We start from the raw sequence: 57,671 nt of genomic DNA on the forward strand, positions 1-57,671 counted from the left end.
ACCCACTTGATGCAGTGCCGACTTAGCTCAGTTGGTAGAGCAACTGACTTGTAATCAGTAGGTCACCAGTTCGATTCCGGTAGTCGGCACCATCAATCTCTGGAGGGGTACCCAAGCGGTCAACGGGAGCAGACTGTAAATCTGCCGGCTCAGCCTTCGCAGGTTCGAATCCTGCCCCCTCCACCACCTTTTTTTGGAAAAGTTGGTCAGAGAATTTTCGGGAATGCGAGCATCGTATAATGGCTATTACCTCAGCCTTCCAAGCTGATGATGCGGGTTCGATTCCCGCTGCTCGCTCCACGTTGCTGATATGGCTCAGTTGGTAGAGCGCACCCTTGGTAAGGGTGAGGTCGGCAGTTCGAATCTGCCTATCAGCACCATTCTTTGACTTCTTTTTATTAATATTAACTTTGCTAGGAAAAGATAATGGCAAAAGCAAAATTTGAACGTACTAAACCGCATGTGAACGTTGGTACTATTGGCCACGTTGACCACGGTAAAACGACGCTAACTGCAGCAATCACTTCAGTTCTAGCAAAGACTTACGGCGGATCTGCTCAAGCATTCGATCAAATCGATAATGCACCAGAAGAGCGTGAGCGTGGTATTACTATTTCTACATCTCACGTTGAGTATGACACTCCTACACGTCACTACGCACACGTAGATTGTCCTGGACACGCCGATTATGTTAAAAACATGATAACTGGTGCTGCTCAAATGGACGGCGGTATCTTAGTTGTTGCGGCAACTGATGGCCCTATGCCACAAACACGTGAGCACATCTTGTTAGGTCGCCAAGTTGGTATTCCTTACATGATCGTATTCATGAACAAATGTGACATGGTAGACGACGAAGAATTACTAGAGCTAGTAGAAATGGAAGTTCGTGAACTTCTTACTGAATATGAATTCCCAGGTGATGACTTGCCGGTAATTCAAGGTTCAGCACTTAAAGCGCTAGAAGGCGACCCAGTATGGGAAGCAAAAATTGTAGAGTTAGGCGAAGCTTTAGATAACTATATCCCAGAGCCAGAGCGTGACATCGACAAGCCATTCATTCTTCCAATCGAAGATGTGTTCTCAATTTCAGGCCGTGGTACAGTTGTAACTGGTCGTGTTGAGCAAGGTATTGTTAAAGTAGGTGAAGAAGTAGAAATCGTTGGTATTAAAGATACCACTAAAACGACTTGTACTGGTGTTGAAATGTTCCGTAAGCTTCTAGACGAAGGTCGCGCTGGTGAAAACGTTGGTGTTTTACTACGTGGTACTAAGCGTGAAGACGTAGAGCGTGGCCAAGTATTGGCTAAGCCTGGTTCAATCAACCCACACACTAAGTTTGAAGCTGAAGTATACGTACTAAGCAAAGACGAAGGTGGCCGTCATACGCCATTCTTTAAAGGTTACCGTCCACAGTTTTACTTCCGTACAACTGACGTAACAGGTGCTGTAGAGCTACCTGAAGGCGTAGAAATGGTAATGCCTGGTGACAACCTTAAATTCGTAGTAGAGCTAATTGCTCCAATCGCGATGGATGAAGGCTTACGCTTTGCAATCCGTGAAGGTGGCCGTACAGTAGGCGCCGGTGTTGTAGCTAAGATTTTAGACTAATACAACATCCTAAAGAACTGAAAGGGCCGCTTTATAAGCGGCCTTTTTTTATGCCTTGTAGAAAGGAAAGTGATTACCTGATAAACAGGTTTTGTGGAAGGTGTTAGTAGACAAGGAGAAGTAGAATGCCAATTTGGGCTTATGTTTATTGCGGCTTATTTGTAGTTAGTTGTTGTTTTAGTCTTTTTGATAAACAACGATTAAAACGCGCGTATCAAGGCGCAGGCGAAGTTCTTGATGCTTTATGCGGCATTGTGATATTTCTTATTGGTTTTGGTGTTGTACACTTTCAATATTCTGCATTTATTAGTGTGTTATGTTTCGTTTATACATTTGCGTGGTCTTATCATGCCCATAGGCATTATTTAGATTACGAGAAGTTTAAGGCTGATATTCATCGCTCAGCATTTGAAGATCAGGAAAAAAAGCGGATAGAACGCGAAGATGTTAAGATTCATGCGTTAGATGAAAAGGCAGACGCTGCAAATATCGAAGAGCATAGCGAGGAGTATGACTTTGAAGAAACTGAAAAAATAGCGCATTTTTTCTATGTAGGTATTGTTGTCATCTTAGCTATTTTTTTAATACCGTATGTGTATGTTTTTTTAAAGGCAGTGAATGTCGTTTAACGGCGCTAAGGTAACAACACAGGTAGTCAGCAGACCTATTTTCTATACATTAATTATTTACATAGTTAAATTGCGTTAATAATCAACATACATTTAAAAAATGCTAAATGGATAAAGCTAATGACAAAAAGAAGAATCAGTTACTATTTGTTTGTACTTAGTATGTTGGTTATTTTGCTCATATATGCTGCGTATTGGAAAATTGCAAAAGACGAAGTATATTTTTTGTGTACAAACTTTAAGGCAGGGAATGCTGCATCAAGCGTGCTAAGGCAACTAGATACAGCCGATTTGTCAACATATTCAATGACAAAACAGGCTTATGGCACTAATATTGAGTTTAGCAGTAAGCTTAATCTCCGCATGTTTAAGTGCATTATTGCTGTAGATGAAAATGAGAAAGTGATAAGCGCTCGCTTTACATCTTCTTAAACACTAATTTGCTGCTAAGAGGAGTTTGAATAGCAGATGAAACATACAATTTTTACCATAGCGGCTATTGTTGCATTAATATTGGCCTCTCTACTCGGCCTGCTACTCAGCCTCAATTTATTTTTAAATACAGGAAAAATAAATGGCTTAAATAATGTATTCTTATTCATATTTCCAGTCGTGGCTATTTTTAATTTAATTGTAGCATTTAGTATTTTTAAATTGAATTTTCGCTATGTAAAACTCGCTTTTTGGATTTATGCGGTGCAAATAGTGGGGATTCATATACAAAGTTGGGCATTGTCTTTTGTGTTAGGATTTGGCTACCATATCTCTTTTAATCTTGGTTTTGCCAATATTACCTTAAACCTTTTTGCGCTTGTGATGGCTTTACTACTATTCAAAGTCACGCGATACGCAGATAAACATCAATTAGCAAGCTAAATGAATGACACGTTACGCAATAAAATAGTAAGAGTATGCGAACAGAAAATACAGCGTAAAGGTGACGATGTAGGTCTATCGTTTTATGCTTTTTTTCGAACAAAAATGACGATCCTAAAGCGCTAATGGACGTTGCGACTTGGTGGATTCAAACCCATCACTTAGACCATTTTGTAAAAGCTCGCGTGATCAAAGACATGATACTCAAGGGTTTATGATTTGCAGCTATGCTTGATATTTAGTTTCGGTAAAGCGTTTTAATAAGGTGAAAACCAAAGCGTGTTTTAATAGGGCCGTGTACGCATAAAATAGGCTTTTTAAATATCACATCATCAAAAGCCTTTACCATCTGGCCTCGTTTGAATTCACCTAAATCCCCTCCTTTTTTACCGGAAGGACAAATGGAATGTTTTTTTGCTAAGGTCGCAAAATCCTTGCCTTTTTTGAGCTGAATGAGCAACTCGTCGGCCTGCTTTTGAGTTTTTACCAAAATATGTAAGGCGCATGCACTTGCCATAAGATGCCTCTTTGATTTTTTAGATAATGCGATGTAGGCCTAGATTAATTTCATCAAAAGCCAATTTGAAATGTGATCATACAGACTACGCAGCGCATTGACTACAGTTCGTTTTTGTAAGCTATATGCTTATATGATATCTTACCAATATTGTTAGGTGTTATTTAAAGCTCACTGGCGCTTTGTCAGTTTACTATTTTACTTTTTTATGGATTTACTATGTTGAAAAGAACTCTTATTTGTAGCGCTTTAATTAGCGTACTAGCGATTGTTGGCTGCGACAATGCAAACAACACATCAGAACAAGCTGTACAACAAGATGCAAAGCCAATAGTAGAAGCCAGTCAGACTGCACAGAAATCTACATTTGCTCGCTTTGTGCCTGAACGTAAAGATGATTTTGCGTGGGAAAATGACCTTATTGCATTTCGTGCTTATGGCCCTGCGTTGCGCGAAGGGGCTGAAAACGCCGGCGTCGACTGTTGGCTGAAACGAGTGGAATACCCGATTATAAACAGTTGGTACAAAAAGTTCTCTGAAGAAGGGATTACGTATCACAAAGACCATGGTGAAGGTTTAGATAACTACCATGTTGGCTCTTCTGCAGGCTGTGGTGGTACAGCTTTGTGGTTAAATGAAGAGCGCATCGGACTCGAAACCTACACAAGCTACGAAATACTATCAAGTTCACCTGAAGAAACAGTATTTCAATTGACTTATGAAAGGGAGATTAATGGTAGCGTGTATGGTGAAGTAAAAAAAATTACCATTACGCTAGGCAAGCGCCTTTATTTAGCTGAATCAACATTCACTAAAGATGGCGAACCGGCGGCAAATTTACCTATCGCAATTGGAGTAACGACACACGATGGTAAAGCAGAAGCAAGCTACGATGAGCAAGCAGGGTGGTTGATGGCTTGGGAAGAGCTTGATGGTTCAGGTTTGGGCACCGCGGTCAAAGTTGCACCTGGTTCTGTGCGCGAAGTTCGAGTAATCAATAAGCCCGAGAAAAAAGACTATAGCCACGCCTTATTTATTGTAAACACAGATGAGCAAGGCAAAGTAAGTTACACCTCGGGTTATGGTTGGGAAGCCGCAGGTAGCATCACTACGCCTCTTGAGTGGCAAACTTATTTAGAGAACACAAACTTGCTGGCGTTTTAAGTAGAACGATTAATTATGGTCGCATGCTTTTTGCGACCTATATTAGCCTATGAGCGGCATGACCCTGTTACGGCCTAACTCTTTAGCCTTATAAAGCATAGCATCTGCCCTTGCAATAAATTCAAAGTTGCTTTCACTCTGCGTTTTTTGCACAACGCCAGCAGAAACCGTTAGGTTGTCGAGTACCTTGCCTGTTCGCCTGTCTCTTACTGATATACTTTGAATGCTGCGCCTTAATATGTCGGCAGCATGGCGGGATTTTTGTAAGTCGGCACCGGGCATGAGAACTACAAACTCTTCCCCGCCATAGCGAAACACTTGGGCGTCTTCACGACAACCTTGCTGCAGTTTTTTTGCCACTGCTTTTAAGACTAAATCGCCCATTAAATGGCCGTATGTGTCATTTACTATTTTAAAATGGTCTATGTCTATTAGCATTAACGATACTGTATCAATGCTCATCTTACTTTCTAGCTCTGAGTCGAAGTAGCGCCTATTACAAAGGCCAGTGAGGGCGTCATATAATGCCTCATGCTGGCTTTTTTGTAGCTTTAACTTTAGAGATTCGATCTCTTTTTCAGCTTTTACTAATGTGCTACTAAAGCTAATCGTGCTTTGCCTAAGCGCTTTAGATTCTTCAACCATGTTTCGCACTAATTCCATTATTTCTGAGACCGAAAGGTCTTCATTCTCTATTTTGATTAAATTGTCTAAACTGACGTCCATCATTGCTTTAAATTGTGTGGTGTCGGTATGCGTGTCTTTCATAGACGATGATAATTCTTGTAGCATTGCTTCAACGCTTTGACGTAATTCCCAAGCGTCAATCTCTTGTTTCTCGGCTAAATGATGTCTATATAAGGCTTTTGCCTTTACCTCAGAAAGTGGATAGCCTTTGCGCAAACTGTCATCGATATCTTGCTTTAATTGCTCAGATTCGTTTGACACATAGGTATACCAAAGGGCGTAGTTGGTTGGAATAGCGGGAATTTTATGCTTTAACATCAGTGGCACTGTATTTTTGAGGATCTGAAATGATTTCTCAATGTCAGTTTTTGCCATAGGGTTACACCTTTTAGTAATATACTTCTCGCACTGCTTTGCGTTAGGTAACGATTGCGGCAATTTTTTTGCCTTTCAATTTTAACGGCCCCTTTGGATAAGTCTTTAATGCTTGTTGGTGATACATCACAAATTGTTGTTTCTACCACACCCTGTAAAGCCTTGATAAAGTGCGATAAAAATGAATGTTGTCGGCAATTAGTGGTGCTGGCTCTAAACGCCTTCGCCGCTGAAATGTTTTGCGAACTTAAAACCTAAAACGTTAGCCCAATATGACGCCAATTCTTCTCTTACATTCCAACGAATACGACCCCTTGAATTCACTTTGCCCGCATGTGCTGCACAATATTACTATGGCGCTCACGGCTATTACCTAAGTGAAGGGCCATAGCTGACTTTGCAGCAACTTCGTCATGTGCTTCAATTGCATCTGATATTGCAATATGTTCTTCACATATATCATTGAAGAATGTGCTTTGTTCGTTTGATTGGCTATGGTTTAAGATTAGCTCTCGGGCAGGGATAACACCTGAGCCGATAAATTCAATAAAGCGGGTGAAGTAATTGTTGCCTGATGCTCTTGCTATGTTCAGGTGAAACTCAAAGTCTTCGGTACGTCCATTTTCACCCTTTTCCATTTTTTTGTTTACAGCCTTTAGGGCGTCTTTAATGGCTATCATTTGATCTTTTGTGCGATGTTTTGCCGCCATACTCGCCATTTCAATTTCTACAGCCATTCTTAACTCAAGAATTTGAATGGCATCTTCAAAGGAATTGAATTCTTCATCATCAATCGTAAAAAGCTTGTTCTTTTTACGCACCGACACAAAGACTCCTACACCTTGCTTACTTTCAATCAAACCTTCTGCTTTTAAGACCGCTACGGCTTCTCGCACAACCGTGCGACTTACGCCCGCTGCCTTTTCGATATCTTTTGAGGCAGGGAGTTTCGTTCCTACTTCCCAATCGCCTCTTAATATTTGCGCACGCAGCGCATCGGCGAGGTCATTGGTTAAACTCTTGGATTTTTGGATTTGCTTTATGTGTAATGCCATCTTGCTACAAACTTATATAGTAAATTACTTCTTTTAAACGATAGTTGCATAAAGTATGCGCCGTCACAACAAGTTGTTGCTTTTTGTAGGCTTTTACTGTCGAATAAGTGGATAATAGCTACTTGTCTTAGTGAAAAAAAGGACTTAATTTATTATGCATGAGATTCGTTTTAATGGGAATTTGGTCATAGCCTCTAAAGTGGTTTGTGTTGGTCGTAATTATTTAGCCCACATTCAAGAACTTGATAACGAAGTGCCCGACGAGCCCGTTATTTTTTTGAAACCAAATTCATCAATCAGCGATAGTTTACTGACGCATGAACGGGACGAAATTCATTATGAAGGTGAACTATGCTTTTTAATTAAGCAGGGGGAAATTGTAGGCCTTGGTTTTGGATTGGATTTAACGAAGCGCGCACTACAAAAGAAGTTAAAAGAAAAGGGTCTGCCATGGGAGCGGGCGAAAGCATTTGATAATGCCGTGGTGTTTAGTGACTTTGTTTCAGTACCAGAGCGTTTGGAAGACTTGTCGATGGTATTAAGTATAAACAACCGTGTGGTGCAAGAGGGCCATTATTCACTAATGATAAACAAGCCCGAACAGCTTCTAGCAAGTATTAGTGAATTTATGACCTTATTCGACAACGATATTGTGATGACGGGTACGCCAAGTGGTGTAGGTAAAATAGAAAAAGGACAAGTTTTTAAGGGGGAGATATTTAATCAAGGGACTTGTCTGATATCAAAGCAGTGGACCGCCTTGTAAATCATCGCTATATATTGTCTTGGGCCCTCGCAGGAAAGACGATATGCTTTAGTAAACAGTATTATGTGGAAGCAATATTTTCTTATTTTGTGCATATTATGTATGCCAAAAAGGTAAGTCGTGTATGACCTTTCGACTTGATTTGTGCTACAGTATGGCGCAAATAATCCTCGTTTTATAAAGATAAAAGGACTCATCATGAGCGAAGCAGAATTCACAAATACAAATAACAGCGCCGGCATGGCAAAAATAGTATACGTCCTGTACTTAGTGGGCTTAGTCTTCGGTATTACAGGCATTATTGGTGTGGTTATTTCTTACGTAAGCAAAAACGAAGCGCCTGCCTGGTTAAAAACGCATTTCGATTTTCAAATAAGAACGTTCTGGATTGGTTTGCTGTTTATGATTGTTGGCGGAATATTAGCCATTTTTGTGATTGGATATTTGGTATTTCTATTTTGGTTAGTTTGGTTAATCATCCGCTGTGTTAAAGGTTTACAAGCTTTAGACAAACAACAAGCTATTGTAGACCCCAAAAGCTGGATGTTTTAGTCACCAGCAGCCCCACATTAAGCTAATAATTATCCCTCACTTTGCGTTCCCAAAGTGAGGGATATAATATCAAGCAGTTATTGTACTAAAGAGGCACGCGGGCTAAAGGCCTTCATCTTCAAATATTGCCTCAATTTTCAGTTCAAACAAGCGTGAAATTTTAAAAGCCAAGGGTAAGCTAGGATCAAATTTTCCCTTTTCGATTGCATTCACGGTTTGTCTTGATACAAGCAGTTTTTCTGCTAAATCTGCTTGTGTCCAGTCTCTTTCAGCGCGTAAAACCTTTAGTCGATTTCTCATCTATATCTCCTATGCCCCAGAAATGTCGACAGCATAAAGGTAAAGCCCATTACAAAGTAAATATGTGATATCCGCGGCGTAACGCTCAAGAAATCGCCAGCAAAGAACAGAAGTTCATAGCAAACACCAAATACCATCAAAACACCTAAGGTAATTGCGGCGCTCTCTAAAAATATTTTGCGGCCTAATTCGTCTAAACTGCGCAGATGCATAATGTTTGCTCTTATCATGAGGCCACCAGCGCATAAATTAACCAGACAAGATATTACCGTTACTACCGCATTATGTTCCCAAAGAAATTTAGGACCAAAGGCAAGTAAAGCTGTGGTGAGCAACCAAATGCCGGTATAAAAAGCTAATTTCACATTACTCTTCTTCTCATTCTCTGTATAAGTACTAGGTATTTGTTCACTCATAATTTTCTTCCTTTTGTAAAACAGTAGTTACTATATGTAAAGTAGACTTAACTTTATTCCTCTTTTGGATGTGTGTCAAGTGTGTTTTACATAAAGACATGTGTAGTTGATATTAATGCAATCTAATTTATATATCGCTATAGTAGTCAGTATCACCCATTAAGCGTTAAGTAACAGATGAAAGTCGTCGACATATTTTGGATTTTTCTTAAGCTTGGTCTAAGCAGTTTTGGTGGCCCTGTAGCGCATCTTGCCTATTTTAGGACGACTTTTGTAGAGCGTAAAAAATGGTTCACTGAAGCACAATATGCGCATTTGCTCACCGTGTGCCAAACTTTGCCCGGACCTGCCAGTAGCCAGGTAGGCTTTGCAATAGGTCTGCTTCGAGGAGGCTGGTTGGGCGGCTTATCTGCTTTTGTTGCCTTTACACTACCATCAGTCGTTCTATTACTTGTATTTGCAAATAGCCTTTATCTATTTGATTCAGAAATAGGGCAGGCGGGCTTAAAGGGCTTGGCTATTCTAGCCTTCTTAGTGGTAACGCAAGCAGTAATAGGCATGAGTAAACAGTTGCTTAGCGTTCCCATTACATGGTGTTTAGCGCTCGCTATGTTTTCCTTGGTATTGCTAAGCAACTCATTAATTTTTCAATTTATTGGGATTGTGCTTTGTGCAATATGCTGCGCAATTCTTGCACCCGCAATTAGAGATAGCGAAAAATCCGAAGGCGGTGCTTTAGGCTTTTCACAAAGCCATGTCTCGCTATCGTTGAAAACGAGCTGGATAGCTAGCGCTATTTTTGTTGTTATTAGTTTATTGGTCGTTGCTAATCCATTGAATATAAACGCTTATTTCTACGAGCATGCTGCAGCATATTATAGCTCTGGTGCCATGGTGTTTGGGGGTGGGCATGTGGTGTTACCATTTTTAGAGCAAGCTACCGTCAGTGAAGGCCTAGTAACTAAAGACGCTTTTTTAGCAGGGTATGGTGCGACACAAGCTATGCCCGGACCGATGTTTTCCTTTGCGGCGTACTTAGGCTATATGGGGGAGTTACATCAGCAAACTATACTGTCATCACAAAGCGCTACACTTAGTGCGCTAGGTAGCGCATTTTGGGCAACCTTGTTTATCTTTTTGCCAGGATTTTTGTTGTTAGCAGCAGTGTTGCCTATATCCCAAAAACTTTTTAAGCATCCTAAGCTTAGCTCTGCATTTATGGGGGCGAATGCTGCCGTGGTGGGGCTTCTAGCTGCGACCTTGTATGACCCAATATTTGTTCACGCGATACAAAGCAAAGAAGACCTAGTAATTGCCGCTATTGGCTTTATTGCGTTAACGCGGTTCAAAATTCCTATGCTTGCTCTACTGTGTTTATGTCTATTTTTAAGTGTTGCAGTAGCACTGTTCATGTAGCTAAAAAACCAAAGCTAAAGGCAGATTCACTTATTTTGGTCATTAGACAAAAGCGCTAACTAATGCAAAACCAAGCAAAGTGAAGGGGACAGATAATACGGTACTTATTGCAATTATTTGTGCAGCCAGTTGATGATTCCCCCTATTTTTCGAACCATGACGTAACTCGCTGCAGCGGTAGGACTTATAGCCATTAAAAATATGACCATCAAAGGCATGTCTTCAATCCCGGCTAAAACGGCAATGACCACAACAATAAAAGGGTAAACCACGCATTTTACGAAAATACTAAAGGTAGCAGAAATGCCATTTTGGCGCATCGTTGAAAATCGCAGCGCAGCACCTGTGCATAAAAGTGCGAGTGGTAGCGTTAATTGGGCAAAATAGTCTGCGCTGTTAGTGACAATAGCAGGTAAATCTATTTCTAAAATAGAAACGAGTAGGCCAGCAATAATTGAAAGTATAATCGGGTTACTGGCTATGTCTTTACAGATTTTGACATACGACGTGTCTTTGTTCTGAAATACATTGAGCACGGCCACCGAGACTAAGTTATAAATGATAGTGAGGCCGCCTAAATAGACGGAACCATAGGCGAGGCCTTCATCCCCATAGGCATTGGCACAATACGCAAGGCCAATAATCCCCATATTCGATCTAAAAGCGCCTTGTATGACAACGCCTCTGTCATCTTTGTTTTTTATTAGCAAAGGCGTAACAATTAACATTAACAGCACAACTAGCATGGTCCCGCCAATGCCAACAGAAATCACCTTCAGGTTTGCCAACTGGCCAACAGAACTAGTACTGATGGTACTAAAAAGTAAAGCGGGAAGCGCAAAGTTAAAAACTAAGCGAGAGGCCTTTTCAACAAAGGCTTCATCTAGGGTTCCGTATTTGTAAAGTCCATAACCAAAGGCGATCATTAAAATAACGGGGCCAATAACCGCCACGGCAAAAGTGAAAAAGTCTAAATTAGGCTGCAAAAGGAAGGATGCCTTCTAAGGTTGTTATTAAAGATTATCTATATACTTTAATATACTACCAAAAGCCCGCGCACCATTCTTCTGAATTTGCTTATCAAAAAATAAACGACCTATTAAAAATGAGGTAATTCGTCCTTTTGATATCCACTTAACGTACGTTTTCCCAGCTAACTCGCTCATGTGTACTTCGCCCACATGATGGTCATATGGCAATGGCGTTGAATATACAATTTTGTAGCCCAATAACGCTTCTTTCGTACCCTTTTCAGCGCACTGTTTGGGTTTCTCATAGCGGACAATTTCTTCATGCAGGGTGGCTCGGCCGGCAACAACTTCTCTTAAGGCGCCTACCCCATTTTTATCTTCTACACCTTCTTTTATCAGCCTAGATGCATCAACTCCTCTAAACTGCGCATAATTAGCGTGATCGGTAACTAAAGAAAATACATCTTCAATGGGTTTATCAATTGTTCTTTCTACACAGATATTGAACACTTTTTCACGCTCACTTATCGAAGTTCTCGTCGCAGGATTTTGCCAACGGTTGATTTAGGTAGTTCGTCTAACACCTTAAATTCCTTAGGGATTTTATAAGCTGTTAAAAACTCTCTACAATGTTTTTCTAACGCTTTCTCATCTACCGCTTCGCTTAGTGTCACAAAAGCACATACGCGCTCTTGAGAGTGATCGTCGGGTTTGCCAATAACAGCCGCTTCTAAGACATTAGGGTGGCGGCACAATACATCTTCTATTTCATTTGGATAAACATTAAAGCCCGACACAATAATCATGTCTTTTAAGCGGTCAACAATCTTGATACAACCATTAGGGAGTCGTACGCCAACGTCGCCAGTTTTGAAGTAGCCGTCTACGGTCATTACTTTTGCCGTTTCATCGTCTCGCTGCCAATAGCCCTTCATCACTTGCGGGCCTTTGGCTGCAATTTGTCCTTCTTCACCATCAGCAACGGGCTTGTCATTACTATCGAGCATTTGAATATCGGTGTTATCGAGCGGATATCCAACAGTGCCAATTTCTTCTTTTCCAGGAATATTAAAGGACAATACCGGGGCCGTTTCAGATAAACCATAGCCCTCGGTTACAGAACAACCCGTGGTTTTTTCCCAAAGTTCGGCGGCGGACCGTGTCAAAGCAGTCCCACCCGACATCGTTATATGAAGTTTTGAAAAGTCTAACTTGGCAAAGTCAGGGTGCTGACACAAACCCATAAAGAGTGTATTGATACCGGCAAATGCTGTAAATTTGTGAGCTTTTAAGCTATCGACAAAACCATTCATATCGCGCGGGTTTGGTATTAGCAAGACCATGGCACCTTTAGCGAAAAAGGTCATCATGCAGACCGTGAAAGCGTAGATGTGGTAAAGCGGAAGCGGGCAGACTACGAGCTCCTCTCCTTCAGCAAAGGTTTTGCCTAGTCGATTTAAGGTTTGAATACTATTTGATAATACGTTCTTATGGCTTAGCTCCGCGCCTTTCGATACGCCCGTTGTTCCGCCTGTGTACTGCAAAATGCAGGCATCGTCTAGGGAATTGTTTACTCGTTTAGGGCTAGATGAGTCGCTCACAGTGTCAAATATTTCAGTATAGCAAGGGTAGTCTACCGAGGTGACGGCTTTGTTGTCTAATAGCTGCGTTGCACTTGTGACAATTACGGTATCAATATTTACATCAACGGCAATTGCTTCGTATTTCGGCAATAAGTCACTGAGAATGACAAGGGCTGTGGTACCTGAATCATTGAATTGATGCTTCATTTCGGCAGAGGTATACAAGGGATTTGTATTGACCACGATTAATCCCGCTCGTAACGCGCCATACACGGCGATGGGATGCTGAATTAAGTTGGGTAGTTGTATTGCTATCCGGTCACCTGCTTTTAGCTTTGTATGATTGAGTAAATAATGGGCAAAGCGTGCTGACAAATTATCTATTTCTGCAAAGGTTTTCGTTTGTCCTAAAGCGCTGTAGCATGGCCGTGACGCATACTTTAAAAAGGTTTCTTCAATGTAATCAGCCAAGCTGTTTATATGGGGGGAATTAGATTTGCGGCACTGCTATCTTGCTGGTTTACACTCATGTCATCCTCTCATCGCTAATAGTGTCTAATGCTGTAATACAAGGCAAATTTTGCTGCCCATATGAAGTTTCACATGGGACTTATGTTATATAGTTAACACAATTATTACAATTTGGGATCATTACACTTATGATGAGTTGCTTATCAATTTCCTGAATGTAAGCGTCGATTATTGTTTTTACGGAAATACATAAAGCAAAGCCCACCGAGAAGGCCCGCTAAGATCTGCAACAAAATACCTAAAACTGAACGAGCACCTGCTAATAGCGTAACGCCTAAAACCGGTTGCATGGCCAATAGAATAACGGCCATTACTGTTGCGCCAGCCAAAACATATAAGCCAAAAGATTGTAGACTAGTGTAGTGGCGTATTAGTTTTGCGATACCAAAGCCCAGGGCAAGACCTATGCAGATGATGATGCCATAGCTCGGTAGTAGACCTAGTAAATCCTGCCAAGTCATATAGGCTCTGTCGCTAAGCGTCACATCAATATCAAGGTCGGTAAGTGAGGCTAAGACCATTTGGGTTTGAAATATGCAAGCGGCAAGGATAGTCACGAGGGCTGACACGATAAAATGTTGCAATAAAACAAGCTTTTTCATAAAAACTCTTTGTTATGGATAGTCATTTGCATGCTAGTATTATTTCCATCATAGTGGTTTTATGTCACTTGAGGCAAGCACAGGGTGAAAATTAGGATAATGCAACGATTCAAACGTATACAGGTGAGGGCAGCGCGAGCCTTTGCTCTTCCAATCTTGTTTATTGCGTTTTTTGCCATAGTGGCGACACTGCAATCTTCTCAAGTTTATAGCAGCACTGAGACAAATCAGGGCTTGTCCTTACATCCCTTCGTTGAAGATTTGCCGCCATCTTGGGCAATAAAAGTAAGTCCTGATAATTACCTTTACGTGACTAAGCGCAGTGGCCAATTAGCCAAATATAATATGCAAGCTCAATTAGTTGGTGAAATTGATTTACAATTGCCTGACTTATTTTATAAAGGTCAAGGCGGTTTGATGGCAATTGCTTTTCATCCTGATTTTTACAATCAGCCTTGGGTTTACCTCTCTTATTCTTTTGGGACGAGTGACCGCAATGGATTGAAAGTAATTCGAATTTTGTTGAAAGAACCCGCTGAAAATGGCTTAGCAATAGTCAAAAAAGAAAGCATCTTTGAACAGGTTGATTTGCGCAACACACCTGTCCATTACGGGGCCAGACTAGCTTTTATGGCAGACAAAAGCTTATTGGTCAGTACCGGTGACGGATTCGACTTTAGAGAAAAGGCACAAAAAATGTCATCTGATATGGGCAAAGTGCTAAGACTTAGTGACACCGGCACCATTCCTTCGGATAACCCTTACGTTGATGCGAAGAGTTTCACAGAACGGGCAATATTTAGTCTTGGTCATCGAAACCCGCAAGGTTTGATTGTACTGCCTAATAATCGAGTGATCGCCCATGAGCATGGCCCTGCCGGTGGCGATGAAATCAACATTATTGAGCCAAGCCTAAACTATGGATGGCCAGTTATTACCCAAGGTAAAGATTACATAGGTAGCTTAATAACGCCATTTACTGAATATCCAGGAATGCAGCAACCCAATTACGATTGGACACCTTCGATCGCGCCATCGGGCATGGATTATTACAGCGCTGCTGCCATACCGCAGTTTACAGGTCGTCTTTTGGTGACATCTCTAAAGTTTAAACAATTGCATAGCTTAAATATTGAAGGCGACCAAATAGGTGACCAGCGCATCCTATTTTCTGGTAGTGAATACAGAATGCGCGATGTTTGCATTTCAAGCAGTGGGCGTGTTTTCATCTTAAGCGACGGCAATGATGCAACTATTTTTGAAGTACTTATCACACATTAGTATTATGTACCTTCTGTGAATACTAGGTATAATCTTGGTATAAGCGATTATTATTCCTTCTGAGGGCATAAATGCTATACTTTTGCCTCCAGATCTCAATCCTGACCATTTTTCGCAATTTAGCGCTTGGTCAACCCACACTAGAGGACTTAGAAACGTGTTAGAAAATTATCGTAAGCATGTAGCCGAGCGTGCAGCTGAAAGTATCCCTCCAAAGCCTTTAAATCCAGAGCAAGTCGCTGGTTTAATTGAACTGCTAAAAAATCCACCTGCAGGAGAAGAAGAGTTTTTAGTTGAGTTGTTAGCTGAACGTGTTCCTCCCGGTGTTGATGAAGCAGCCTATGTTAAGGCTGGGTTTTTAAGCGCTATCGCAAAAGGTGAAGAAAGCTGTAGTTTGATCAGCAAAGAGTCAGCAGTGCAGTTATTAGGTAATATGCACGGCGGCTACAACATCACCACTTTGGTCGAGCTTCTTGATGATGCCGAGCTTGTTGAGCTTGCTGCTGAAGAATTAAAGCATACCTTACTTATGTTTGATGCTTTCCACGACGTTGAAGAAAAGCACAAAGCAGGTAACAAGCACGCAACAGAAGTTATGCAGTCTTGGGCCGAAGCTGAATGGTTTACCGGTCGTGATGATTTACCTGAAAAAATTACCGCAACGGTTTATAAAGTTACCGGTGAAACTAACACCGATGATTTATCACCCGCTCCTGATGCTTGGTCTCGCCCTGATATTCCATTACATGCTCGCGCGATGTACAAAATGGCGCGCGACGGCATCGTGCCTGAGAAACAAGGTGAAATTGGTCCACTAAGCCAAATTGAAGAAATGAAAGCGAAAGGGTATCCTGTTGCTTTTGTTGGTGACGTCGTCGGAACTGGTTCTTCACGTAAGTCTGCGACCAACTCGGTACTATGGTTCTTCGGCGAAGATTTACCAGGCGTACCTAACAAACGTGGTGGTGGTATTTGTATCGGTTCTAAAGTTGCTCCTATATTCTTCAATACAATGGAAGATGCTGGCGCTTTGGTTTTTGAAGCCGACGTTGAAAAAATGAACATGGGTGATTTAATTGATATTCATCCACTTGATGGCGTCATCAAAAATGCCAATACCGGTGAAGTTATAGCTGAATATAGCTACAAATCTAAAGTATTGCTTGATGAAGTTCGTGCAGGCGGCCGTATTAACCTAATCATTGGCCGTGGTTTAACGCAAAAAGCGCGTGAATCTTTAGGCCTAGGTCCAACTGATATTTTCCGTGTACCAGAAGTACCTGTATCAACAAATGCCGGCTTTACGCTAGCACAAAAAATGGTTGGTAAAGCATGTGGCGTAGAAGGCATGCGCCCTGGCACATATTGTGAACCGAAAATGACGACTGTTGGTTCTCAAGATACTACCGGTCCTATGACACGTGATGAACTTAAAGACTTGGCTTGTTTGGGCTTTTCTGCCGATTTAACAATGCAGTCTTTCTGTCATACCGCGGCTTATCCTAAGCCTGTTGATATTGACACTCAGCATACTTTACCTGATTTTATCATGAACCGTGGTGGTGTATCGCTACGCCCAGGTGACGGTATTATCCACTCATGGTTAAACCGTATGTTACTACCTGATACCGTAGGTACTGGTGGTGATTCTCATACTCGTTTCCCAATGGGTATTTCATTCCCGGCGGGTTCTGGATTGGTTGCTTTTGCGGCGGCTACCGGTGTTATGCCACTTGATATGCCAGAGTCTATTTTGGTTCGCTTTAAAGGCAAAATGAAATCAGGCATTACCTTACGTGACTTAGTACATGCAATCCCACTTTATGGTATTAAAGCGGGTCTATTAACGGTTGCTAAAAAAGGTAAAATCAACGCGTTTTCGGGTCGTATCCTTGAAATAGAAGGCCTTGAAGATTTGACCGTAGAACAAGCATTTGAATTGTCAGATGCGTCAGCAGAACGTTCTGCTGCCGGTTGTACGATTAAGTTGTCTAAAGAATCAATTGCTGAATACTTAACTTCAAATATCACCATGCTTCGCTGGATGATAAACGAAGGCTACGGTGACCCAAGAACATTAGAACGTCGCGCACGTAAGATGGAAGAATGGTTAGCTAACCCAGAGTTGATGGAAGCAGATGCAAACGCTGAATACGCAGAAGTACTCGAAATAGACCTTGATGAAATAGATGAGCCTATCTTATGCTGTCCAAACGATCCAGATGACGCGAAAACCTTGTCTGAAGTGGCTGGCAACAAAATCGACGAAGTCTTTATTGGTTCTTGTATGACTAATATTGGTCACTTTAGAGCGGCAGGTAAACTACTAGAACAGTACGGTGGTACATTACCAACGCGTCTATGGGTTTCTCCACCAACTAAAATGGACAAAGCTGTGTTGATGGAAGAAGGCTATTATAATATTTATGGTCGTGCTGGCGTCAGAACAGAAATGCCAGGATGTTCATTGTGTATGGGTAACCAAGCACGCGTATTAGCTGGTGCAACAGTGTTGTCAACATCAACGCGTAACTTCCCTAACCGTTTAGGGGATGGCGCAGATGTTTATTTGTGTTCTGCTGAAATGGCTGCTGTTGGTGCGATTGCCGGTAAAATACCGACTAAAGAAGAGTATATGGATTACGCAGATAAAATCGATTCGATGAGTTCTGAAGTATTCCGTTACTTAAACTTTGATCGCATCCCTTCATTTAAGCAAGCGGAAGATGAAGCGAAAGCGAAAATCATCCCAACCTTAAATCTGGCCTAAGTGCAAAGTTGATGGCCGTTAACCGCGGTCGTCCTTGCGATAGAAATAAGCCGAGTTAGTATACTGTTACTGCTCGGTTTTTTTATGCTCTATATACTAATTCTCTATAGCAAAGTTACATAAAGTGCTATCAAATTAGGTGCAGGTAAATAATAATACAGGCTTAGCTTTGTATATTGCTCTTACGCTTTTTCAACAAGGAAGCCACATGTCAATACAATTGAAGAGACCCTTTCTTCTCGTTGTCACCTTACTTTTAATACTTAGTTTGTTTGCTTGTGCGCAACCAGAAACTTCGGCTAGTCATGCATCTGAGCAAAATGCGAGTAGCAAAAAGGTGAGCGACTATCAGGATGAAGAAGCACAAGCGTGGATTGCCGAGCAAAGCCCAGGGCAAAAAGCTGACGGCAGAGTGGCTTTGACCATTAATAATAAACAGATCCGCGTAGAATACGCTGATTCACCAGAGGAGCGCCAACTTGGCCTAATGTATCGCCGCCAACTTTGCGAAGATTGCGGAATGCTGTTTAAATTTGATTATCCTCGTATTGCCAGCATTTGGATGAAAAATACTTTTATACCCCTTGATCTCGCTTATATGGATGCTAATGGCAAGATTATTGATATTAAAGCATTGCAAGCTCATGATTTAACCTCAGTAAAGTCATCCTCGCTCGCTTTGTACGCACTTGAAATGAACCAAGGCTGGTTCGCAAAACAAGACATTCAAGTTGGTGACACGGTTGAGCAACTGCCTTAACCTTGATACCAGCTAATAACATCAACATTAATTTTCAGGATCTAAAGTACTATGTCTGAATCGTTAAACGTCGCCAAGTTTGGTGGCACAAGTGTAGCTAACTACAATACCATCAATAACTGCGCTGCAATTGTTATCAATAACGCTAATACTAAGGTAATGGTAGTCAGTGCCGCCGCAGGCGTTACCAACCATTTGGTAATGTTAGCAAACACGGCACTAACCTCTGAGCAAATAACAGACGTAGTCGAAAACATTCGTAAAATTCAATTTGCCATATTGAACGAGCTTAAAAACCCGAGTGAAGTCGAAGATAAGCTATTTGCATTATTGGATGAACTAGACGGTTTTGCCCGCCACGAAGAAATAAATTACAGAGATGACTTAAAAGACGCGCTTATGTCTATGGGCGAAAGGATGTCTTCATTGTTGTGCGCTGCTGTGTTACGAGAGCATGGGGTTAATGCACTTAATTTTGATGTACGAAAAGTGATGCGCACCGATGCAAGATTTACTGAAGCAAGTCCCGACATTGCTACAATTAGAACCTTAACTCAGCAATTATTAGCGCCTGAACTTGAACAGCACATAGTCGTTACCCAAGGCTTTGTTGGTGCAGATGAGCAAGGCCGAACAACGACTTTAGGGCGCGGAGGCTCAGATTTCACGGCGGCCTTGTTAGCTGAAGCATTAGGCGCAGCGACCTGTGAAATTTGGACCGATGTAATAGGTGTGTACACAACAGACCCTCGCATCACTGATAAAGCCAGGCCCTTAGCCGAATTAAGCTTTGAAGAAGCCGCTGAAATGGCGACCTTTGGCGCAAAAGTATTACATCCGGCAACGATGGAGCCTGCGCTGCGACAAGATATTCAAGTTTTTGTAGGGTCGAGTAAAGAGCCAGAGAAGGGCGGTACTTGGATAAAACGAGATTGTAAGCACGAGCCTGCCTTTAGAGCGGTCACGCGCCGAAAAGACCAAGTGCTAGTCACGGTTAAAACGCCCAAAATGATGTATGCCCAAGGTTTTCTTGAGCGAGTTTTCCATATTATTGCAAAGCATGATCTGAGTGTTGATTTGATAACCACGTCTGAAATATCGGTATCATTCACACTTGATAATCCGCCCAATTCAATGTCAGAAAAAATGAACAAAGAGACCATTATTGAGCTGAGTAATATTTGTGATGTCTCAATAGAGCGCGATTTTGATGTGGTAACCGTGGTTGGGAATAATATGCATAGTGAAGCAGGTGTATCGTCAAAAGTGTTTGCTGCTATTGGCGATTTCAACTTACGTATGATTTGTTTTGGCGCTAATGTTCATAACTTATCGTTTGTGGTTAGCAACACCGATAGTGACGCCATCGTAAAAACATTGCATGCGGCATTATTCGAATAGCCGCATGCGTTATTTATGCTTATACTTTAAAGCGCCCAATTGATTCTTGTAATTCTTCTGCCAAGCGCGCTACCTCGGCGCTTGAGTCAGAAGTCTGTTGTGCGCCTATCGTTGTTTGTTCAGCAATACCAACAATATTCTCTAAGCGTTCACTAATTTCTGATGATACTGTGTGCTGCTCTCGTGCTGCTTGTTCTATGCGCGTACTCACTTCATACGCCTTGTGAACGGCATCGGTAATTAAATTAAGCGCTTCACCGGCTGTTTCTGTTTGTTCAACACACACAACCGTTTGCTCTCTTCCTTGATTCATAACGGCCACCGCTTTTTCTGCACCGGCTTGCAAGACTTCAATCATTGAGTTTATTTCTTGTGTAGATTGCTGCGTTCTGCTCGCAAGTGTTCTAACTTCATCTGCAACAACGGCAAAGCCTCGACCTTGTTCACCCGCTCTTGCTGCCTCTATCGCTGCATTAAGTGCTAATAGGTTAGTCTGATCGGCAACGCCCCTTATCACATCTAGAATGCCACTAATGCTGGCACTGTCTTGGTGTAGCTTATTAATGACTTCAGCAGCTTGCTCTACATCATTCGCTAATACTTGAATAGTAGATTTATTCTTGGCTGATATAACTTTCACTTTCTCTGCTTCGACATCTGCATGCTTGATTTGTTTTAGCGTATCGTCGGCATTAGCCGAAACAAGTTCAGAGGTTGTGTGCATTTCTGTTGTTGCCGCGGCAATCTGTGAAATTTGTGATTTTTGATCTTCTATCGATATAGTGGTTTGACTCGTAATTTTAGATGTCTGTCCACTAGCAGCGGCCAGTTGGTCAGCTCTTTGGTTGATTGAGTTAATTAATTCTTTAAGGTTATCGATAAGCTGATTACAGTTACTCGCCAAGATACCAAACTCATCTTTAGATGAATCATCGAGTCGGTGTGTAAGGTCACCAGAGGATGCAATTTTTAGTAACTTGTTGATTTTCGCAAGAGGAATGCTTATTGCTCTAACGCTTAAATAAGCAATACCGGTCGCGATTACTAATGAACCAACAATAACCAATATAACCGTCCACGTACTGCTCGAGATTTGCGCCGATACTGATTGTTTTATTTCAGTCGCTTTGCTGTCAGCAAGTTGATTTAACACAGTGAGTTGTTCAATACCTTCTGTGATTTTTGAATCAGAATCCGAAAGTAGTTTTTCAGCCTCTAGTTTAGCGTTAAGTTGCGCGACTTTCATATTCAGAAGTCCGTTTGCACTAACAATCGCTGTATCTATTTCAGTGATTAAAACAGAAACTTCATCAATGGTGCCTGATTCATCTTCACCATTCACTACAGAGAGAATATCTCGCAAGCGTTCTTTAGTTTGTTGCAAAATCACGCTTACTTCCTGACTTCTCAATTCTGCTCTTTGTATTTTTTCAGTTTTCTTGTATTCGGTTGAAGTAGTCAACAATGAAAGTAAACCTGATTCTAAAGTGTTGGCTAGCTCAGCGGCCTGGCTTAGGTTTTCAGAATCGGAAATTTCATCCAGGTCAGTAAAATCAAGCAATAAAGAAGACGCATCATCGATTTTTTCTTCGAGCGTTTCTATCGTGCCTTGCAGGTTTGTTTCTAAATCTATCGCATTGGTGTGCGCTTGAAACATGCCCTGTGCGCTGTTGTTGTATGAGTCGTATATTGTTTGTATATTTGAGGCTGAGCCAGATAAGTCAACGTCGTTTACGACAACGCTTTGTAATTTTGAAATTATACGATCAAAGTCTTCTTTCGCTTTGTTGTAGTCTGCTTGCTTTTCATTTACTAACGCTTTGTCAGTATTAATAAAGCCTTCAAACGTCAGGCGCCCCATATTTAAAAATGCCGCTTTGAGGTCTGAGCTACTTGCTACAGTTGGTAATGCAACATTGCTTATTTCTTCAGACGCTTCACCAATGTTGCTTACGCTTCTGATTGACGAAATACCTAAAGTTATTAGCAATAAACTTATCACCATAAAGCCGCCAATTACGCGCATAGCTACTGTGATTCTCATGACAATTCCTACCTAAGCTGTTTGTATTCAAAATATACGATAAAGCTTTATCGTCATATCAAATAAAAACTTTATGCTTGATGGTGGAATATCGCTTGGGTTTCTATGCAATAAAGACTCATTTGATTTCCCCATACATAACCTGTGTCTAGGGCAATGACTTTGGCTTCAATAGGCAATGTTGAGGGTACTTCCCCGAGTAGAGAGGCCCAATGCCCAAAAAGCAAGGTTTGAGAGGCCTTTAAGGCTTTGTTTTTATGCTGAAACCAAGGAAGTAAGCGTTTACTAGCGTTTTTGGGGTGGCACTTTGTATCAAAGTTGAGGCTACCGTCTTCATGTACAAATCGCATACGTGTAAAAGCGTTGACGATAAAGCGAAGACGCGCATAGCCTTCCAAGTGCTTGCTCCAAGTCGTAGGTAAATTCCCATACATATTGTTTAAGAATTCAACTAGCTGTTCTCCTTGAAGTTGAGCTTGCACTTCACTTGATAGTTTGACTGCCTTATTGATTGACCAGCTAGGGAATAGGCCAGCGTGACTAATGAGTGTGTTTTTTACCGGTGAGGCAGCAAGCGGTTTAGTGCATAAGAACTCGATGTATTTATCAATTTTCTTATCGTTAAGTAAGGCGTCGAGTTTGTCCTGAGATTTAGGTTTGCTGATACCATGAGCGCTGGCAATCAAATGGAGATCGTGATTACCCAGTACGGTATCGAAGTGAGGGCCAAGGTCGTATAAAAACTCCATTGTTGCCAAGCTGTCTGGGCCTCGTGCAACCAAGTCACCAACGGCCCATAGTTTGTCTTTATGTGGTCGAAAGCCGGCCTTTTTTAAGAGCTTAGTGAGCCCTTTATAACAGCCCTGAATATCTCCTACCACAAAGTGTTTCATAGCAAAACTGCCTTAATGCAACGAGTTTGGTACCGCTAAGCTGAAAACAGGAATAGGCGCTTTAAAGCCCACCTGTTTAGCTGATTCAAAATAGTAAAAGCCTTCCATTGTGCCCACCGCTGTTTTTAACATTGACGCACTAGTATATGAATATGTCTGATTTGGCGCAATAACAGGTTGTTCACCAACAACACCATCACCTTCAACTTCAATTTTTTCGCCATCACCATTGGTAATTAACCAATATCTACTTATCAGTTTTACATCTTCATCGCAGGTATTGGTAATATTCACCGTATAACTAAAAACATATGCTTGTGTATTTTTAGCTTGATCTTGTCTTCCTAAATATTTCGTCGTGACGTTTATCTGAACAGCTTCATTCATTAATTGGTTTCTCATGAAAAATGTTAGCAAGTTTCGAAAACTCTTCCAATGTGATTTTTTCTGCGCGTTTTTCTGGGTCTATTCCCAAGGCGATAATGTCTTGCTCTGTCACCACGTTCTTTAAGCTATTTCTGAGGGTTTTTCTGCGCTGATTAAAAGCAGCGCTCACGACGGTTTGCAAGCTATCAACTGAGGCAACATCGTATAAAGGTGTTGAACGCGGGGTTAGCCGAACAACGGCTGAGTCTACTTTGGGCGCGGGTTTAAAGGCGCTAGGTGGCACCATAACCACCGGTGTCGCACTGCAATAATACTGCGCCATAACCGATAAGCGGCCATATAACTTATCACCGCTTTTAGCACAAAGGCGTTTTACCACCTCAAGTTGCAACATAAAGTGCATGTCTTGAATATGTTCGCAATAATTAAACAAATGAAACATGAGCGGGGTTGAAATATTATAAGGCAAGTTGCCAAACACTCGGATTTTTTTATCAGCATTGTGTAATTGAGAAAAATCAAACTTTAAGGCATCCTGTTCGACTACATTAAGCTTATGTCGAATAAAGGGATGAGAGCGTAAGCGAGCCGCTAAATCGCGGTCTAATTCTACTACCGTAAAATGATCGACCAGTTCTGCAACGGGTTCTGTTAAGGCGCCTAATCCAGGGCCGATTTCAACAATATTATCGTCTTTTTGCGGTCCAATGGCGCTGACAATCTTATCGATGATGTAATCATCGTGCAGAAAGTTTTGACCAAAACGTTTGCGTGCGGTGTGGCCTAAATGTTTATTACTCATTCACTGCGCTCACAGTTTTAGTTTGGCTAGTTTTATGGCTTGGGTAATGGCGCGGGCCATGCTACCGGTGTCTGCTTCTCCACTGCCTGCCAAATCAGTCGCTGTTCCATGGTCAACAGAGGTACGTATAAAGGGGAGACCCAAGGTGATATTGACTGAATTTCCAAAGCCTTTAAATTTTAGCACTGGTAAACCTTGATCGTGATACATAGCAAGGACTGCGTCAGCTTTATCTAAGTATTTAGGTTGAAAGATAGTATCAGCTGGCAATGGTCCAACGAGTTCCATCCCGTTTGCACGTAGCTGGTCCAAAGTTGGGGTGATCACATCTATTTCTTCTCTGCCTAAATGCCCATCTTCCCCTGCATGCGGATTTAGGCCACAAACGTAAATACTAGGATTTGCGATAGCAAATTTATGCTGCAAATCGGTATGCATTATTGAGATAACTTTCTCTATGCGCTCTGGGGTAATTGCCTTGCTTACATAGGCAAGTGGAATGTGTGTTGTAGCCAAGCACACTCTTAGGCCATCTGTTTCAAGCATCATTACAACGTCAGCAGTGTTTGATTGCTGAGCAAAGTATTCAGTATGACCGCTAAATGAAACGCCGGCTTTGTTAATGATACCTTTGTGCACTGGTCCTGTTACGACGGCATCAAAATCACCTTCCATATTTGCTTCACAAGCAAGTCGCAGAGTATCTACAACGTAATGCCCATTCTCGCTATCGAGCTGGCCGGCCACAGGTGTTTTTTTGCACGAAACGTGATTAACAATAATTTGCCCAGGTTTTTGCAGATAATTCATTCCTTTGCTGTAGGGAATTATTTCAATGTCTTTTCCTAATAATTCAGCACGAGACTTAAGTAAGTTGGTGTCTGCAAAAACAACTACCTGTGCTTCCCAAGTACGCTCGCTAAGCAATATAATTAGGTCTGGCCCTATGCCGGCGGGCTCACCTGGCGTGACCGCTAGTTTTATTAATCTATTTTGCGTACTTTGTTCCTGCGAGTTGGCATTCATAATTTATGCACTCTCATCAACTACTTCGATATAAGCTTGGTCGCGCATTTCACGAAGCCAAGCTTCTGTTTCCTCTTGGAACTTACGATTATAAATAAGCTGATATGCGCGGTCTTGTTTGCGTTTCTCAGTCGCGTCATCAACACGACGGTCAATAAGTTGTATTAAGTGCCAACCGTGAACCGTTCTTATCGGCATACTGTACTCATCTTTATCAAGTGTTGCCAAAGCATCTTTAAACTCAGGCACAAAAGCACTAGGGTCTGTCCAACCAAGCTCTCCACCTCTCAATGCTGAACCGGGATCTTCGCTGTATTCTTTCGCTAAGGTGGCAAACTCAGCTTCACCGTCTATCAGTTGCTGTCTAAATTCTTTTAACATCGACTCTGCTTTTGAGTCACTGAGTATGATTGAGGGCGAAATAAGAATGTGGCGCGCATTGACCTCTTCGACTTCGACAATTTCGACACCGCGAGTATCTGCAATCTTCAAAATATGGAAACCGGCTCCGCTTCGAATTGGACCTATCACTTCGCCTTGTTTTTTATTGCCAACAGCTTCAGCAAAAAGAGTCGGCATTGAGTTGATATTCATCCATCCCATGTCACCGCCTTCAAGTGCTTTTGAACCAGATGATGAGCCTATCGCTAGTCGTGCAAAATCAGATCCTTTTCCTAATAGCTCTAAAATCTTTTCAGCGCGCTCTCTGGCGGTACTAATCACTTCTTCTGATGCATCGCTTGGTATATCAATAAGGATATGCGACAACCTGTATTCTGCCTGCGCATCCCCTTGCTGATTAATAATCGTCATCAGTGTATCAATTTCTTGTTCGGTAATATAAACCCTGCGGCGAACATTGGCACGACGAACTTCACCGGTGATTAACTCTTTTCTGACTTGCTCGCGGTAGACTTCAAATGCGAGTCCTTCGTTACTTATTTGGCGACGAAATTCAGGCATAGACATTTGTTGCTGTTGCGCAATATTTTGAATGGTTTGGTCAAGTTGAGGATCGCTTACCTGAATCCCCATTTTATCTGCCATTTGCGCTTGTAAATTCTCTAAAATAAGGCGCTCGATAGCTTGGCGTCTAAGTGCGGCATCTGATGGCAGTGTTTGTCCATTTGCAATGGCACCTGCTTTTACGCCTTCCACTAGTTCGGCAATTTCGCTTTCAAGTACCACGCCTTGATCAACAATTACCGCGACTTTGTCTAATAACTCGCGCGCATTGCTTGCCATACTTGTTGTAACGAGACCAATGGCAACAGCCATTACTAAAAATATCTTTTTCATAACTACTCTATTTAAGGAAAATTAATTGATTACAAAAGGCTGACGGTAGCCAAATAAACCTTGGCTTAGCATATCAACTTTCTTGTTACTATTCCCCATGCCTTTGAATATAAATTGTAACGCAATACCTGAATCAAACTCATTCAGGTCGCGCACGCCATCATTATTATATCGTGTAGCAAGGTTACGCCTTAAGGTTAAGCGTAGCGCCCAGCAACAACTCTCATATTCGATGCCCATAAAAGACTCAATGCTTCGTGAGCGTTTTAAATCGCGATAATAGCGACCTACCCAATGCCAGTTATCAGCAATCGGCCAACTGGCGGTAACACCTACCTGATCAATACGCTCGTCTGATAATTCACGGATATATCGATGGTTTATTTGAATAAGCTTGTCGTCACCAAGCCTGTATTCGGTAGAGAAACTGCTGCGTTCGACACGGTTGGACTGATTGCCAACTTGTATGTCAGAGTGTAAAAACCAATTTTGGTTCACTTGCCAATCTAATTCTGCGGCGATAGCTGATCGATTTCCTTCACGCCGTCCATCTATTAATTCCGACTCTTGTATATAAAGTATCTGTGCTACGCTCGCAACAAGAACCTCTTTATTGCTTGCGTCAATAAGACGAGAGGTTGTACCGAAGGTCACTTGATTATTATCATTTATCCGGTCAAGGCCTGTAAATTCTTGGCCACGGAATAAATTGTTGAAGTTGGTTAACAATGGGGTGGAATCGTATAAACCAATTCTGCTTTGGTCTTCAAAGCTAGTAAATAGATATTGCGCTTTTGGCTCTACGGTTAGCGTATAAGGTGTGCCAAATACATTTTGCGACTTTTCGAAAATCAGAGAGCCATATAAACGAAGCTGCCCTAATGTTCGGTTAACGTCTTCATCTAATGCTAAATCTTGATCTTTTAAATCTTGCTTATAGTGTGTATGGAGTATGCTGGCCTGGGCCAATAGCTCACCCCAAGCTCGCTGGTAAGGTAGACTCAAAGAAGGTTCAACATGAAAGCGCAGTGCATCCGGCGAGGACAGGTCGTCGTTTTCAAAATAGGCGAGTTCTGATTTCACGCCAACATTGAAGTAATCGTTTAACTTACTAGTATAGTTAAGCTTGGCTTCTGGCATCGCTCTGTAATTGCTTGTGCTTATACCTATTGTTGTAAAATCGCGCACAAACACTGAAAAGTCTAAAGCGTCAGAATGATAATTAACGCCTGCTTGGCGATATAAATGCGTATCAGCCTGATTGTAATAATCTGAGCCGAGATCGATTATATAGTTATTGTCACTGATATCGCTGATATCTGCACTAATCGACCAATTGTCGTTTAACTTACCACGATGCAAATAGCGGTAAAAATAGCGTTCTTTTTCGGCAAGTCGATTACTGTCGTTAGGAACGTATTCAAGTTGTAATTCACCTGCGTGATTATTGAACAAATACCGAAATTCTGTTTTTAATTGTAGACCACGATTTGTCATTAAGCGAGTTGAAATCGTCGCATCCATATTGGGCGCTATATTCCAATAAAAAGGCTGCTCCCACTCAAGCCCTGTGCTTGACGTACTGCCAAACTGCGGGAAAAGAAAGCCCGTTTGGCGTTCAGTGGTTATCGGGAATGCGAAGTAAGGTAAATAGAAAACCGGCACACCACCCAAATAAAAACGGGTGTTGTAAGCTTCACCAAATGGCATGTCTTTTTCGATAGATATTTTTGAGGCCTGAATCTTCCAGTCCTCACCGCCTTCAGGACAGGTGGTAAATGAAACGTCCTCTAAGGTAACCCCGCGTTCTTGAGATATCGATAGTATGTCAGCCCCGCCGCGGCCATTAATACCTGCTATCTTATAATTGGTTTCTTGCATCTGCAGGAGTTTCAGATTGCTATTGACCTCAACGCCTTCACTGTTTACTTGCAATAGTGAATCGGTGTACTGCACATCGCCACTGGCTTTTATTTCACGACCTCTATCAAGGATGTTAGCACTATCTGCGGTGATGGTTGAAGAGGGGCCCACTATTGACACATCGCCTTCAAAAACAGCAAGTTCATCTTTTACCACCAAAGCCGACTCTGACTTTACGACAATGTCGCCACTGTTATCTTTGGGTGCTTGATATGTAAAGGTTGGGGCTTTACAGGTTTTAAGTAGTGCAGGTGCGACACTTTGTACTGACTCATCTTCAATTTGCGCGCTGGCGACACAAGGTGTTAAAGATAAATAAGTGACCACAGAAATAGTGCCTATACGCGATAGATGGAACTTAGACTTGTGTGAACTAAAAGGGCAAAAAAGTATAGACATTAATTAGTACAGGTCGCTTATTGATAGTTGCGTCGTCGCTACAGTCATCTTTTGCTATAGCTATTTCTTGTGTGCAAACACGGTTTTGGGATTTAACTTTGTAATTGTATTGCTTATGGGATGAATAACCAACTAAAAAGGACGAAAAAGCGTAAAAAGTCTTAAATGTGTGGCGACTAGCGTAGTAGTAAATTGGATAACACTGAGAATTGTTTTAGTAAGCACCACCAAATACGAAATGAACTTCTCCTATTTTTTATACGTCAACACTTTAAATTATTGGCGGCGAGCTTTACACTCATCGCTCGTTAACAGTATTGAGGCATTATGAATTTCTACGGCAAAATAATAGGGGCACTACTAGGGCTGGCTTTTCTCAAGCTACCGGGCTTAATTATCGGTTTATTTGTCGGTCATATGTTTGATATAGGCTATGCAAAAGATTTCTCTAAGCAAGGCGGTTTTGCGCGATTTTTTTCATCTAAAGATAGTATCCAGCGTCAAGCTGTGTTTTTTCATGCACTCTTTTCTGCGCTAGGGCACATTTGTAAAGCCGATGGGAAAGTTACACCTGATGAAATCGCCATTGCATCGACGCTCATGGATAATATGCACCTATCGGGCGCAACGCGCGAAGAAGCACAACAGGCGTTTAGAGATGGTAAAGCGAAAGACTTTCCACTGCGTCAGATGCTTGAGGATTTCAAAAAACATTCCCATGGCCGAAGAGATATTTTGCAAATGTTTCTTGAAATCCTGATTAGTGCAGCTTGTGCTGATGGTCGTATTACTGAGCCAGAATTATTGGTTTTAGAAAAAGTAGCCAATAGCTTACAATTTTCTAGAAATGACCTGCATTTTTTGATCAGCACCTACGAGGCTCAGCAGCGCTTTCGTCAAAAGTGGCGCCAACAAGGCAATTCAGGTAAGCAGCAGAATTATGATAGTTATACCTCTAGTCATTCTTTACAAGACGCTTACCGTATTTTAGGTGTTGAGAAAAACGTTGATGATACTGCGGTAAAGCGTGCGTATAAAAAGCAGATGTCTTTGCATCATCCCGATAAGTTAAGTGCAAAGGGACTGCCGCCACAAGCGCTAGAGTTAGCAAAAAATAAAACACAAGATATCCAAGCTGCCTACGAATTGATAAAAGACCACCGAGGATTTTAAGCTCAAGTTTAATCGTGATTAATGCTGTTAAAGTGACCAAGAGAAAAGTAGTATATTGAGGCCTTAAAAAATTGAGTCAATTACCTAAAAAATGACCGAAACGAGTGTTGGTAAAGCGTTTAACGAAAAATTAGCAAAAACCGTATTGTCGAACGAAAATGCGGAGCTGATTGAAGATTTCATCAATGTTTTGTGGGTTGAGAAAGGCTTAAGCAATAATACTGTGAGTGCGTACAAAAGTGACCTCACTAAATGGGCTTTATTTTTACAACGCTATTTTGGTGATATGTCTTTGCTTGATGCCACTGAATCCCATGTTCAGGCCTATCTAGCGGTTAGGGTTGAGCAGTCTTTTAGTCAGCGCTCTACTGCGCGCTTGTTAAGTTCAACAAGGGCTTTTTACGTTGACTTAGTCGCGAATAAAAAGCGCCAAACTAATCCTATTACTAATATAAATAATCCCAAATTACCTCAGTATCTTCCTGATACTTTGTCAGAGAAACAAGTAGAAAGCCTGTTGGATGCGCCCAATACACAAGACCCGATTCAAATGCGAGATAAAGCGATGCTTGAGCTGCTCTACGCTACGGGTATTAGAGTCAGTGAATTGGTAAATCTGCAAATGCATGAAATAGGTCTGCAACAAGGCGTAATCAGGGTCACGGGTAAAGGAGGTAAGGAGCGCCTCGTACCCATGGGAGAAGAAGCCTTAGAATGTATTGAGTCTTATTTGAAGTTTGCTCGTCCTGAACTGTTGAAAAAGCCATTAAGTACGGTTTTTCCTAGCAACAGAGGACAAACAATGACAAGGCAAACCTTCTGGCATCGCATAAAGTACTACGCAAAGGTCGCCGGTATTAGCATAAAGCTGTCTCCGCATACACTGCGTCATGCGTTTGCCACGCATTTATTAAATCATGGTGCTGACTTGCGTGTTGTTCAAATGTTACTTGGGCATTCTGATTTGTCGACCACCCAAATTTATACTCATGTTGCCACGCAACGTTTGCAAGCATTGGTGAAAAACCATCATCCACGGGGATAATTGTTGAAGCTAGGTAAGTAAAGCAATGTTTTTACACTTTCCTGCCGATATACCGTATACATATTGTTTTGTATTTGGCTTGTAGCGCGAATGCATGGCAAAATAATGAAAATGACCTAAATTAAATGAAACAACTTTGCACAATGTCGGGTCTACTACAATTACATATATATTTTGGAAAAAGTTTAATGAAAATAAGCGCAGTGTTGATAGGTTTGGTTTCTTTTTTGGCGATGATGGGGTGTTCTCCTGACACTAAAGAGCAAAATGCAGAAGTGTTAGAAACTAAGGTTTCGGCTCCATCTACAGGAACCACTGCATCTGATGAGCTCATTATGTCAACCTTCGCTAGCAAGCTTAAGCTAGATATTATTTCTATAGCTGACTCGCCAGTGCCAGGCTTAAGACAAGTTTTTACTAATCATGGCTTGTTTTATGTCAGCGACGACGGCGAATTCTTTTTACAGGCTCGTGTTTACAACATAAAAGGTGCAGTTGAAGACGAAACTGAAAACGCGTTAAAAGCCGTTCGCGCTGAAGGGGTTAAGCAATTTAAAGATTCAGCTATTGAGTTTAAAGCGAAGGATGAAAAGTACGTGGTTGATGTGTTTACTGATATCACCTGTGGGTATTGTCGTAAATTGCATAACGAAATGCAGCAATTAAATGACTTAGGCATTACGGTTCGTTATTTGGCTTGGCCTCGCGCAGGGCTCAATAGCCCGGTTTATCAAGATATGGCATCGATTTGGTGTGCTGATGATCCTCAAAGTGCGCTGACCAAGGCTAAGGCTGGGGAAGCGGTTGTGCCTGCTAGCTGCCAAAACAAAGTAGCCGAGCAATATAAATTTGGCCAACAAATTGGCGTTAACGGTACACCAAACATTATTCTTTCTGACGGTTCGATTGTACCGGGATATAAACCGGCTCAAGACTTATTGCTAGCCGTTAAAGAAGCTAGTTTGTAAATCCTTAGTTTTTATGGCCCTAACTACAAATCTTTTTGTGGGATTAGGGCTTATATCATTGAAGGGATAGCAGGTAATTAGGGTCAAGGCTGACGTATGCATGTTTACAAGAGCAGCTACTTGCTCTTCGCTAATAACTAGGGTTTCTACAACAGCGTACTGTGTTAGCTCGCCCCCGTGGTGAAGAATAATAGTCGTACCTATTTTCACATCTTGTAAGTGCGAAAAATGCGTATCTCGGTGACCTATAATGACACTGTTCCCATCGCTGCCAAGCGCTGCACTTTGGTCCACATGAGTTGGGCCAAAAGCTAGGTTTCGCATACTGGCATTTGCAAGTACGTAATCTGTTTGTCCTAATATCTCTAACTTCGCGACAACATGTGTATCGGCCCACGGCCATGGCTTTATAGGCGTTTGCTTAGTTTGTTGTATTTGCTTTGCATAAGCTGAGCTTAACAGTACTTGTGCTAACTGTGCTTTTAGTTGTATGTAGCTTGCGTTAAGTATCAAACCAATACCAATCAACATGATACTGGCACACGAAATAGACCTTAGTGTAGGCCTAAGAAAGGCCGCTTTCATAAGCGCGCTCCAGTGAAAAAATACAGTAGGCTGCTGAAAACGACTAATACACTTCCTAATAGCCCTAGCAAAAGACTTGGCGTTGCCGTTTGTGGCAACTGTGCTTGTGCATATTGATTTTGTTGTTGACCTTTAAGCGCAGCGTTGAGGGTAAATTGTGATTCGCTATGATCAATCGCAATTAAGCTCGTATACGGGCTCACTAAACTATATTCAAGGCCAAGTTTTGTGATGGCTTCTTTGATACTTTCTTCGATGCGGTGATCGTCGTCGTTATAGCGTCCCTTCATATTTATTTGTTGCTGCAAATCTTTAATTTTTAAACGAGCCCAATGTTTGTGTAGGCCTTGTTTTTGCTCAGCATTTGCACCGGGAAGTTGGCTAGACCATTGCCGGCTTTTGAATTTTCCATCCATGGTAGGAGATAAAAACTGTCCTTTGATTGTAAACGGAAGCTCTGTTTTGCTGTCTGCTGATAAAAGCGCACGTCGATAGCTTATCGTGAGTGTTTCATCAGCATACAAGTCTGGAATAATGCTGGGGTAAACTTCAATATTAAATGCTTGCTTGATGTCTTCGACATTCAGCACAATGTCTGTAAGTGCAGGACGCTTTAGCTTTTCGAGCAAAGCGTGCATCTTTGGTTTTACTAAGTCTACATCTCCAATAAAAGTGAATGTTCCTTTCCCTGCCTCAGCGGCACGCTTCATGAAATAGGCGTTGGGTGCACTGCCAATTCCGACGGTGAATAGTCTGTATTGTCCTAGCTGCGCGTAAATGCTTTGCATAAGCTCGTTTTCATTGCTTACGCTGCCGTCGGTGATAAAAATAATTTGATTAAGATAAGCTTGGTTGTTGTCGCCTTTAGTTGGCATGGCAAAGGCGCTATCAAGCGCTTTTTTTATTTCTGTTCCGCCATTGGCCTCTAAGGTGTAAAGGTAAGAGAGCGCATCTTCTTTTGCGCCTTCGGTGGCTGCTTGCTGCTCTGTAAATAATCTTTTTGCATCGGAACTAAAGGCAATGAAATTAAAATAATCCTCATCATTTAAATCTTCAATTGCGAGCGCTAAGGCTTGCTTAGCTTGACTCAGCGCTTCTCCAACCATAGAACCTGAAACATCTAAAATAAAAGTGACATTGCGCCTCGCATTGAGAAGGTCATTGGAAGGCGGTACGAGCGAGATGAGTCCATATTCATATTCATCAGATGCATAACGAAAATGTGATGCTTGGACATTATAGCCAGGGCGTAGTTGCCAGTTTAGTACAAAATCTTTGTTCGCAGGTGTTTGAGTATCGAGTTCAATTTCGTAGTAGGTACTATAAGGATTTAAGGTTTTTATTGGGTGATGCTCGCTAGAAATTTGGCTCAGTGGTAGGCCTGTGTTTAGACGTACTCTTATGCTCGTGTTCGCAGGCAAAATTGTATTGTTTGTGGCTAAGGTATTGGGTTGTTGCTGTGCTTCAGTGCTTAGCTTATCGTTAGTATGACTGGGTACGTAACGGGGCGTAATACTCAAGGGTAGTCGTAGCCCGTAATTGTGTTTATCTTGGACAATAAACTGTTGGTACTCAATGGTGACAGAAATACTGCTATTCGCGGGAATATTGGCTATTTTATTAGTGAATATGTTGGGGCGGATTTGCGCTACCATAGAGGCACTTTTGCCTTGAACTTTGGCTTTTGTAAACAACTCTTTGGCAAGCGCTTTGCGCATGATCTTCGCTTCAATTTTACGTTTACCCACTTGCATAACTAAGCTATCTACAGCAGCATCTTGAGGCAACGGGAAAACGTATATTCCTGAGCGCACATGATTGCTGGTATTAGCAAATACTTGGGTCAACTTAGTCCTAGCAATCGGCCCGGTGATGGTGATATCAGCATGCGTGCTTTGCAAATTTGCACTTTGGTATTGCAAGGCTTGGGTGCTTAGTTGTGATTCTTGTTGATGCAAATTTGTGCTATCAACTGATGGTTGTTGCTCAAAATAAAAACTACCGCTGCTGGTTTGGTAGATGTTCGTCACAATATTGGCAAGCGGCTTGAGATCATCACTTGTTTGCGCACTATTGATGTTTAACAAACGTTCAATCAAGTTTTCGTCATTGTTAGCGTTGTTGATGTTTACAGTGGCGCTCGGTAGTGCCTGAACAGCACTCTCTTTTTAGGTACAAGTTGCGCAGTGCTTAGTCTACTTGAAGAGTGGGAGTCTACTTGCGCTAGTAAAATGCTGATCACGCAAAAAGCCGCTAAAATAATTACGGCACGCTGTAGGGTCGTCATATGATTTACCTCATAGTAAGGAGTATTGAAAGGGTGAGCCAGCAGCATGCACTGGCTCAACACCATATATGTCTACATTAGTTTGCGGCTGTCATTTGTTGATTAGGCTTGACTAAACTCACATTGACTTTACGTGCAAAGAATAGGTCTTCACTTACAAATTCGGTACTTGTGTTAGTGCTTGTAATGCTTGTTTCACCTTCCCCAGAGACACTTATTTGTGAGGCCTTTACATTATTGTTAAGCAAATACTCTTTTACGGCTTGTGCACGTTTCTCCGACAATGTTTTGTTATAGACTGAATCTCCGCGTTTATCGGCATAACCGGTGACTTTTACTTTAAGTTGAGGGTAGCTAGATAATATGGACGCTAAGCTATTCAACTGACTCTGATAAACGTCTTCTACCAAAAATGAAGCCGTTTTAAACTGCAGGTTGGTTTCAAAGTTGGCGAGTTCGTTCAACCATGTAGCACTTGAAGCCTCGTCGTAGGATGCCAATTGAATCATTTGCTGTTGTTGCATTTTTTGTATATTGCTTTGTAGGGCAACAATATTTTCTTGTTGCTTTGCTAAGCGTTGTTCAGCATGTGCTAGGGTTTCTTTGGCATCTAACAATTGGCCGTCGCCGTTTATGTCATCAGCAATGAAAATGCCAAACATGCCACCAATGATTGCGCCAATGGGCCCACCAACCGCAGCACCTGCTATCGCACCGGAGCCAAAGCCAATCGCTTCATTGGTTCTTTCCTTTGTTTCTTGCTTGGGGTCTGCGCTGTACGAGTTTGCAGACGCGCTTGGCGTATATGCAGCGTTAAGACAAAGGGCGATAGTGCTAGCAATTAATAGTTTTTTCATAATATTCTCCAAAAATTTGAGTTTGTTGTTTCGTCGAGATGTATTACACAACAGTAAAAGGGCAATTTAGGGGAGCAAATGTGGCAATGTGACGATCAATTGTGGCGAAAAAATGGAAATTGCCCCTCAAGGCTTTTTATATGCCGGTATTTGACAGATACTTATGCCATCACAAATAAGTAGACCAACGCACATGCAAAAGAATATCGCCCTAATAGAAGATGAGCAGGCGCTCAGAGAAAACTATGTAGATGCCTTAATGCGACAAGGCTATAAAGTGCAAGCCTATGCTGACAGGCATTCTGCCGAGACAGCGTTTAAACATGCTTTGCCAGATTTAGCGATTATTGATATTGGCTTGGGGGATGATATAGATGGTGGCTTTACTTTATGTCAAATGCTCAGAGCGCAATCGGGCACCTTACCCATTATTTTCTTCACCGCGCGCGATAATGATTTTGACACTATTTGTGGCTTGCGCATGGGCGCAGACGACTATCTTACTAAAGATATTAGCCTGCCACATTTGCTTGCGAGGATATCGGCCTTATTTCGACGTACAGAACTTCTTCAGCAACCACAGCAACAAAGTGACTTAGTTAAAAGCGGTGAGCTCGTTATGGACACCAACCGAATGCGAGTTAAATATAAAGAGCAGCCTGTGGACTTGACGGTGACCGAATTTTGGATGTTACATGCGATTGTAAAATACGCCGGACATGTAAAAAGCCGTCAGCAATTAATGGATGAATCTAAAATGGTTGTTGATGACACTACTATTACCTCACATATAAAGCGTATTCGTAAAAAGTTTATGGTTTTAGACCCTTCCTTTGATAGCGTAGAAACAGTTTATGGAATGGGGTATCGCTGGAAACAAGCTGACTAGCGTTAAGGCGAATACATGATGTTTATTCAAAATACGGTTAACCAGAATATAGTGCATACCCTATGAAGCGATTTACCATCGGCATACGTGCCAAGCTTTTGTTTTTTTCTTCCTTCTTATTGGTTATTCCTTACATGAGTTATCAATATGTTTGGCAATTAGAAACCTATTTACGTATTGGTCAAGAGCAGACCTTAGTGGGCACGGCCCGAGCGGTAGCTACCGCATTGCACGAGCGCCCGGCTCTATTTGACAATCAATCCGCATTTTTGCCTAACATTACGCCAGGTACAGATTTATATGCCCACAAGATTCAGTATCCTATAAAGCTCGATGGCAAGCTGAGCGACTGGCAAGATTACCAAGATAAAATGCTAAATTATGGGGCAACTAATCTGGTTGAACAAAGTGCGATGTACAGCGAAAGTAGCTTGTCGTTTACGCATATGGTGGGGCAATATGACAAATACTTGTATGCGATGTTTGATGTTAATGATGATAATGTCATTTTTAGGCCCAATAACTCATTGCGAGTAGACCGCAATGATTATCTGCAAATTGCACTAATCAATGCAACTGGAGCCTTTGAGCGCTACATTATTGCGCCTTACCAAGCAGGCTGGGTAAATGCTTATCGCTTAGATATTAGCACTAACGCGATAAGTCCCGTAGAACTTGAAACACGGATTCAAGGGCAGTGGGAAATGACGCCGCGTGGCTATGTTTTGGAGTTGCGTTTTCCGCTATCCATGCTCTCGAGTAAAATAGCATTTGCTGTTGGCGATGTAGATGATACCCAAACGCGCCGAGTAAAATATGTGATGGGGACGGCTAACCCTGCACAATCTGAATCATTGGGTACGGTCTTGGTGCCGTCCCCAGAAATAGAACGGATAATAAAAGGCCTACAATACTCAAGTGCACGAGTATGGGTGCTTGATAAGCACATGAGGGTATTGGCGCGATCAGGCAACATACAGCAATCTCAGGGTATTGGTGCAGGCACACAAGACACCAACGAACAAGAGGGTCAGATATGGGCTTATTTAGAGAATCGTATTTTGCTGCCTCTTTATTATAAGATTTTGACCAAACCTCCTGCCGACTTTATTGATGACTTGGCAGATGCATTTGCACTGGAAGGACGCGATATAGCCAATGCTTTAGGCGGTAAGCCAAGCACCTTGTGGCGTTTAAGCTCCGATAATAAGGCCGTTATTTTGTCAGCGGCGCACCCGATTTTTATTGATGGGCAGGTTATGGGCGCGGTAGTTGTTGAGCAAACCACTCATGGTATAAGAAGCCTCAGAAATCAGGCCTTAGAAAAGCAGTTCCACTTTATTCTTGCGGTGATTTTAATTGCGACTTTTTCCCTATTTTTATTTGCCTCTCGAATTTCTAACCGCATACGTAAACTGCGTGATGAAACCGAAGGAGCGATTGATGCCAACGGTAAAATAATAGGGACGTTAAAACCCAATAGTGCAGGCGATGAAATTGGTGACTTATCGCGTTCATTTACTCAGGTGCTAAGTAAACTTTCGCAATATAACCAATATCTAGAACATATGGCCTCGCGTCTTTCCCATGAACTAAGAACGCCGGTGGCGGTAGTGAATTCTTCATTAGATAATTTGGAAATGTCTCAAAATGAAGAAGATAGGCAAGAGTATATTGGCCGCGCAAAAGCCGGCATTAAGCGCTTAAGTAAAATCCTCAATAGCATGAGTGAAGCCACACGACTTGAGCAATCAATAAGCAATAGTGAAGCGGAAGAGTTTGATATGGTAGCTGTACTAAGGGGCTGTATTCAAGGGTATCAGATGACCTATGATGAGGCTGATTTACACTTAGATATTGAACTTGAAAAAGCCCCTTTAAAAGGCTCCCCAGAGATGTTTGCACAAATGCTCGATAAAATCGTTACCAATGCTGTGGAATTTAAGCGCAAGGGCAGTGACATCAATGTGAGGCTGTTTAAGAAAGAAGACAAGCTCGCCCTGAGTGTGACAAATACCGGCCCTATTTTGCCAGACAACATGAACAACCAGTTACTTAACTCGATGATATCAGTACGTAAATCGACGACCGCCGAGCAATCTCATTTAGGGCTTGGTTTGTATGTAGCTAATATTATTGCTCAATATCATGGCGGAAAATTGAGTATTAGTAACCTACCAGACCATAGTGGTGTTATTGTATTGTGCGAGTTTATGTAGCGTACAAGATTTAGTGTGATGTACTATACAATTCGACAATAAAAATAAACAAAAGAAAACGGAAGCCTTATGCCCTATAAAACCATTTTAGCGTTGTTGGTGACTAACGCTGCCTTGTTTGCGTTGATACTCATCTATCCACGTTTGACCATTCTTCTTTATATTTCAATCCCATTATTGCTATTAGCTATTTATGATTCTTTTCAAAAGAAACATGCATTAATGCGCAATTTTCCCATTGTTGGACGTTTTAGGTGGCTAATGGAGTTTGTCCGACCATTTTTTCAGCAATATCTACTCGAATCAGACACCGGTGGGGCGCCTATTCCCAGAATGTTTCGTAATATTGTTTATCAACGTGCGAAAAATAGTCGCGATACCATCCCTTTCGGCACACAAGTTGATACTTACCAAACCGGATATGAATGGATTGGTCATAGCATTGGGGCGCTTGATGTCAAAGATGTCGACTGCAGCCCCCGCGTAAGCGTGGGTGGTAAAGATTGCAAACAGCCTTACACCGCGAGCATATTAAATATCTCGGCAATGAGTTTTGGCTCATTAAGTAAACCTGCGCTTCAGGCATTAAATAAAGGAGCGCGCTTAGGCAAGTTTTATCACAATACCGGAGAGGGTGGTGTTAGCCCTTATCATTTAGAAAACGGTGGCGATCTTGTTTGGCAAGTAGGCACTGGCTATTTTGGTTGTCGCAACAAAGATGGCAGTTTTAGTGCAGATTTGTTTGCAAGGCAAGCAAAGCACGAGCACATTAAAATGATTGAAATAAAACTCTCTCAAGGTGCTAAACCTGGCCATGGTGGTATTTTGCCAGCCTCAAAAAATACGCCTGAAATTGCGGAAATACGAGGCGTTCAAGCAGGCACTCAAGTAGATTCTCCACCCTACCATACGGCATTTTCAACGCCCTTAGAACTTATTAAATTTGTGGCGAAGTTACGCGAACTAAGTGGTGGTAAGCCGGTGGGCTTTAAATTAGCGATTGGTCGAAAAAGTGAATTTATCGCTATTTGTAAAGCAATGGTAGAGCTTGATGTGCGTCCTGATTTTATTACCGTTGATGGCGGCGAGGGCGGCACTGGTGCGGCGCCTCTTGAGTATTCCAATTCAATCGGCTCGCCATTAAGAGAAGGTCTTGCCTTTGTTGACGATTGCCTTATTGGTTTTGGCTTGCGCAGTGATATTAAAATAATTGCCAGTGGCAAAATCATCTCAGGCTTTCACTTAGTCAAAAACTTAGCCTTAGGAGCAGATATTTGCAATAGTGCGCGCGGTATGATGATGGCCTTAGGATGCGTACAGTCCTTAAGCTGCAATACTAATCATTGTCCTACCGGCGTGGCGACGCAAAATCCGCGCTTATACGAAGGCTTAGTGGTGGGCGATAAAGCAACACGCGTTTATAGCTTTCAAAAGAAAACCGTCCATGCAGCAGTTGATATCCTCTCTTCGGCAGGCATTAGTAATCCGACTGAGCTTAATCGCACGCATATTTTTAGGCGGGTTAATCAGCAGGACGTGAAGCGCTATGATCAAATATTTCCGTTAATACAACCTAATTGTTTCGTCAATGGAAATATCCCTAAACGTTACGAAATAGAATATGCCGAAGCATCGATAGATACCTTTAAACCGGTATCGACTTTCTCTAAAATCGACAAAACGTTGACCTGCTTGGCATCATAAACCGCTAAATGAGGAAGTGAAGTGCATATTTTGCGACGAGAAGCGCTATCAGAAAGTCCACTTAGTCATGACTATTCTACTATAGTTGATAGAGTGCTGCGTAACAGAGGCGTTAAGTCTGACGAAGAGTTAAGTACACAAGCGAAACATCTACTCCATTATAATGGCTTAAAGGGCATCGACAAAGCAGCGCAGGTTTTGGCCGATGCGGTTGTCTCTGGGCAACAAATATTCATCATTGGTGACTTTGATGCCGATGGGGCCACGAGCACTGCCTTGTGCATACTCGCGCTTCGTAGAATGGGTGTTAATAATGCTGACTATATAGTGCCTAATCGATTTGATTATGGATATGGCTTAACGCCGCCGGTTGTGGATTTAGCCTACAAAGCTGGCGCTAAAGTATTGGTGACAGTGGATAACGGTATATCGAGTATTGAAGGCGTAAAATATGCAAAGTCGTTAGGTATGACGGTGGTAGTAACGGATCATCACTTGCCTGGAGAATCCTTGCCTATTGCCGACGCCATCGTCAACCCAAATCAACCTGGATGTGCGTTTGCGTCAAAAAATCTAGCGGGTGTTGGTGTTGCATTTTATGTCATGTCGGCCACTAAAAACGAGTTGAATAAACGCGGTTATTTTACCCAAACACAAATACCCCCGCCTAATATGGCTGATTTTTTAGATATTGTTGCCGTTGGCACGGTGGCCGATGTCGTTGTGCTTGATAAAAACAATCGCATTTTAGTGCACCAAGGAATCCAGCGAATTCGCAGCGCAAAGACTAGGCCCGGTATTCTCGCCCTATTGAATATTACTCAGCGCCAATATACAAAATGTTGTACCACCGACATCGGTTATGTAATTGGGCCGCGCTTAAATGCCGCGGGGCGTTTAGAAGATATGTCTCATGGTATTGAATGTTTATTGTGTGAAAGTTCAAGTGAGGCAGCCGATTTAGCCTTAGCCCTTGATGGGCTTAACCAATCCCGCCGAGAGATTGAGCAATCTATGCGTGAACAAGCTGAGCTCGCGTTAAATGGACTGTCTGTTGATGCTAAAAATATGCCGGCGGCCTTAGTATTATATAATGAAGACTTCCATCAAGGCGTAGTGGGAATTGTCGCCGGTAGGATGAAAGAGCAGTATTACCGTCCAACCATTGTCTTTGCAAACGACAATGAGGATGTACTTAAAGGTTCTGCGCGCTCTATTCAAGGCGTGCACATTCGTGATGCCTTAGCGCGGGTCGATAGTTTACAGCCGGGCCTGATTCATAAGTTTGGCGGTCATGCAATGGCGGCAGGCTTGTCGTTAGCTAAAGCTGATTTGCCAACTTTCCAAGCCTTACTTGTTGATGTGGTAGGCGAAATCACCAAAGATTTGCCTAAAGAAGCCATTATCCATTCTGACGGCGAATTAAGCGACCAGCAATTAACCCTTGAAAATGCGCATGCGCTGAAATATTCCATGCCATGGGGGCAAGGCTTTGAGGAGCCGCAGTTTGATGGTGTCTTTACCCTTGTGGACCAGCGAATAGTGGGCAAAAACCATTTAAAAATGACCTTAGCACAAAACCAAGTTTACGTAGATGCGATTGCATTTAATGTAGATATTGAGTCGTGGCCTAATCATCAGGTGAATGAAGTGAAAATGGCCTATAGGCTCGATATTAATGAGTTTAGAGGGCAAACCAGCCTGCAATTGATGGTGAGTGATTTAGAGGCTGTAGATTAAGCACTATGCAAAATCGTCTGCAACTTAGCGGCTATGTGCTGCATAAAAGGGCCTACCGTGAAACAAGCTTGCTGGTTGATTTTTTCTCCTTAGAGTTTGGCCGGGTAAGTGCGGTTGCTAAAGGTGCCCGCGGAAATGCTAAGTCAGATAGAAAAAGTCTATTACAACCATTTCAAAAATTAGAGTTTGAGTTGAGTGGGCGTTCACAGCTTAAGAACTTAGGACGCCTTGAAGCATTGCAAAGCGCTGTTAATATGAAAGAAACCGCGCTCTATTGTGGTTTTTATATTAACGAAATTCTCAGTCGAGCTTTGCCCGAAGCAGAAGCGATAAGCGATGTGTTTGAGCGCTACGAAGAAACCCTTTTTTTGCTCAAACAAGTTGAGAATAATGAACTAAGCCATTTTGAACCCATACTCAGGAAGTTCGAGTTTACGCTGTTGATGAGTTTGGGCTACTTACCTGATTTTAGCTATGACGCAACAACGGGCGACAATATTAAGCCAAGGCTTCATTATGAATTTAATCCGCAAACAGGATTTAGCATTTGTCACCCAAATACCAAGCGCGCTATTAATGGTGAATATATACTGGCAATAGCCCAAGGCGATTATGGTGATGCAGGACAAACGCCCATCAAACAAGCAGCGAAATACATTTGCAGAGTGGCATTGCAAAGTGTGATTGGAGATAAGCCAATAAAAAGTAGAGAGCTGTTTCTCTAAATACTTTACAAATTCGCTCACGCAAATCAAGTTGATGCTTTGTGGCCCTATATTAAAGCTGATATTATAAGATCTAGCGTTATATTTCGTGGCTTATAAATTTATTAGGGATACTGATACATGCAACCGATTTTGTTAGGTGTAAATATTGATCACATCGCGACCTTGCGTAATGCAAGAGGGACTGATTATCCAAATCCAGTGCATGCTGCCGATATTGCTGAACGCGCAGGTGCCGACGGCATTACTATTCATTTGCGCGAAGATCGTCGACACATCAAAGATAAAGATGTTTACATTCTCAAAGAAACCTTAAACAGTCGCATGAATTTAGAAATGGCAGTGACTGATGAAATGCTAGCCATTGCCGCCAAAGTAGTGCCTGAATTTTGTTGCTTGGTACCAGAAAAACGAGAAGAATTAACCACCGAAGGCGGTTTAGACGTTGCTGGCAATTTATCTAAAATACGCGATGCATGTACGATGCTGAGTGAGCAAGGAACATTTGCGTCCCTATTTATTGATGCCGACCAAGCTCAAATTGAGGCCGCGCACGAAGCTGGCGCCCCCTTTATTGAAATTCATACCGGTCAGTATGCCGAGGCGACATCAGAGTTGCAGGCCAATGAAGAACTCGCCAAACTCATCGAGGGCATAGAGTATGCAGATCGCTTGGGCTTAAAAGTTAATGCGGGGCATGGTTTGCATTATCACAATGTACAGCCAATTGCCGCTATTCCCCAATTAATCGAACTTAACATTGGACATGCTATTATCGCTCGCGCTGCATTTGATGGCCTTGCAAAGGCTGTGAGTGACATGCGTTTGTTGATGCAAGAAGCGCGAAGCCGCTCAAATCAAGCAATGCTGCTTCAAGCAATGCTACAAAACAAAGCGTAAGAGTAGCCCGATGTTATTTGGCATTGGTAATGATATTGTTGAGATTGCGCGCATCGAGAAGGCCTCGCAAGGCAACGAACGCTTTGCTTCGCGTATATTAACCGAGGCTGAACTCACTGAGTATCGCTTAAGTAAACAGCCGCATCGATATTTGGCGAAAAAATTCGCAGCTAAAGAAGCCTTGGTAAAAGCAATGGGAACCGGTATCGGAAACGGATATGGCTGGCAAATGGTGCAGGTTGAGCACAATGATTTGGGTAAGCCTTTCTTTGTTTTTTTTGATGCAATGAAAACCTTTATGGCCAAGCACAATATAATAAATTGCCAATTATCTATTGCCGATGAGCAAGCCTACGCAACGGCGATGGTTGTGCTAGAGGCAAAGTAGAAACAGATTCAAAGCCAACTTTTGCAAATAAAGTTAAGCAAAAATAATATAAAGGACCCAACTTTATGGCGCAGTTTTTTACGCCAAAATCCAACAAAAGCAAAACACTTAAGCAAAATACGACCGCGACTTTGCGTATAGATGCCCATGATCATGCAGGCAACGGTTTATGTTTGAGTAGCAAGCCCATTACCATTGTTCCCGAGGGCTTGCAGGGCGAACTTTGCCGCGTACGTTATTCAAAACAAACAAAAAAAGTCAATTTTGCTGAATTAGTTAAGGTGGAAGAAGCTAGCGAACTGCGCTCCAAAGCCTTTTGCGAGTATTATGGGCAATGTGGTGGTTGCAGTCTTCAACATACCAATGCTGGGCATGGTTTAGCCTTAAAAGAAAAAGCCTTAACCACATTCGTAAGCAACAAACTAGGAATGTCAGATACAAATGATCAGGTCGGCCTTTGGCAAGCGCCTGTTTTGTCAGATATCGATTACAATCAAACGCCAAAAAGAACAAGCTATCGGCGCAGAATTCGCCTAGCGATTGATGCGCGCAACAAGCAAAAGATAAAAATAGGCTTTAGAGCCGCTAATTCTCAATCAGTCATTGACATTAAGCGCTGCGCAATAGCTAACTGCAGTATTAACGAAAGCTTGCAAGTGCTAAGAATGCATCTCCCTCATCTACCGAGCGTGCATAAAATTGGGCACATTGTGATTACTGAAGGACTGAATCAACTACAGGTCGCTATATTTACGCCCCAGAAATTGTGCAAAAAAGTCTAGAAAAGCTAGAAGAATTAGCTTCAAGTGTTGCCTTTAACATAGTGATAGAAACAAAAGATGGGGGAAGTTTTTCTCTTCCTTGTAGCGATGAGCAGCTCGCCTCCCAGCTTTTTATTGAAGACATGCAAAATGTACCTTTGCGAATCGATAGCAGACACTTTTTGCAAGTTAACAAAGCAGTCAATCAAGCTATGATTCAACGCGCTAAAGAGTGGCTAGCGCTAAGTGCTAACGATACGGTTTATGATTTTTTTTGCGGAAGCGGCAACTTCGCTTTGTCGTTCGCTAAGCATGTAGCGAGTATTAAAGCGTTTGAGGGCGTTGAAGAAATGGTCACTGTAGCCAGTGCCAACGCGCAACGCATGGGGGTGAATAACCTTGAGTTTCATACCGCAGACTTGTCTTCGACCGATGCGCTAAAAGGCTTGGTTTTCGATGAAACCATTAAAGTTGTTTTAGACCCATCAAGGGAAGGCGCGCTTGAGCTTTGTCAATTTTTAGCGACCCAAAAACTAAGCCATATCTTGTATGTATCCTGTAACCCAAACAGTTTTGTGCGTGATGCGAGCTATTTGCTGCCCCGTTATCGCTTGAGCAAAATAAGTGCTTTGGATATGTTTCCATTTACCAAGCATCTTGAACTAATGGCTTTGTTCACGCTCAAAGCTTAAGCGCATGCGAGTAGCCGAGTGGCTCTGATGAGCATTTATCTAATTCGCAGGAAATTTTTTAAGTGCGAATAAATTGCTCATTTACTACAGTTTTATTTGCTAAACCTGTATATAATTGCAACTAGGATGAGAATTCAAATGCGTATCTTCTATGATGAGCATTGCCCCAAGCATCAAGGAAATTCATGGTTTCTATTCGTAGCGTACATCAATCTCAACGGCCCGAATTTGATGAGTGGCTAAACGACCTTTCACTGTCCACAAAAACCAAAGAAAAACTGCGGACTATTTCAGACGAACCCGAAATATTACTCATCGGGCAAGAAATGGTTGAAATCCTTCAGCAATTGCATATGGACGACGAAACCTTACAAACAGCTTTAGTCTACCCCTATTGTGAAATTCACCAACTGACTCATGAAGATATGCAAGACCGTTTTGGCAAAGGCATTGCGAATTTAGTTCTAAGTGTACGCAAAATGGAAGCAATCAATAGCCTACAATCAAAGCGCCAGCACTCAGATGCCTCGCAAGTTGATAAGCTTCGCAACATGTTACTCACCATGGTAGAAGACGTTCGAGCAATAGTGATTAAAATGGCTGAGCGAATCTGTACCTTACATAGAATCAAAAAAGAAGATGAAGAGACTCGGGTCTTGGTTGCTAAAGAATGCGCAACCATTTATGCCCCTTTGGCAAATAGATTAGGTATTGGGCAATTAAAGTGGGAGCTAGAAGATTTATCTTTTCGCTATCTACACCCGCAAACCTATCAGCGTATTGCCAATATGCTAAAAGAGAAAAGAAGCGACAGAGAACAATATATCGATGATTTTGTTGCTAACTTGCAAGATATTCTGAATAAAGAGAACATTCAAGCTGAAGTGATAGGACGACCCAAGCATATATACAGTATCTATAAGAAGATGCAGAAAAAGCAGTTAGACTTTGAGCAGCTATTCGATATTCGTGCACTTAGGATCATCGCTTCAAGACTTCAAGATTGCTATGCCGCGCTTGGTACGGTGCACGCCCATTACAAACACATTCCTAAAGAGTTTGATGATTACATCGCCACGCCTAAACAAAATGGCTACCAAAGTATCCATACCGTGGTTGTCGGGCCTGCAGGGAAGTCGATTGAAATTCAAATTAGAACCAAAGAAATGCATGATGACGCCGAACTTGGTGTTGCAGCACACTGGCGCTATAAAGAAGGAAGTGGCGGTAAATCCGGTGGCAATGATGATCGCGTAAGCTGGTTGCGTAAAATTCTACAATGGCAAGATGAACTTTCTGAATCAGGTAACTTGGTTGAAGAACTGCGTAGCCAAGTATTTGATGATCGGGTGTATGTTTTTACGCCTAAAGGGGATGTTATTGATTTGCCCCTTGGTTCAACACCATTGGATTTTGCCTATTATGTGCATAGCAATGTGGGTAATCGCTGTATTGGCGCGAAGGTTAGTGGGCGCATCGTTCCTTTTACTTACAAATTACAAAGTGGCGATCAAGTCGAAGTACTCACAGGTAAATCGCCATCGCCTAGTCGTGACTGGATGCACCCCGGATTAGGTTATGTGCATTCGGCGCGAGCACGCGCAACTATCCATTCATACTTTAAAAAGCAAGACCGAAGTAAACATATAGAAGCCGGTAAAGAGCTATTGGAGCGCGAGCTTATAAAAGCCAATGTAGCACTTAAATATGTTAGTGACGCATGTGAGAAATACAATGTAAAAACGGTTGATGATCTTTACGCATCGGTCGGAGCCGGCGATCTTCGCGTAATGACGGTGGTCCATTATTTAGAGCAGAAGTTTGCACCGCCAGCACCAGCACCAGAATTGCCGCCTATAAAAACACGCAAAGCGAAAGTGAGAAAAGGGCAAGAGCCCATCATTGCAGAAGGCGTAGGGAATTTGATGAGTTCTATTGCGAAGTGTTGTCAACCAGTCGCAGGAGAACCAATCTTGGGCTACATTACCCAAGGCAAAGGCGTGAGTGTACATAAAGAAGGTTGCCCGCAATTACAAAACCTGCTTAACCAGCACCCTGAGCGAGAAATTGAAGTGGCATGGTCTATAGAACATCAAAGCAGTTTTGAAACTGAGTTAGACATTTACTGTGAGGATCGTAGCGGCATACTTAGAGATATCACAACGGTACTTTCAAACGAGAAAGTCGGTTTGCTTGGTGTAAATAGCTTGAGTAACAAATCCAATGGCACGGCGCACATTAGAATTTCAATAGAAGTAAGCGATGCTGAAAATCTAAACCGAACCGCTGAAAAGTTGCGCCAAATAAACGATGTTAGCGACATCGTTCGCCCTTAAATTTGTTGACAGAAGGTAAAGCGACACACCTATATGAGCACAGTTAAAAATGAAAGTAAGGCCGATTTAATACAACACACTTCCATCTTAAAAGAGTTTGAAGAAGCTAAAGGAGCGAGTGTCTTAAAGCAAAGTGAACTTGAAAAAAGCAGACGCATTCAACAAAAATGCGCTGAGCTAGGTTTTGATTGGCCTGATGCTGCGCCAGTTATTGCAAAGGTCAACGAAGAACTGGATGAAGTGCAAGAAGCAATAGCTAACCCAAGTAAAACTCAAAAAGATATTGAAGAAGAGTTAGGTGATCTCTTGTTTGCCTGTGTTAATTTGTGTCGCCACTTAGATGTCAGTCCAGAGCAAGCTATAGCGAAAGCGAATATGAAGTTCATAAAACGCTTTGGGTATATTGAAACGAGTCTTTTTAAGCGCGGCGAGACAGTGCAATCGCAAAGTTTAGAAACATTAGAAGCGCTTTGGCTAGAAGCTAAACTAAAAAAATCTCAATAAACACTTCGCTTTTTCGCTCATATCTGTATAATTCGCGACCTGCCCAGCTATACCCAGATAAACCCACCTTTGGGAAGGTGGATGATTAACCCAGTTCGAAGGGACTATCAGGTTGATTCTATTAACTATTTTTAACATTTTCGGGTGAAATTGAATGAAAACTTTTGTTGCAAAGCCAGAAAGCGTAGAACGCGACTGGTATGTGGTTGACGCCGCAGACAAAACGTTAGGTCGCTTAGCGACTGAAATCGCAGTAAGACTGCGTGGTAAACATAAACCAGAGTATACTCCTCATGTAGACACTGGTGATTACATTGTTGTTGTTAACGCTGATAAAATTACCGTTACTGGTAATAAAGCGAAAGGCAAAATCTATTATAACCACAGCGGTTATGTAGGTGGCTTGAAAGAAACAACATTTGAAAAACTACTTGCTAAAAACCCTGAACAGGTTATTGAGCGTGCAGTTAAAGGTATGTTGCCGAAAGGACCACTAGGGCGTGCTATGTTCCGTAAGATGAAAGTCTTCGCTGGACCAGAGCATACGCATCAAGCACAACAGCCACAAGTTTTGGATATATAAGGAGCGCACCATGGCAGATACTCAATATTACGGTACAGGTCGTCGCAAGAGCTCAACAGCTCGTGTATTCCTTCGTCCAGGTAACGGCACTATCACGATTAACAAACGTCCTATCGATGTTTTCTTCGGTCGTGAAACAGCACGAATGATTGTTAAGCAGCCACTAGAATTAGTGGAAATGCTTGAGAAGTTTGACTTATACGTAACCGTTTCTGGCGGTGGTATTTCTGGTCAAGCAGGCGCTATACGTCACGGCATCACCCGTGCACTTATGGAATATGATGAAACACTTCGTCCAGCACTACGTAAAGCTGGCTTCGTAACACGTGACGCACGTCAGGTTGAGCGTAAGAAAGTGGGTCTACATAAAGCGCGTAAGCGTCCACAGTTCTCAAAACGTTAATCGTTTACAGTACTTTCGAAAAGCCCGGCTTGCCGGGTTTTTTTATGCCTGTATTTTGTGCTTATATTTCTACAGGTTTATGCTTGTTTTACCCCCTATACCAATGTCTAATGCCAAGCAAAGTCCGGTGTGTGCAGAATACTTGACTTAAATCAGCTATAAAGCTCGCTTTTTTAAAGTAAAACCTTGTGTTTAGTAAGTGTTTTCTTTTACCATATGTGATGAAATTTTATCAGGTCTAGTTCGGCTCTTCTTCAGCGTCATGCTTTTGAAGTAACGAGCAACAACCTCAAGATAAGCAAAGTAGGTTGAAAAGCCTAAGCAAACCCCCGGAGAACAGTTGATGAGTGAAGTATCAGCAGATGCTAATAAATCGGCACAGCACGACAATTCTAATGCAAACAATGCAGAACCGGCGTCAGATAATTCAAGGCGTAAGTTCCTCACCGTTGCGACATCGGTCATCGGTGCCGTTGGTGCAGGTTTTGCTGCAGTACCGTTTATTGCGTCGTGGCAGCCAAGTTCAAAAGCAAAAGCAGCAGGTGCTGACGTTGAGGTCGATATTAGCGGCATACAAGTAGGCCAGTTAATTCGTGTTATGTGGCGTAGTAAACCCGTTTGGATCGTACGCAGAACACCAGAGTTACTTGCGTCTCTAAGTTCCCTTGACGATCGTCTTAAAGATCCTAATTCTGAAGTAGAACAACAACCAGCATATGCTCAAAACCAATATCGTTCTATAAAAGAAGAGTATTTGGTCTTGGTGGGAATATGTACTCACTTGGGTTGTTCTCCACAGCATTTGATCGAAGGTGCTTTTTCTGAGTTCGCTGAGGGCGTTGCAGAAGGTTTCTTCTGCCCTTGTCACGGTTCTAAATTTGACATGGCCGGTCGCGTGTTCGATGGTGTGCCAGCGCCAACAAACTTAGTTGTCCCGCCCTATATGTTTTTAGATGATAAAACTATACTGCTTGGTTCTGACGAGGGAGTAGCGTAATGAATGCATTTTTAGGATGGATTGAATCACGAATTCCAATGATGCGCGTAGCAAATATGCACGCTATTCAGTACCCAGCGCCAAGGAATATGAATTTCTGGTACGTTTTTGGCTTTTTAGCCACTATCGTTTTAGTCAACCAAATCGTAACTGGTATTTGGTTAACAATGAATTTTGAACCCTCTGCAGAGCGGGCATTTGCTTCTGTTGAATACATAATGCGAGAAGTCGATTATGGTTGGCTTATTCGTTATATGCACAGTACTGGGGCGACCGCCTTTTTCGTAGTGGTTTATATGCATATGTTCCGCGGTATGATTTATGGGTCGTATCAAAAACCACGTGAGCTACTGTGGATATTTGGTATGTTAATCTACCTAGCTCTTATGGCTGAAGCTTTCATGGGCTACGTATTACCTTGGGGGCAAATGTCATACTGGGGAGCACAGGTAATTGTATCTCTATTTAGTGCAATTCCTTATATTGGCGGTCCACTCGTAGAATGGATTCAAGGCGATTACGTCATCTCTGGCGCTACCTTAAACCGTTTCTTTGCACTTCATGTCATAGCGTTACCCCTAGTTATTGTTATTTTGGTATTTTTACACATTGTTGCACTTCACGAAGTCGGCTCAAATAACCCTGATGGTGTGAACGTTAAGCATCCTAAAGGTAGCTTATCTGACGAAGAAAAAACTAAATTCAAAATTCACGAATATTATACCGATAAATACGATATTGCTGATGATGTTGTACCGTTCTTCCCGCATATTGTACTTAAGGATTTAGTCGCATTTACTATCTTCTTGTTCGCATTTTGCTACATCATGTTTTTCGCACCAGAATTAGGTGGTAAAGCACTTGAGCATCCTAACTTTGAAATAGCCAACCCCTTGAAAACACCTGAGCATATTTTCCCTGTTTGGTATTTCACGCCGTTTTACGCAATTCTAAAAGCGGTACCTGATAAACTAGGTGGCGTGATCGCGATGTTTGGTGCGATAGGCTTCTTGTTTGCATTACCGTGGTTTGACCGTTCTAACGTTCGCTCATGGCGTTACAGAAGTGGTTTACATACAACTAACTTAATTGTTTTTGCACTTGTGTTTATATTTTTAGGTTATTTAGGCGGCACGCCACAAGAAGATTGGAAAATAATAGCTTCTCGAATTGGAACGATAATGTACTTTATGTTCTTCATATTGCTGTTCATTTATTCTAAGAATGAACGTACGAAGCCTGTACCTTCGAGGATCCCACGATGAAAAAATGGATAGCTTTATTATTATTTGTACCTGGACTGGCAATGGCGGCAGGATCGGCAGTGCCCTTACAAGATCCAGAAATTGATTTGACCGACAAAGCGTCGTTACAGCGCGGTGCCCAAACGTTTATGAACTACTGCTTAGGTTGTCACCAGATGCAGTACCAACGTTATCAGCGCACGTTCAATGACTTGGACATACCAGAAGAACTGGGCCAGAAGTATCTACAGTTCACCGGTGAAAAAGTGTCTGACTACATCACCAGCCCAATGCCTAGCGACGATGCCGCAGTTTGGTTTGGAGCGCCACCTCCTGACTTGTCGCTTGTTGCGAGAGTGCGCGGTCCTGAGTGGCTTTACACTTATTTCAAAACATTTTACGTTGATGAAACCAAGACCTTCGGTGTTAACAATTTAGTCTTCCCAAATGTTGGTATGCCACACGTTCTTGAGCCACTGCAAGGTACGCCTCGCTTAGCTTATGAAACTAAGATGGTTGACGGTGAGATGGTTGAGCGTGCTGCAGGCTTAACAACCGACGGAAATGGCCGTTTGAATGAAGAAGAATACGATATGGCCATTCGTGATTTAGTTAACTTCTTAGAATATACAGGCGAGCCTACAAGACTCAAGTCAGAATCTATAGGTCGCGGTGTACTGATATTCATCGTTATATTCTTTGTTTTCGCGTTACTGCTGAAGAAAGAATACTGGCGAAATGTCAAGTAATAGACTATAATCTCGCGTCATTTTTTAGAAGGGCTCTATTAATGAATAGTGCCCTTTTTTTTGCTTTAAATTATTATAACAATTCCTATTGACCACCTGAGGTGGCGATGAGGGCTCGGAGGTAAGGATGGCAGTGGCCACTAACAAACGTTCTATCATGACCATGTTTTCAGACAACATTGATATTTATTCGCATCAGGTGCGCATAGTATTAGCTGAAAAAGGGGTTGGTGTAGAGATTATTTTTACTGATCCTAGTCAAATTAATGAAGAGCTACTTGAACTAAACCCATACGGAACAGTTCCTACACTTGTTGACCGTGAATTGGTTTTGTACAAGTCGCATATCATAATGGAATATCTCGACGAGCGTTTTCCGCATCCACCGTTAATGCCAGTTTACCCTGTGTCACGTGGTCAAAGCCGTTTAATGATGCACAGAATTGAGCAAGACTGGTATTCACTTGCTGCAAAAGTGTTCCGCAACGAACCCGGTGCAGCAGACGCAAGAAAAGAGTTAAAAGAAGCTATCTTAAGTTTAGCGCCTATTTTTGCTGAAACTGATTACTTTATGAGTGAAGAGTTTAGCCTTGTAGATTGTTACTTGGCACCTTTACTATGGCGCCTACCTGCTCTGAATATCGAGCTAGATGGACAAGGAAGCCGCGAGGTTGTGGCCTACATGAAGCGTATTTTTGAACGTGGTTCATTTAAAGCCTCATTAACGGACCAAGAGCGCGAAATTCATAACCCTCTTTAATATCTCTTTGTACTGCCGTTATAAAAACGGCAGTAGACTTCATCTTTCGAGTTAAGGAAGATACATGCAGAATATGACAAGCAACCAACCTTATTTACTTCGTGCCTTTTACGACTGGCTACTTGATAACGAGCTTACGCCTTACATGGTCGTTGACGTTAATTTTCCGGGCGTACAAGTGCCCACACAGTTTGTGAAAGATGACCAGATTGTATTAAATGTTTCGCCCAGTGCCTGTGTAAACTTCAACATGAGCTTAGAATGGGTTGAATTCCAAGCACGATTCTCGGGACAAGCTATGACGGTGTCTTTCCCATGTCACGCAGTGGGTGCTATTTACGCTAAAGAAAATGGTGCAGGCAGTGTCTTTACCTTGCAAGAGCGAAGTGTCCCTGAAGAGCCGCAGAAGGAGCCACAAAAGGAACCACAGAACACTGGGCAAAGCGAGCCGCAAAAACCCACGCTTCAGGCCGCTCCGCCGCCAAGTAAACCAAGTGGTGATGAGCCTACACCACCCAAAGGTGGTAAAAAGCCAGGTAAGAAACCGGGCTTACATATCGTAAAGTAGTAAATAACTCACTATGCAGTGAATTTCTTAAATGTGACTTCAATAAGATAAATGCCCACTTGCCGGGCATTTTTTAGTTATCTTATCTAATCGATGCTAGTTAATTAATTCCATCACACGAATCACTTTAGTTACCCCCTCTACATTCCTAACTAGTTCAACTGTTGCTCTCGCTTCTTCTTTAGTTAACTGCCCCATAATAAAAACTTCACTGTCTTCTACAATTAAGTCTAATTTGAGCATGGGGACATTTTCGTCAGTGGTCATCTTTGTGCGGATTTTTGTACTTAACCAAATATCATTTATTGTTGAGGTCGTGGGAATGGGTTCACCAAGTCTTATTTGATTATGGATTTTACTGACTTGTGGCACGGTTTCGGTGGCTTTAGTCGCTTCATCGATGAGTGTTTGGGTACGAGCTTGCCCTGTTAATAAAACTTGGCTGTTATACACGTGTACGCTGATGTCAGCGTTTTGTTCAACATTAGCAATTTTATTGATGGCGGTGCTCACCCGTGCGGTAATTGTTTTATCATCGATTTGGGTACCTAAGGTACGTCTGTCGGCATTGCTTGCAGCCGCGGTTCCAGCTGCGCCAACAGCCGCTGCAGTTACGCAACCCGATAATTGAGAACCGACAATGCCTATTACTAAAAGTAGGGCGAATTTATGTTGCATGATATTAGTCTCCGCTTGCGATGGGGAAAAGTGCGTTATCGATAGATTCGCATAAATTGTGTATTACCAGTAAATGTACCTCTTGTATACGAGAGGTTCTTGATGATGGGACTCTAATCTCTACGTCATTTTCACTAATAAATCCGGCCATTTCACCGCCATCGTTACCAGTAAGAGCAACGATTGTCATATCACGAGCGAGTGCAGCTTGCATCGCGCTAATGATATTTGCCGAATTGCCACTGGTCGATATGGCTAGCAAAATATCACCTGCTTGCCCCAGTGCTTTTACTTGCTTAGAAAATACATCAGTAAAAGAGGCATCATTTGCTATAGACGTAATAGTAGAGCTATCAGTCGTTAGCGCAATGGCCGGCAACGAAGGTCTGTGACGTTCATACCTATTGAGCAGCTCAGACGAAAAATGCTGGGCATCTCCAGCTGAACCACCATTTCCACAGGATAATATCTTATTTCCTCTGATAAGGGCATCTATCATCATTTGTGCGCCCTTTTGTATAGGCTCTGGGAGAGCTTCTGCCGCTGCAATCTTTGTCTGTATGCTTTCGGTGAAACTCTTCTTAATATTGTCTAACATCTTTGATGGGGCTCCTAATCGCTCAATTCGTGATGTGTTTATACTTGATCGTTTTTGTTTTATTGCCGTGGATACTAGCTAAATTTATTTTAGTAATAGTTTTACACATTATCTAACCAGCTAAGCTCTTCGTCGTTAATTGCAATTACGTCTATTCTCAAGTCAGTGTGATGTATATTTAGCTTATGGCGTTGTAAGTAACACATAATGGCTTTTGTCATTTTACTTCTTTTTGAAGGCGTAAAATACTCTGCAGCGTGACCATGCTCTTTAGTTGCTCGATATTTGACCTCAACAAAGACCCATTGTTGCGCGTCTTTAAAAATTAAATCAATTTCACCTTGAGGTACTCTAAAGTTACTTTCTATGAAACACAGCCCTTGACCTTCTAGATAGGTTTTTGCGTCAAGTTCCGCTTGTTCCCCCGCCTTTTTTGCGCGGTCTTGTCTAGTTTCTGCAAGCATTTGCTATTGCTACCCTATGAAAGCAGTCAACTATTGACCACTCGTGTCGTTAGTTATTGATAACCATGATAATTCTCGATTTAGCTGCTGTTTTTCATTTATGGATAAGTCACCACTTAAACCCGCAACCGAAAGATGTTCAAAAGTACTTAACTGCGCTAAATTATCGACCAATGAAAGGGCATCGTAGCCAAAAGCAAACAGTCTCAAAAATGCACTTGGTGGTTCATTAAAGAGGGTATCTACCGTCGCCGAAAGTGCTCTATTTCTTCCTTCAGGTAACAACCACGGCATGTCAACAAAAACTAAATTTCGTAAATCTCGTTGGCTATTTTTGCTTTGTTTATGGTCGTAACTATACGACGTGGCAAAAACAGGTATTTGTTCATCGGTAAATAAGCTAATACTGGTTTCAATGATGGGGTTGATAAGTTCAACATCATTTGGTCGCGCAAATATGACGAAGGCATCTACATCGCGCCGATTTCGGGTAACGCTATGTACTTTTTCTTGATGCAGATTTGATAATTGTTGAATGCGCTTTTGGCTCTGCAAAACATCTAATGCTGAGGTTATACCCACACGCATGCCTTTGTTATCTGAATATCTAATTTCCTGCAGTGGTGCACTGTTATCACTTTGTGACAACGCGCTCGCTTTCCAAGCATCAACGAATGCTAGATTCATGCGCCGAGTGGTGGAGCTACCGTCACTAATAATTACAGGATTGGCTATATTTCGTGCTCGCATCAATGCAACGAGTTGCTCTGCTTCTTGTTCTGGCGACAAGGCAAAACTTGCACTCAAATTTTGGCTGTTATCTAGCTCAGTTTGTGATTGATTGAGCAAGAGATGATGCTTTGCGGCTAAATCAAAAGCACCCACTTGAATAATATGAGAACGAAGAAGAGGCCCCACAATGGTGTCAAAAGGCGCGAGTAGTTCACTTGTAACCGCTTTCTTTATCGTAGGTAACGAGCCTGTATCTATAAACTCAATGCTTGCTTGAACCGTGACATTATTTTCTTTTGCAGCGCTTAATTTTTGATAATAGGCACTTAGCACACCTTGTTTGATGGCTTCGCCTTGTCCCGCCAAACGACCACTTAAGGGCAACAGTACGGCAATGCGTTGGTTTTCAGAATGATTAATGGCTAAATAACGAAGTACTTGTTGCGGTAAATTGTCGTTAAGTGCGGTGTTTGTAGTGTTTGATAACAAACGTTTTATATTCTGTTGCCTAGTGCCATCATTAATCGTTTTATCTTCAATAATCTCTAAAAGCGTTTTGTACTCTTGCAAAAGTGGATAGTTGAACGCTAATTCAGTGCGTTCTTGCGGACTAATAATCGAAAACCATCGCCATATTTTAGAAGACAACTGTGGGTCTAATTGCGTCTTATCATCTAAGCTTTTAGCTAATTGGCCATAGTCCTTGCTCAGTAGCTGATAGATGGCGTCACGATATTGTTTGTTTTCTGCTTGTAACTGCGCAGTTGCGATCTGTGTCCGCGTAGCTAAATCATAGCCCGTATCTAGCGTAATAGAATTTGTACGAATACCGTTTGAAATAGCTTGTTTAAGCCAGTTGTCGATAAGATTTATTAAGGGTTGTTTGTTTGATAAGTCGCTTAAATTGTCAAAAGAAAAGAGGGCGCATTCTGCTTTTAATAAATTGGCAATAGCTAAGTGCATCGGCTCCTTGATGCTTGCTTGCATATGTTTAATGATGATATTGCTGGCAGTGCATTGTTGCGAATTCTGGTAATTATTAGCCAATTCTAGCAAGGCTAAATTTCGTTCAGAAATATTCTGAGT

56 protein-coding genes, 4 tRNA genes and 1 pseudogene (1 of these 61 running past the window's edge) are annotated in these 57,671 nt (G+C 42.1%); 38 read left to right on the forward strand and 23 right to left on the reverse strand.

Annotated elements, in window-relative coordinates; all coding sequences use genetic code 11:
- The first annotated feature begins 16 nt into the window (after positions 1-16).
- The 9 genes and pseudogenes from AC0L6H_RS09565 (at position 17) to AC0L6H_RS09605 (ending at position 3,334) form a co-directional block, all read left to right on the forward strand.
- Positions 17-92: transfer RNA gene (locus AC0L6H_RS09565), tRNA-Thr, on the forward strand.
- A gap of 9 nt (positions 93-101) precedes the next feature.
- Positions 102-186 (forward strand) — tRNA-Tyr (locus AC0L6H_RS09570).
- Positions 187-225: 39 nt separating this feature from the next.
- Positions 226-300: transfer RNA gene (locus AC0L6H_RS09575), tRNA-Gly, on the forward strand.
- A gap of 4 nt (positions 301-304) precedes the next feature.
- Positions 305-380: transfer RNA gene (locus AC0L6H_RS09580), tRNA-Thr, on the forward strand.
- A 46-nt stretch (positions 381-426) separates the two neighbouring features.
- Complete coding sequence (gene tuf, locus AC0L6H_RS09585; protein WP_473394013.1) at positions 427-1,611, forward strand: elongation factor Tu; 1,185 nt, start codon at positions 427-429, stop codon at positions 1,609-1,611.
- 125 nt (positions 1,612-1,736) lie between these two features.
- Positions 1,737-2,240 (forward strand): hypothetical protein, encoded by a 504-nt coding sequence (locus AC0L6H_RS09590; protein ID WP_473394015.1) that lies wholly within the window; start codon positions 1,737-1,739, stop codon positions 2,238-2,240.
- A 120-nt stretch (positions 2,241-2,360) separates the two neighbouring features.
- A complete protein-coding gene (locus tag AC0L6H_RS09595) occupies positions 2,361-2,672 on the forward strand; it encodes a hypothetical protein (protein ID WP_473394017.1) in 312 nt (103 codons plus the stop codon).
- 36 nt (positions 2,673-2,708) lie between these two features.
- Positions 2,709-3,116 (forward strand): hypothetical protein, encoded by a 408-nt coding sequence (locus AC0L6H_RS09600; protein WP_473394019.1) that lies wholly within the window; start codon positions 2,709-2,711, stop codon positions 3,114-3,116.
- Positions 3,117-3,334: pseudogene (locus AC0L6H_RS09605) on the forward strand (DUF6500 family protein).
- Positions 3,335-3,354: 20 nt separating this feature from the next.
- Here AC0L6H_RS09605 and ppiC read toward each other — a convergent pair.
- On the reverse strand, positions 3,355-3,633 hold the full coding sequence (ppiC, locus tag AC0L6H_RS09610; RefSeq protein ID WP_473394020.1) for a peptidylprolyl isomerase PpiC: 279 nt from the start codon (positions 3,631-3,633) through the stop codon (positions 3,355-3,357).
- 219 nt (positions 3,634-3,852) lie between these two features.
- Between ppiC and AC0L6H_RS09615 the strand changes: the two genes are divergently transcribed.
- Positions 3,853-4,797, forward strand: a complete 945-nt coding sequence (locus AC0L6H_RS09615) for a DUF4861 family protein (protein ID WP_473394022.1) — start codon at positions 3,853-3,855, stop codon at positions 4,795-4,797.
- 42 nt (positions 4,798-4,839) lie between these two features.
- Here AC0L6H_RS09615 and AC0L6H_RS09620 read toward each other — a convergent pair whose 3' ends face one another.
- Both AC0L6H_RS09620 and AC0L6H_RS09625 read right to left on the reverse strand, forming a co-directional pair.
- A complete protein-coding gene (locus AC0L6H_RS09620; RefSeq protein WP_473394023.1) occupies positions 4,840-5,859 on the reverse strand; it encodes a GGDEF domain-containing protein in 1,020 nt (339 codons plus the stop codon).
- Positions 5,860-6,179: 320 nt separating this feature from the next.
- Positions 6,180-6,914 (reverse strand): FadR/GntR family transcriptional regulator, encoded by a 735-nt coding sequence (locus tag AC0L6H_RS09625; RefSeq protein WP_473394025.1) that lies wholly within the window; start codon positions 6,912-6,914, stop codon positions 6,180-6,182.
- A 154-nt stretch (positions 6,915-7,068) separates the two neighbouring features.
- On the opposite strand from AC0L6H_RS09625, the gene AC0L6H_RS09630 reads away from it, so the two are divergent.
- Both AC0L6H_RS09630 and AC0L6H_RS09635 read left to right on the forward strand, forming a co-directional pair.
- Entirely contained in the window at positions 7,069-7,680 is a 612-nt protein-coding gene (locus AC0L6H_RS09630) for a fumarylacetoacetate hydrolase family protein (RefSeq protein WP_473394026.1), read from the forward strand.
- 198 nt (positions 7,681-7,878) lie between these two features.
- Complete coding sequence (locus AC0L6H_RS09635) at positions 7,879-8,232, forward strand: DUF4870 family protein (RefSeq protein ID WP_473394027.1); 354 nt, start codon at positions 7,879-7,881, stop codon at positions 8,230-8,232.
- Between the two features lie 102 nt (positions 8,233-8,334).
- Here AC0L6H_RS09635 and AC0L6H_RS09640 read toward each other — a convergent pair whose 3' ends face one another.
- A complete protein-coding gene (locus tag AC0L6H_RS09640) occupies positions 8,335-8,532 on the reverse strand; it encodes a helix-turn-helix transcriptional regulator (protein WP_473394028.1) in 198 nt (65 codons plus the stop codon).
- Positions 8,529-8,948: a hypothetical protein gene (locus AC0L6H_RS09645; RefSeq protein ID WP_473394030.1), complete on the reverse strand. Its 420-nt coding sequence runs from the start codon at positions 8,946-8,948 to the stop codon at positions 8,529-8,531. Before AC0L6H_RS09645 ends, AC0L6H_RS09640 begins: the two co-directional genes overlap by 4 nt.
- A 177-nt stretch (positions 8,949-9,125) precedes the next feature.
- Between AC0L6H_RS09645 and chrA the strand changes: the two genes are divergently transcribed.
- Positions 9,126-10,364 (forward strand): chromate efflux transporter, encoded by a 1,239-nt coding sequence (gene chrA, locus AC0L6H_RS09650; protein WP_473394031.1) that lies wholly within the window; start codon positions 9,126-9,128, stop codon positions 10,362-10,364.
- 113 nt (positions 10,365-10,477) lie between these two features.
- On the opposite strand, the gene AC0L6H_RS09655 is transcribed toward chrA, so the two are convergent.
- The 4 genes from AC0L6H_RS09655 to AC0L6H_RS09670 all read right to left on the reverse strand — a co-directional run bounded on the left by AC0L6H_RS09655 (position 10,478) and on the right by AC0L6H_RS09670 (position 14,051).
- Positions 10,478-11,350 carry an AEC family transporter gene (locus tag AC0L6H_RS09655; protein WP_473394032.1) on the reverse strand — a complete coding sequence of 291 codons (873 nt, stop codon included), beginning with the start codon at positions 11,348-11,350 and terminating at the stop codon, positions 10,478-10,480.
- Positions 11,351-11,377: 27 nt separating this feature from the next.
- Positions 11,378-11,845, reverse strand: a complete 468-nt coding sequence (locus AC0L6H_RS09660; protein WP_473394034.1) for an SRPBCC family protein — start codon at positions 11,843-11,845, stop codon at positions 11,378-11,380.
- A 14-nt stretch (positions 11,846-11,859) separates the two neighbouring features.
- Positions 11,860-13,389 (reverse strand): AMP-binding protein, encoded by a 1,530-nt coding sequence (locus AC0L6H_RS09665; RefSeq protein WP_473394035.1) that lies wholly within the window; start codon positions 13,387-13,389, stop codon positions 11,860-11,862.
- Between the two features lie 203 nt (positions 13,390-13,592).
- On the reverse strand, positions 13,593-14,051 hold the full coding sequence (locus AC0L6H_RS09670) for a hypothetical protein (protein WP_473394036.1): 459 nt from the start codon (positions 14,049-14,051) through the stop codon (positions 13,593-13,595).
- A gap of 99 nt (positions 14,052-14,150) precedes the next feature.
- Here AC0L6H_RS09670 and AC0L6H_RS09675 point away from each other — a divergent pair, with 99 nt between their 5' ends.
- From AC0L6H_RS09675 to lysC, 4 genes are all read left to right on the forward strand, one after another.
- Positions 14,151-15,332, forward strand: a complete 1,182-nt coding sequence (locus tag AC0L6H_RS09675; RefSeq protein WP_473394038.1) for a PQQ-dependent sugar dehydrogenase — start codon at positions 14,151-14,153, stop codon at positions 15,330-15,332.
- Between the two features lie 157 nt (positions 15,333-15,489).
- The gene (gene acnB / locus AC0L6H_RS09680) at positions 15,490-18,102 is read left to right on the forward strand and encodes a bifunctional aconitate hydratase 2/2-methylisocitrate dehydratase (RefSeq protein WP_473394039.1); all 2,613 of its coding nucleotides are present in this window, start codon (positions 15,490-15,492) and stop codon (positions 18,100-18,102) included.
- A 208-nt stretch (positions 18,103-18,310) separates the two neighbouring features.
- Positions 18,311-18,862 (forward strand): DUF192 domain-containing protein, encoded by a 552-nt coding sequence (locus AC0L6H_RS09685; protein ID WP_473394040.1) that lies wholly within the window; start codon positions 18,311-18,313, stop codon positions 18,860-18,862.
- Between the two features lie 51 nt (positions 18,863-18,913).
- Positions 18,914-20,263 carry a lysine-sensitive aspartokinase 3 gene (lysC, locus tag AC0L6H_RS09690; RefSeq protein WP_473394042.1) on the forward strand — a complete coding sequence of 450 codons (1,350 nt, stop codon included), beginning with the start codon at positions 18,914-18,916 and terminating at the stop codon, positions 20,261-20,263.
- Between the two features lie 19 nt (positions 20,264-20,282).
- Here the strand turns inward: lysC and AC0L6H_RS09695 are convergent, their stop codons facing one another.
- The 7 genes from AC0L6H_RS09695 to AC0L6H_RS09725 all read right to left on the reverse strand — a co-directional run bounded on the left by AC0L6H_RS09695 (position 20,283) and on the right by AC0L6H_RS09725 (position 28,964).
- The gene (locus AC0L6H_RS09695; protein WP_473394043.1) at positions 20,283-22,307 is read right to left on the reverse strand and encodes a methyl-accepting chemotaxis protein; all 2,025 of its coding nucleotides are present in this window, start codon (positions 22,305-22,307) and stop codon (positions 20,283-20,285) included.
- Positions 22,308-22,378: 71 nt separating this feature from the next.
- Positions 22,379-23,200 carry a symmetrical bis(5'-nucleosyl)-tetraphosphatase gene (locus AC0L6H_RS09700; protein WP_473394044.1) on the reverse strand — a complete coding sequence of 274 codons (822 nt, stop codon included), beginning with the start codon at positions 23,198-23,200 and terminating at the stop codon, positions 22,379-22,381.
- 12 nt (positions 23,201-23,212) lie between these two features.
- Positions 23,213-23,587 carry a Co2+/Mg2+ efflux protein ApaG gene (apaG, locus tag AC0L6H_RS09705; RefSeq protein WP_473394046.1) on the reverse strand — a complete coding sequence of 125 codons (375 nt, stop codon included), beginning with the start codon at positions 23,585-23,587 and terminating at the stop codon, positions 23,213-23,215.
- A complete protein-coding gene (rsmA, locus tag AC0L6H_RS09710; RefSeq protein WP_473394047.1) occupies positions 23,580-24,389 on the reverse strand; it encodes a 16S rRNA (adenine(1518)-N(6)/adenine(1519)-N(6))-dimethyltransferase RsmA in 810 nt (269 codons plus the stop codon). Before rsmA ends, apaG begins: the two co-directional genes overlap by 8 nt.
- Positions 24,390-24,398: 9 nt before the next feature.
- The gene (pdxA, locus tag AC0L6H_RS09715) at positions 24,399-25,415 is read right to left on the reverse strand and encodes a 4-hydroxythreonine-4-phosphate dehydrogenase PdxA (RefSeq protein WP_473394048.1); all 1,017 of its coding nucleotides are present in this window, start codon (positions 25,413-25,415) and stop codon (positions 24,399-24,401) included.
- 3 nt (positions 25,416-25,418) lie between these two features.
- Entirely contained in the window at positions 25,419-26,714 is a 1,296-nt protein-coding gene (surA, locus tag AC0L6H_RS09720; protein ID WP_473394049.1) for a peptidylprolyl isomerase SurA, read from the reverse strand.
- Between the two features lie 21 nt (positions 26,715-26,735).
- The gene (locus AC0L6H_RS09725; RefSeq protein ID WP_473394050.1) at positions 26,736-28,964 is read right to left on the reverse strand and encodes an LPS-assembly protein LptD; all 2,229 of its coding nucleotides are present in this window, start codon (positions 28,962-28,964) and stop codon (positions 26,736-26,738) included.
- 399 nt (positions 28,965-29,363) lie between these two features.
- On the opposite strand from AC0L6H_RS09725, the gene djlA reads away from it, so the two are divergent.
- The 3 genes from djlA to dsbC all read left to right on the forward strand — a co-directional run bounded on the left by djlA (position 29,364) and on the right by dsbC (position 32,222).
- Positions 29,364-30,209: a co-chaperone DjlA gene (gene djlA, locus AC0L6H_RS09730; protein WP_473394052.1), complete on the forward strand. Its 846-nt coding sequence runs from the start codon at positions 29,364-29,366 to the stop codon at positions 30,207-30,209.
- Between the two features lie 91 nt (positions 30,210-30,300).
- Positions 30,301-31,254: a site-specific tyrosine recombinase XerD gene (xerD, locus tag AC0L6H_RS09735; RefSeq protein ID WP_473394053.1), complete on the forward strand. Its 954-nt coding sequence runs from the start codon at positions 30,301-30,303 to the stop codon at positions 31,252-31,254.
- Between the two features lie 188 nt (positions 31,255-31,442).
- Positions 31,443-32,222: a bifunctional protein-disulfide isomerase/oxidoreductase DsbC gene (gene dsbC, locus AC0L6H_RS09740; RefSeq protein ID WP_473394054.1), complete on the forward strand. Its 780-nt coding sequence runs from the start codon at positions 31,443-31,445 to the stop codon at positions 32,220-32,222.
- Here dsbC and AC0L6H_RS09745 read toward each other — a convergent pair.
- The 3 genes from AC0L6H_RS09745 to pdsO all read right to left on the reverse strand — a co-directional run bounded on the left by AC0L6H_RS09745 (position 32,196) and on the right by pdsO (position 35,951).
- Complete coding sequence (locus tag AC0L6H_RS09745; RefSeq protein WP_473394056.1) at positions 32,196-32,807, reverse strand: class GN sortase; 612 nt, start codon at positions 32,805-32,807, stop codon at positions 32,196-32,198. The two genes, dsbC and AC0L6H_RS09745, sit on opposite strands and share 27 nt — an antisense overlap.
- On the reverse strand, positions 32,804-34,906 hold the full coding sequence (locus AC0L6H_RS09750; protein ID WP_473394058.1) for a marine proteobacterial sortase target protein: 2,103 nt from the start codon (positions 34,904-34,906) through the stop codon (positions 32,804-32,806). Before AC0L6H_RS09750 ends, AC0L6H_RS09745 begins: the two co-directional genes overlap by 4 nt.
- Before the next feature lie 265 nt (positions 34,907-35,171).
- The gene (pdsO, locus tag AC0L6H_RS09755; protein ID WP_473394060.1) at positions 35,172-35,951 is read right to left on the reverse strand and encodes a sortase-associated OmpA-like protein PdsO; all 780 of its coding nucleotides are present in this window, start codon (positions 35,949-35,951) and stop codon (positions 35,172-35,174) included.
- A 193-nt stretch (positions 35,952-36,144) separates the two neighbouring features.
- On the opposite strand from pdsO, the gene pdsR reads away from it, so the two are divergent.
- The 18 genes from pdsR (at position 36,145) to AC0L6H_RS09845 (ending at position 54,113) form a co-directional block, all read left to right on the forward strand.
- The gene (gene pdsR, locus AC0L6H_RS09760; protein WP_473394061.1) at positions 36,145-36,840 is read left to right on the forward strand and encodes a proteobacterial dedicated sortase system response regulator; all 696 of its coding nucleotides are present in this window, start codon (positions 36,145-36,147) and stop codon (positions 36,838-36,840) included.
- 62 nt (positions 36,841-36,902) lie between these two features.
- A complete protein-coding gene (gene pdsS / locus AC0L6H_RS09765; protein WP_473394062.1) occupies positions 36,903-39,059 on the forward strand; it encodes a proteobacterial dedicated sortase system histidine kinase in 2,157 nt (718 codons plus the stop codon).
- A gap of 69 nt (positions 39,060-39,128) precedes the next feature.
- Positions 39,129-40,763: an FMN-binding glutamate synthase family protein gene (locus AC0L6H_RS09770; RefSeq protein WP_473394064.1), complete on the forward strand. Its 1,635-nt coding sequence runs from the start codon at positions 39,129-39,131 to the stop codon at positions 40,761-40,763.
- A 21-nt stretch (positions 40,764-40,784) separates the two neighbouring features.
- Positions 40,785-42,503: a single-stranded-DNA-specific exonuclease RecJ gene (recJ, locus tag AC0L6H_RS09775; protein WP_473394065.1), complete on the forward strand. Its 1,719-nt coding sequence runs from the start codon at positions 40,785-40,787 to the stop codon at positions 42,501-42,503.
- A gap of 5 nt (positions 42,504-42,508) precedes the next feature.
- On the forward strand, positions 42,509-43,228 hold the full coding sequence (gene recO / locus AC0L6H_RS09780; protein WP_473394067.1) for a DNA repair protein RecO: 720 nt from the start codon (positions 42,509-42,511) through the stop codon (positions 43,226-43,228).
- Positions 43,229-43,348: 120 nt separating this feature from the next.
- Positions 43,349-44,128 (forward strand): pyridoxine 5'-phosphate synthase, encoded by a 780-nt coding sequence (gene pdxJ, locus AC0L6H_RS09785; RefSeq protein ID WP_473394068.1) that lies wholly within the window; start codon positions 43,349-43,351, stop codon positions 44,126-44,128.
- Between the two features lie 10 nt (positions 44,129-44,138).
- Positions 44,139-44,516 carry a holo-ACP synthase gene (gene acpS / locus AC0L6H_RS09790; RefSeq protein ID WP_473394069.1) on the forward strand — a complete coding sequence of 126 codons (378 nt, stop codon included), beginning with the start codon at positions 44,139-44,141 and terminating at the stop codon, positions 44,514-44,516.
- A 65-nt stretch (positions 44,517-44,581) separates the two neighbouring features.
- Positions 44,582-45,298 carry a class I SAM-dependent RNA methyltransferase gene (locus AC0L6H_RS09795; protein WP_473394071.1) on the forward strand — a complete coding sequence of 239 codons (717 nt, stop codon included), beginning with the start codon at positions 44,582-44,584 and terminating at the stop codon, positions 45,296-45,298.
- Entirely contained in the window at positions 45,283-45,969 is a 687-nt protein-coding gene (locus tag AC0L6H_RS09800) for a class I SAM-dependent RNA methyltransferase (RefSeq protein ID WP_473394072.1), read from the forward strand. Before AC0L6H_RS09795 ends, AC0L6H_RS09800 begins: the two co-directional genes overlap by 16 nt.
- 185 nt (positions 45,970-46,154) lie before the next feature.
- Complete coding sequence (gene relA / locus AC0L6H_RS09805; RefSeq protein ID WP_473394073.1) at positions 46,155-48,305, forward strand: GTP diphosphokinase; 2,151 nt, start codon at positions 46,155-46,157, stop codon at positions 48,303-48,305.
- Between the two features lie 33 nt (positions 48,306-48,338).
- Positions 48,339-48,809 carry a MazG nucleotide pyrophosphohydrolase domain-containing protein gene (locus tag AC0L6H_RS09810; RefSeq protein ID WP_473394075.1) on the forward strand — a complete coding sequence of 157 codons (471 nt, stop codon included), beginning with the start codon at positions 48,339-48,341 and terminating at the stop codon, positions 48,807-48,809.
- Between the two features lie 154 nt (positions 48,810-48,963).
- A complete protein-coding gene (rplM, locus tag AC0L6H_RS09815; RefSeq protein ID WP_473394076.1) occupies positions 48,964-49,392 on the forward strand; it encodes a 50S ribosomal protein L13 in 429 nt (142 codons plus the stop codon).
- Between the two features lie 10 nt (positions 49,393-49,402).
- Complete coding sequence (gene rpsI / locus AC0L6H_RS09820) at positions 49,403-49,795, forward strand: 30S ribosomal protein S9 (protein WP_473394078.1); 393 nt, start codon at positions 49,403-49,405, stop codon at positions 49,793-49,795.
- Between the two features lie 343 nt (positions 49,796-50,138).
- The gene (gene petA / locus AC0L6H_RS09825; protein ID WP_473394079.1) at positions 50,139-50,792 is read left to right on the forward strand and encodes a ubiquinol-cytochrome c reductase iron-sulfur subunit; all 654 of its coding nucleotides are present in this window, start codon (positions 50,139-50,141) and stop codon (positions 50,790-50,792) included.
- Positions 50,792-52,057 (forward strand): cytochrome b, encoded by a 1,266-nt coding sequence (locus tag AC0L6H_RS09830; protein ID WP_473394080.1) that lies wholly within the window; start codon positions 50,792-50,794, stop codon positions 52,055-52,057. The genes petA and AC0L6H_RS09830 overlap by 1 nt, the downstream gene beginning before the upstream one ends.
- Positions 52,054-52,785: a cytochrome c1 gene (locus AC0L6H_RS09835; protein WP_473394081.1), complete on the forward strand. Its 732-nt coding sequence runs from the start codon at positions 52,054-52,056 to the stop codon at positions 52,783-52,785. Before AC0L6H_RS09830 ends, AC0L6H_RS09835 begins: the two co-directional genes overlap by 4 nt.
- A gap of 127 nt (positions 52,786-52,912) precedes the next feature.
- Positions 52,913-53,545: a stringent starvation protein SspA gene (gene sspA / locus AC0L6H_RS09840; RefSeq protein ID WP_473394082.1), complete on the forward strand. Its 633-nt coding sequence runs from the start codon at positions 52,913-52,915 to the stop codon at positions 53,543-53,545.
- A 64-nt stretch (positions 53,546-53,609) separates the two neighbouring features.
- Entirely contained in the window at positions 53,610-54,113 is a 504-nt protein-coding gene (locus AC0L6H_RS09845; protein WP_473394084.1) for a ClpXP protease specificity-enhancing factor, read from the forward strand.
- A gap of 96 nt (positions 54,114-54,209) precedes the next feature.
- Here AC0L6H_RS09845 and AC0L6H_RS09850 read toward each other — a convergent pair whose 3' ends face one another.
- The 4 genes from AC0L6H_RS09850 to AC0L6H_RS09865 form a co-directional block, all read right to left on the reverse strand.
- Positions 54,210-54,791 carry a BON domain-containing protein gene (locus tag AC0L6H_RS09850; RefSeq protein WP_473394085.1) on the reverse strand — a complete coding sequence of 194 codons (582 nt, stop codon included), beginning with the start codon at positions 54,789-54,791 and terminating at the stop codon, positions 54,210-54,212.
- A 4-nt stretch (positions 54,792-54,795) separates the two neighbouring features.
- Complete coding sequence (locus tag AC0L6H_RS09855) at positions 54,796-55,389, reverse strand: phosphoheptose isomerase (protein ID WP_473394086.1); 594 nt, start codon at positions 55,387-55,389, stop codon at positions 54,796-54,798.
- Positions 55,390-55,490: 101 nt separating this feature from the next.
- A complete protein-coding gene (locus AC0L6H_RS09860; protein ID WP_473394088.1) occupies positions 55,491-55,853 on the reverse strand; it encodes a YraN family protein in 363 nt (120 codons plus the stop codon).
- Positions 55,854-55,883: 30 nt separating this feature from the next.
- On the reverse strand, positions 55,884-57,671 hold the 3' portion of the coding sequence (locus AC0L6H_RS09865) for a penicillin-binding protein activator (RefSeq protein WP_473394089.1). 174 nt of this gene lie beyond the right edge of the window; 1,788 of the gene's 1,962 nt are visible here — the last part of the coding sequence; its start codon lies beyond the right edge, outside the window; the stop codon is at positions 55,884-55,886.

It is taken from the genome of Glaciecola sp. G7-5 (assembly GCF_055808975.1).

Coding starts and splice junctions, on each gene's coding strand:
- AC0L6H_RS09850 (WP_473394085.1), bottom strand. CDS start 54,791: ATGCAACATAAATTCGCCCTACTTTTAGTAATAGGCATTGTCGGTTCT.
- AC0L6H_RS09620 (WP_473394023.1), bottom strand. CDS start 5,859: ATGGCAAAAACTGACATTGAGAAATCATTTCAGATCCTCAAAAATACA.
- xerD (WP_473394053.1), top strand. CDS start 30,301: ATGACCGAAACGAGTGTTGGTAAAGCGTTTAACGAAAAATTAGCAAAA.
- AC0L6H_RS09855 (WP_473394086.1), bottom strand. CDS start 55,389: ATGTTAGACAATATTAAGAAGAGTTTCACCGAAAGCATACAGACAAAG.
- AC0L6H_RS09595 (WP_473394017.1), top strand. CDS start 2,361: ATGACAAAAAGAAGAATCAGTTACTATTTGTTTGTACTTAGTATGTTG.
- lysC (WP_473394042.1), top strand. CDS start 18,914: ATGTCTGAATCGTTAAACGTCGCCAAGTTTGGTGGCACAAGTGTAGCT.
- AC0L6H_RS09670 (WP_473394036.1), bottom strand. CDS start 14,051: ATGAAAAAGCTTGTTTTATTGCAACATTTTATCGTGTCAGCCCTCGTG.
- petA (WP_473394079.1), top strand. CDS start 50,139: ATGAGTGAAGTATCAGCAGATGCTAATAAATCGGCACAGCACGACAAT.
- AC0L6H_RS09845 (WP_473394084.1), top strand. CDS start 53,610: ATGCAGAATATGACAAGCAACCAACCTTATTTACTTCGTGCCTTTTAC.
- acpS (WP_473394069.1), top strand. CDS start 44,139: ATGTTATTTGGCATTGGTAATGATATTGTTGAGATTGCGCGCATCGAG.
- pdsS (WP_473394062.1), top strand. CDS start 36,903: ATGAAGCGATTTACCATCGGCATACGTGCCAAGCTTTTGTTTTTTTCT.
- AC0L6H_RS09810 (WP_473394075.1), top strand. CDS start 48,339: ATGAGCACAGTTAAAAATGAAAGTAAGGCCGATTTAATACAACACACT.
- rplM (WP_473394076.1), top strand. CDS start 48,964: ATGAAAACTTTTGTTGCAAAGCCAGAAAGCGTAGAACGCGACTGGTAT.
- djlA (WP_473394052.1), top strand. CDS start 29,364: ATGAATTTCTACGGCAAAATAATAGGGGCACTACTAGGGCTGGCTTTT.
- dsbC (WP_473394054.1), top strand. CDS start 31,443: ATGAAAATAAGCGCAGTGTTGATAGGTTTGGTTTCTTTTTTGGCGATG.
- rsmA (WP_473394047.1), bottom strand. CDS start 24,389: ATGAGTAATAAACATTTAGGCCACACCGCACGCAAACGTTTTGGTCAA.
- AC0L6H_RS09700 (WP_473394044.1), bottom strand. CDS start 23,200: ATGAAACACTTTGTGGTAGGAGATATTCAGGGCTGTTATAAAGGGCTC.
- AC0L6H_RS09860 (WP_473394088.1), bottom strand. CDS start 55,853: ATGCTTGCAGAAACTAGACAAGACCGCGCAAAAAAGGCGGGGGAACAA.
- pdsO (WP_473394060.1), bottom strand. CDS start 35,951: ATGAAAAAACTATTAATTGCTAGCACTATCGCCCTTTGTCTTAACGCT.
- AC0L6H_RS09795 (WP_473394071.1), top strand. CDS start 44,582: ATGGCGCAGTTTTTTACGCCAAAATCCAACAAAAGCAAAACACTTAAG.
- AC0L6H_RS09835 (WP_473394081.1), top strand. CDS start 52,054: ATGAAAAAATGGATAGCTTTATTATTATTTGTACCTGGACTGGCAATG.
- AC0L6H_RS09640 (WP_473394028.1), bottom strand. CDS start 8,532: ATGAGAAATCGACTAAAGGTTTTACGCGCTGAAAGAGACTGGACACAA.
- surA (WP_473394049.1), bottom strand. CDS start 26,714: ATGAAAAAGATATTTTTAGTAATGGCTGTTGCCATTGGTCTCGTTACA.
- AC0L6H_RS09600 (WP_473394019.1), top strand. CDS start 2,709: ATGAAACATACAATTTTTACCATAGCGGCTATTGTTGCATTAATATTG.
- pdsR (WP_473394061.1), top strand. CDS start 36,145: ATGCAAAAGAATATCGCCCTAATAGAAGATGAGCAGGCGCTCAGAGAA.
- rpsI (WP_473394078.1), top strand. CDS start 49,403: ATGGCAGATACTCAATATTACGGTACAGGTCGTCGCAAGAGCTCAACA.
- AC0L6H_RS09770 (WP_473394064.1), top strand. CDS start 39,129: ATGCCCTATAAAACCATTTTAGCGTTGTTGGTGACTAACGCTGCCTTG.
- AC0L6H_RS09645 (WP_473394030.1), bottom strand. CDS start 8,948: ATGAGTGAACAAATACCTAGTACTTATACAGAGAATGAGAAGAAGAGT.
- ppiC (WP_473394020.1), bottom strand. CDS start 3,633: ATGGCAAGTGCATGCGCCTTACATATTTTGGTAAAAACTCAAAAGCAG.
- AC0L6H_RS09625 (WP_473394025.1), bottom strand. CDS start 6,914: ATGGCATTACACATAAAGCAAATCCAAAAATCCAAGAGTTTAACCAAT.
- recO (WP_473394067.1), top strand. CDS start 42,509: ATGCAAAATCGTCTGCAACTTAGCGGCTATGTGCTGCATAAAAGGGCC.
- AC0L6H_RS09685 (WP_473394040.1), top strand. CDS start 18,311: ATGTCAATACAATTGAAGAGACCCTTTCTTCTCGTTGTCACCTTACTT.
- AC0L6H_RS09635 (WP_473394027.1), top strand. CDS start 7,879: ATGAGCGAAGCAGAATTCACAAATACAAATAACAGCGCCGGCATGGCA.
- tuf (WP_473394013.1), top strand. CDS start 427: ATGGCAAAAGCAAAATTTGAACGTACTAAACCGCATGTGAACGTTGGT.
- pdxA (WP_473394048.1), bottom strand. CDS start 25,415: ATGAATGCCAACTCGCAGGAACAAAGTACGCAAAATAGATTAATAAAA.
- AC0L6H_RS09615 (WP_473394022.1), top strand. CDS start 3,853: ATGTTGAAAAGAACTCTTATTTGTAGCGCTTTAATTAGCGTACTAGCG.
- AC0L6H_RS09630 (WP_473394026.1), top strand. CDS start 7,069: ATGCATGAGATTCGTTTTAATGGGAATTTGGTCATAGCCTCTAAAGTG.
- chrA (WP_473394031.1), top strand. CDS start 9,126: ATGAAAGTCGTCGACATATTTTGGATTTTTCTTAAGCTTGGTCTAAGC.
- relA (WP_473394073.1), top strand. CDS start 46,155: ATGGTTTCTATTCGTAGCGTACATCAATCTCAACGGCCCGAATTTGAT.
- AC0L6H_RS09830 (WP_473394080.1), top strand. CDS start 50,792: ATGAATGCATTTTTAGGATGGATTGAATCACGAATTCCAATGATGCGC.
- AC0L6H_RS09695 (WP_473394043.1), bottom strand. CDS start 22,307: ATGAGAATCACAGTAGCTATGCGCGTAATTGGCGGCTTTATGGTGATA.
- AC0L6H_RS09675 (WP_473394038.1), top strand. CDS start 14,151: ATGCAACGATTCAAACGTATACAGGTGAGGGCAGCGCGAGCCTTTGCT.
- sspA (WP_473394082.1), top strand. CDS start 52,913: ATGGCAGTGGCCACTAACAAACGTTCTATCATGACCATGTTTTCAGAC.
- AC0L6H_RS09590 (WP_473394015.1), top strand. CDS start 1,737: ATGCCAATTTGGGCTTATGTTTATTGCGGCTTATTTGTAGTTAGTTGT.
- apaG (WP_473394046.1), bottom strand. CDS start 23,587: ATGAATGAAGCTGTTCAGATAAACGTCACGACGAAATATTTAGGAAGA.
- AC0L6H_RS09745 (WP_473394056.1), bottom strand. CDS start 32,807: ATGAAAGCGGCCTTTCTTAGGCCTACACTAAGGTCTATTTCGTGTGCC.
- pdxJ (WP_473394068.1), top strand. CDS start 43,349: ATGCAACCGATTTTGTTAGGTGTAAATATTGATCACATCGCGACCTTG.